Origin of the sequence: Desulfacinum hydrothermale DSM 13146 (assembly GCF_900176285.1) — a bacterium.
GTDB classification, from domain to species: Bacteria; Desulfobacterota; Syntrophobacteria; order Syntrophobacterales; family DSM-9756; genus Desulfacinum; species Desulfacinum hydrothermale.
In genome coordinates this window covers 1-55,854 of record NZ_FWXF01000019.1, presented here as the reverse complement: position 1 = coordinate 55,854, position 55,854 = coordinate 1, and the positions used below count along the sequence as shown (strand labels likewise).

The window sequence follows — 55,854 nt, the reverse complement described above, 5'->3', positions numbered from 1 at the left end:
CTGCCCGATGACGTCTACAACGACTTCAAGGTGAAGCCGGGCGACAAGGTGATCGGAAGGCTTCTGGCCGTTTACAACCCCAAGGGGGAGAAGACGGCGGAACCCAACGAGGATTTCCGCTGGGAAACCTCCAAGGAGACGGGATACGCCGTGTTGCTGCCCCCCGAAGTGATCACCAAGTACGAGCTCACCGAGTTCCATTTCATTGAGTTGGTCATCAGCAAGGTCAATGAACAGGATGTCTATCCCGGTGAAGAGAAGAAGACCAAGTGGTGGCCCGCGGAGAAGATGAAACTCAGTTACTCTGTTCCTTACGCGGCCCCGTAAGCGTATGAAGGCGGGCCCTCCATCGCCGGCCCGGGGCCGGCGGCGGAGGGCCGCTTCCGTTGCACCCCCCACCTCCATGAATCGAGTGTCCGTCCTGAGCCTTGGATGGCAGTCCACTGAACCCACGATCCAAGAGGAGCGAAAGGATCCCATGATGCAGCCCCTGCCGCGCTCTGCTGGAGACGACGCCATGAAGTGCACGCCCTACGACCAGGAAAAGGCCACCCAACCGTGGACGCGATTGTCGGAACTTTTTGAAGATCAGACGGACCTGTTGCGACAAACGCTCTTCCTGCAGGGCTATGATTTTTCTTCCAATATCTACGTGGTGGAAGACGACGGCCTGACGGTCATTGACCCGGGAAACGACTACACGGCCTTTTTGCAATTTTTCGACCTGGGGTTCGATCCGGAGAAGGTCAAACAGGTCTGGATCACCCACGGCCACTTCGACCATGCCATGGGGGTTCTGGAGCTGGCCAAGTACAAGGCGATCCGTGAAAAGGGCACCATGGAAGCGATCTTACACGAGGCGGGCCCCGAAGAACTCAAGAAAAACTTGGAGGAACTGGGCCTGCCGGTTCGCCTGATTCAAGGAGGGGAGACCCTGTCCACGGGGCGCTTTCAACTGGAGGCGATCCATACCCCGGGTCATACGGCGGACGGAATCTGCTTGTACCACCGGGACTCCGGCGTTCTGTTCAGCGGCGACGCCGTTTTGCCCCACGGCCTGTCGGCACCGGACAAACACGCAGGAGGCCGCCTGGATCATCTGCTCTTTTCTCTGCGCCGGCTCCTGGATCTTCCGGTCTCGCACCTGCTTCCGGGCCACGGCTGGCCGGTCAAGGATTTGGGCAAACGGGTGATCGAGGCCAGCTACGAAGAGATGATCAAGCACATGATCGGGGCCGAGGGGGAGGTTTCCTGTGAGGTGGCGGCCAGGCACCTCATCGCCAAGGGGCTGCTGGTGGAGGCCCTTTATTGCGCGGACAAGACCCTGCGTTTCCAGCCCCAAGACGCCCAGGCCCTGCGCATCAAGGTCATGTGCCTCAATGACATGGGGCGCTTCGACGAATCCCTGGCCGCCGTCTCGGAACTGGAAGCCTTGGCCGCCTCCTGCCAGGAGGCCGACCCGGTCTTCCTGAGAACCGCCCGGGGCTACGCTCTCATGGGCCTGGAGCGCTACGACGAAGCGCTGGATGCGTTCGATGCATTGCTACGGGAAAACCCGGCTCTCCAGGACGTGCAGATGTACAAGGCAATGGCGCTCTATCTTTCCGGGCGCCAGGAAGAGGCTTTGGATATCGAGGTTTTTCAAAAAGAGTTCGTGGGTCGATTCAAGGAGGAGATTCTGAAAAAGGCGCAGGCTCAAAAGGAGTCGACCCAGAGTCCATCCCGTTAAATTCCGCCGGCGCCCTTTTGGAGGGTACCGGGACGAAAGATATTTGAGTCCGATGGCCTTAAATAGGGAGCCACCCACGATTTTTGTGTGGATATCCCAACCGGAGGCGCGTGACCATGTGGTGGAGATCCTGACCCGGTGCGGGTACGGAACCCGGAACGTGGATACGGAAGGGGATCTCTTTCAGGGACTCTCGGAGTCCAAACGGGGCATCGTGTTTCTGGACAGCGGGATCATTCACCATTACGGGCCCACGCTGTACGGCCGGATTCAGCGGGCGTGCTCGGGCTGTCGCATGATTGTGCTGTGCCGGCGCGACAGCCGCCCGCTCATCCGGGAAGCCATGGAGGCGGGCGTCTACGGGTGTGTGGTGGAGCCCTATGCGCCATGGGAAATCGAAACCATGGTGCGCCACATCCTGGCGGATTTTCCGCAAGACTCCAGCCCCACCGTTTCTTCGAAGCTATCCGACAAAAACGCCGAACGTCCCTCCTGAAATGTTGCCCCCTCTTGGCCAAGTCGGTCTGCCGTGATCGGAGCGCTCCGCCCGTCGGCTCGAGGGAGATACTTGCAGGTTTGGGATGGGCACAGAGCGGGGGGAGGGCGCGGGGAACCATGGGCCCCGGCAGGATCTTACAAGATGCCTTGTTTTCGTTGGATGGGGTTGCCCCCCTGATCCACGATGCCGGATGGGGGGAGTGGCGGAGCCCACGGCCAATGAAGCTTTGGTCAACGGGTGGGGCGGTTTTGCAACCGCCCCCTTATCCGTTGCTTACCAGTTGAAGACCTGGTCCAGTTCCTGGTCCGACACGTCGAAGGTCACGTTGTGCGGCGGGACGGGTTCGTTTTTGAAGTAATCCGGCAGGCGATCGTGCTTGGAGGTGAAGCCGGCCTTTTGATTGAACTCCCGCTCCATGGACAGCACCTTCTTACCCAGTTCGGTCACGTCGTCCGCGGTCATGTTCAGACCGTAGAAGGCGTTGATCATGTCGATCAGGGCCTGGAAGGTTTCGGGCTGATCCATGATGGCGAAAGCGATAAAGAGGCACATGCCCGTGGAATCGATGGCCGCCGTAGCGATTTGAAGGTTTCGGGACAGTTCCACCTGGCCTTGGGGAGACAGGGGATCCACGTCGCCGCCCACCTTCAAGATATTCGTGGCCACGGCATAACCTGCCGTGTGGTCGGCGCCCATGGTGCTGGTGGCGTAGGTGACCCCGATGCCCTTGACGGCCCGGGGGTCGTAGGCGGGCATGGCCTGTCCCTTAACCACCGGCACGCGCTCCACACCGAAGACCTTGCCGGTAACCGCCGCGCCGCTTCCCAGGATGCGTCCCAGCGGCGTGCCTTTGGCCACCTCTTTGACCAGGTCGATGGCGGCCTGGGCGTCGCCGAACTTGGCCAGCCCGGCGTCCATGGCCACGGCGATGGTGGCGCCCATTTCGATGGTATCCAGGCCGATGTCGTCATCGAGAAAATCCAGCTGGGCGATGGCGTCCAGATCGTCAATGCCGCAGTTACCTCCGTGGGCCCAGACGGTTTCATATTCGGGCTGCTTGGTCACATAGTGGCCGTCTTTGTCCACGTAGATCCCCGAGCAACGGATGACACAGCCGCGGTGGCAGCCGTGGGTGGGGTTGCCGCCCCGGGTCTTTTCCGTCTCCGCCTGGGTCTCCCCGCTGATCTTGGCGGCGCCGCCAAACCGGCCTTCTTTGAAGTTGTAGGTGGGGTAAGCGCCGGCCTCGTTGATCACGTTGGTGAGCACGTTGGTCCCGTAGGCGGGAAGGCCTTCTCCCGTCACCGGGTGTTTGCGAAGTCCTTCCACGAAACGCTTGTTGGCGTCCTTGAAGGCTTCCGGATCCTTGGGAGAGCGCATGGACATGCCCGCGTCGTCCAAGACGATGAGCTTCACCCCTTTGGATCCCATAACGGCTCCCACGCCGCCTCGACCCGCGTGGCGCGTGGGCCGGAGCTCCGGATCGGTGCAGGCGATGGAAGCGGCGGCCAGCTTCATCTCGCCCGCCTGACCGATGGAGATGCAGGCGATCTTCTCACCGAATGCTTCCTTGGCCTTTTCCACCGTCTTGTAGTTGCCCAATCCCTTGAGGTCGTCGGCGGGAAGGACCTTCACGCCGTCCTTGTTGATGAAGACCTTGTAAAGGGCGCCGTCCTGGGGTTTGCCTTCCAGCACGATGGCCGCATATCCCAGGCGCCCCAGCACCTGTGCCGCCTGACCGCCCGCGTTGGCCTCCTTGATTCCGCCCGTAAGCGGGCTCTTGCATCCCACGGAAATGCGCCCGCTCATGGCCCCCGCACTGCCGCTCAAAAGGCCCGGAGCGATCACCAGTTTGTTCTGGGCACCCAGGGGATGGCAGGTGGGCGGAACTTCCTTGGACACGATGGCCGAGGTGAGGGCACGCCCCCCCAGTCCCGCATAGTCGCCCACGGGTTCCACTGTGACCTTGGGACCTCCTTCGGCTCCCATGTCAATACGCAAAATCTTGTCCATGGCTTCCTCCTTCTAGGTGAGGGACGGGATGAAATTGTTGGTGATGCGCGTCGTACGGTCCTTATCGGGCCCCCACAAAGCGGCCGATGTGCGGGCACGACTCCGTTTCCTGGGGGTGGGCCGTCCCGCACGGCCTGCGGGATCGTCCGAAGATCCTGGTCCTTTGTAACGATTTTTAGAAAGCGTGTAAATCTGCCAAAAAAGGCATAACGCTCGCGGTGGGTATTGCCCCATTGCCTCACAACACGCAATTAAATTGAAAGAAGATCCCCGATTCCCGAACGGGAGGAAATCGGGGACGGGCGGATCATAAAGCTACAGCTTCGTCGACGTACGTCTTTACAAGTCGGTTTCAAATATCAAGCTTACAGGGCAGTTTTGTAGATCTGAACCACGTCCTCCAAAGTCGGGCACCTGGGGTTGGTTAGGCCGCACGCATCCTTTTGGGCGTTTTCCGCCATGATGGGAATGTCTTGCTCTTTAACACCCAATTCGCTGAGCCCCCGGGGAATTCCCACATCCCGAGAGAGAGTCGTGATAGCTTCCAAAGCCTTTTCAGCCGCATCACGCACGGACAACCCAGTGATGTTTTCTCCCATGGAGACGGCAATGTCGGCAAAGCGGTACATCTTGGCAATCATGTTGAAACGTTGTACATGAGGTAACAAAATGGCGTTGCACACTCCGTGTGGCAGGTCGTAAAATCCTCCCAACTGATGCGCCATGGCGTGCACATGGCCCAAGCTCGCGTTATTGAAAGCCATCCCTGCCAAGTATTCCGCATAGGCCATCTTGTCGCGCGCTTCCATATCGGATCCGTTGGCCACGGCCGCCCTCAAATTTTGGGCAATGAGTTCGATGGCCTTTAGGGCGCAGGCGTCCGTTACGGGGGTGGCAATGGTGGACACGTAGGCTTCCACGGCATGAGTTAGCGCGTCCATGCCGGTGGCGGCCGTGAGCGCCGGGGGCATGCCCATCATAAGGAGGGGATCATTGATGGCCACATTTGGAGTTACTCGCCAGTCCACAATAGCCATTTTCACTTTGGTGTCGGTGTTCGTAATGATGCAAAATCGAGTCATTTCGCTGGCCGTCCCAGCCGTGGTATTCACCGCAATGAAAGGCGGCATGGCCTTAGTGGATTTGTCAATGCCTTCATAGTCGCGAATGTGGCCGCCGTTGGTGGCGACGATCCCGATACCTTTGGCGCAATCATGGGCGCTGCCACCGCCGAGTGAGATAATGAGGTCGCAGCCGTTGTCCTTATACACCTTGAGCCCATCGTGCACGTTCACATCCGTGGGATTGGGAACCGTTTCGTCAAAGACAACCACATCCAGGCCGGTGTCTTTTTTGATCAACTGGGAGATTTGGTCCGCAATGCCCGCGGACACAATCCCCTTGTCTGTGCACAAAAAAGGCTTCTTGCCTCCAAGGACCTTGATCTGATTTCCGATTTCCTTGTGAGACCCAATGCCCATCAAGGTGACCGTCGGAATGTAAAACCCATAGACTTGTTCTTGAACCGCCATGACTTGCCTCCTTCTGTGCTTTGGAAACACTTCCACCAGGCCTTCCCTGCGAAGGCACGCACCCGTCAAATAATCAAGATAGATGCCAACACATAAAATTTAGTGAAAACAATTAGTTGCGGTTCAGTTATGAAAATTTAGGATTGGAGCTTGTGTCAAGTTGGCTAGACGAGAAGGAAGTTGTAAGGGGCCTGAATCACGTTTTTGTCTCTGTTTCTCATATAAAAACAGTAAATTACCTTTTGGGGGATGCCCGGGATCCATTGTATGGGGCGGTTATGGAGGTGGCTCCTTTTGTCCGTAGAGGGGCACAAGTGTGTCATGTTGTCACATGGGTTGGCATCTGTGCCAAGTTGTTCTCAATACCATTGAGGCCGTAGGCTTTCATTTTGCGATACAAGGTTCGGCGGCTGATCCCCAGGGCTCGAGCGGCTTCGGTCTTATTCCCCGAAAAGTGCGCCAAAGTGTTTTGAATGTGGTGTCGTTCCACTTCTTGGAGGGTTTGGCATGAGAAAGCGGCGCTACGCGAGGGATGTGCCACTTGGACCAACTCCGAGGGAAGGGTGATGGGGAGGATAACCCGATCTTCGCTGAGGATCAGACAGCGTTCGAGGACGTTGCGAAGCTCCCGAACGTTCCCCGGCCAGTGATAACTCATGAGATAAGCAAGGGTCTCATCGGGCACTGTGTAGGAGGTTCCTGGCTGCCCCAGAACCCCCAGAAGATGCTCCACCAGCAGGGGGATCTCCTCACGTCGTTCCCTCAAAGGTGGGAGATGAATATCAAAAACGTTCAGGCGGTGATAGAGAGCCTCGTGAAAGCGGCCCGCATTCACTTCGGCATTCAAGTCTCGGTGAGTGGCAAAGAGGAATCGCACGTCCACATGACGTTCTCGTTGGTCTCCGACCCGTCGATACTTCTTGGTTTCCAGGACTCTCAAAAGAGCCCCTTGGAGCTCCATGGGCATGTCCCCGATTTCGTCAAGAAACAGGGTGCCTCCATCGGCAAGGTAGATCAGGCCGTCGCGTGTCTCCATGGCTCCGGTAAAGGCTCCTTTGATATAGCCAAACAGTTCGCTGCGCAGTAGATCCTTTTGCAGTTCCGCGCAGTTCATGACGACGAAAGGACGTTTCGCCCGCAGGCTTAGAGCGTGGATGTTTCGCGCCACAACCTCTTTGCCGGTCCCGGACTCTCCGGTGATGAGCACGGATGTGGGGTGAGGGCTGACCTTTTTGATCAGCTGGGTGATGTGAAGCATGGCCGGAGATCGGCCCACAAGGCGGGGAGCACCCATGTCCTTGTGCCCGTGCAGTAGTCGGCGGTTTTCTCTCTTAAGGCACACCCGTTCAAAGGCCTTTTCCAGCACCAGTTCAAGCCGCTCCAAATCGAAGGGTTTGGTGATGTAGTCGTAGGCGCCCAGTCGCATGGCCTTGAGAGCGCTTTCCACGGTGCCATAGCCCGTGATCAGGATGACCTCCACGTCAGGGAATGTTTGTCGAAAGAAGCTTAAAAGTTCGATGCCGTCGCCGTCGGGAAGTCGAATATCCACCACGACGACATCAAAGGTTTCCTTTGCGATGCGTCTTTTAGCCACGGCCGCACTGTCCGCCGTGACAATCCTTCGGTGTGGAGCGGTCAGTTCTTTTTCTACCAGTTTTCGAATGTACAATTCGTCATCTATAAGCAGAACACGCATTGGGCTCATGGTATTTTTCCGAACACAACTCGAAAAGTGGATCCTTTGTGAGGTTTGCTTTCCACCTCGATGGAAGCATTGTGTGCCTGAGCGATGGAATAGCACATGGAAAGTCCCATTCCTGTGCCCTGGCCAACGGGCTTGGTGGTGAAAAAGGGATCGAAAATCTTAGGAAGACTTTCCCGATGCATTCCACATCCGGTGTCTTGAACTTCAAGACATATCCTTTCATCATCCCGAACATAAGTGCGTACGAGCACGGTTATCCCCGATTCATGGGATGCATCCAAGGCATTAAGCAGAAGGTTGAGAAACAGCTGTTTGAGTTCGGAAGGTGCCCCAAGTATTGGCGGTAGACTCTCGTCAAGCTCTTGTTGGAGGCGAACCTTGGGGTCTTCTTTGATGCGGTACCGCACAAGCTTCAGCGTCTCCTGCACGCACTGATTGAGATTCACAGGTGACTGGCTGCCCGAATGGGGCCGGCTAAAGGCGAGCAAGCTTTGTACGATTTCTCGGCAACGGGTGGATTCCTCCAGGATGATCTGCATGTACTCCTCCAGCTTGACGCCGAAATCGTCTGGCACTCGGTTCCGAGCTTCGGGAAGATGCCTTAGGATCGCCTGAGCAAATCCCAGGATAGCGGTTAATGGGTTGTTTATTTCATGGGCTACGCCAGCAGCCAGCAGCCCCACAGCGGACATTTTTTCAGCGTGGCTCAGCTTCGCCTGGTACTGCCGCTCCACCGTGACGTCTCTTTTCAGCAGGAGAACGTGACACGGATGCCCGTGGGGGTCTCTCAATGGGGAAGCCGTGATTTCGAAGTGGCGCGGGACACCGGCGATGGTCAGGACGTGTTCCTGACGACACAGCCGGTTGGATTTAAGGGCAATACGGGCTGGACACCGTCCACAAGGGCTCGTGCTGTCTCGAAACACCTGATGGCAGATGCGCCCCACTGGGGAAACCTTCTCAAATACGTCGTAAAATACGTGATTGACCGAGGTGATTCGTCCCTCAGGACTTATCACCGCCATAACGTCCGTAATGCCGTCCAGGATGGCTTGGATCTGTTGGCGTCGTCGTTCTAATTCTCGGGTAGAAGCCCTGAGTTGGGTAATCTTTTCCTGGGCTTCGCGGAAAAACCCTAGCTTGGAATACTCGATGCCGATCAGGTCTTCTATGGACGGAGATGTTTTCATCACCACGCCTCTTCACAAATGGCCAAAAGGTCATCCCATTTGGCGGGTCTGGGATTGGTCAGCAAACAGGCATCTTGGGCCGCCATGCGGCACAGTTGTGGCAAATGGGAAGGCTCAGGAACCAAATCTCGAAGGCATTGTTTCATTCCCAGGGAAGCAAATAGATGCTCCAGGGCTTCAATACCCGCCTGGGCCGTTTGCCGCTCGCTTCGTAGATTTTTCCCGATCAAAATTTTCCCGATCTGAGCCATCTTGGGCAAGGCGGCGTCCATGTTGAATCTCATGACAGCCGGCAACAACACCGAATGCACTTCCCCGTGAAGTATATCGAACATACCACCAAGGGAATGGGCCAAAGCGTGGTCCGCTCCCAAGCTGGCATTGCTAAAGGCCATCCCAGCGGCGGTACTGGCAATGCTCAGGGATTCCAGAATTTCCAAAGTAGGCTCTTGAGCAGCCCGAGGCAAATGGATGCTGATCATTTCAATGGCTTTGAGAGACTGGAGTTCTGTGAAGGGGGAGGCGATAATGGACACATAGGATTCGATGGCATGGGCCAAAGCATCGACGGCGGCAGCTAAGACAAGGTAGCGGGGTTTAGTGGTGAGCACATTGGGGTCAATGATGGAGATGTTGGGAACGAGCGTTCGACTGACAATGGTCATCTTGAGACGCCGACGTGTATCCGTAATAATGGCGAACTGAGAAATATCCGACCCGCTCCCCGCGGTGGAAGGAAGAAAAACCATGGGAGGCAAAGGACGGTGAATTCGGTTGGCGCCTTCATAGTCCTGAATGCTCCCCCCATTGCTGGCCACGACGGCAATGCCTTTGGCCGCATCCATAGGGCTTCCGCCACCAAGGGCAATAATGACGTCTGCTTTATGTTCAGCGTAGAACAGGGCGCCATGGGCAACCTGCGTGTCCCGGGGATTGCTGACGACGTCCTCGAAGTAACACCATTCCAATCCCTCTCCAGCGAGCACCTCCAATAGGTGCGATACCCATCCGCATTCGTGAAGTCCGGGATCACTGACCACCATAGGCTTTTCCGCCCCCAGGCGTTTGGCACACAGTCCCGCATATTTTAGGGCACCGCGTCCAAAGATGATTTCCGGGATCGAAAACTTCGTGATTTCCATGAACAACTCCTGAAAACCTCGGCGGTGCGGACTTGCCCTTTTTCTTGGGTCATAGTAAGTTTAAAAGCTACTCATCTTGCTTCCTTCGCCACGTGACCAGACTTAAAGAGTAAAGACCTTCCCAGCGCAACAGCGCTCCCATCTTGCCAAGCTCGCTCCAGGTTATCCGCTTCTTCCAGGATGCGCAACTTGTGGGCAGCCGTCAATGTTGGTCTCCCATTCTTTTTCATTCATCCCGGATCCGGTGGATTGAGTTGTGTCCCAATGGCGGCAACTCCAGGAGCTTAGTCTTGTTTCAGGGCAGATAACATAATTTCCTACCTTCCCTGCACCAACTGAACATTGAATCAATCGTTCACTAACATCGCCATAGAGGGCTTGCAAGTTCGGTGGCGCAATACCGATTCGGTACATGAAGAAAAATTCTCCGTTAGATCCCGTAGTATCGTTGGTAGAGGACGGCGTTGGAACGGCCCAGGAGATGGGCGAAGAGCGTCATGTGGTTGCGCAGCGACGATCTCAGGATGCCTTGTTCAAGGTAGCGGCGCGGCGAGGTGTGCATCGTTTCGTGCAAGAAGAGCAGGCGTCCGTGGCGGCGGCAGGCCTTCACGAAATCCACATCTTCCATCAGGTAGGGTTGGGCGAAGCCTCCGACGGCATGAAAGGTTGACTTCCGGCAAAAGAGGCCCTGATCGCCGTAGGGCAGTCCCAGGCACCGCGTTCTCAGGTTGGCCCAGGCGGCGATGGCATCCAGGGCGCGGTTGGTGGGGGAGAATCCAAGGCGGAAGCAGCCCAGGGAAAACCGGCGATCCCGGACGATCTTTCGCACGTGATAGGCGGCCCAGGGGCTCGGCAGGCAGTCGTCGTGCAGGAACCACAAAATGTCTCCCGTTGCGGATCGGGCCCCGTGGTTCATTTGCAGGCCGCGTCCGGGAGGACTTTCCAGCCAGACCATACCGTCACTTGCATGGGGAGGCGCCTGGGTGCCGGAAACGCCGCGGACCACGTACAGTTGGTCTCCCGGCCACAGGGTGTTGGCAAGGTGCTGAATCCACGGAAGAAGTTTGTCTCGGGGCGCCAGGGTGGGAACGATCACGGAGACGGTGGAAGCAAGGGCCCAGTGGCGCTGCAGGGCCGAAAGATCTTCCTGACGGTCCACGTCGTGCCGAACGTTCAGAAGGCTCGTGGCGAGCCCTTCCGCTCTCAGGGTGTCCCAGGTTCTTTGCAGCACGTCGGACGTGCCCCAATGGGGTGTTTCGAAGGCTTTGGGACACGGGCGCCGCAGTCCCACGGCATAGAAGCCGCCGTCTTGGGCGGGGCCCAGCACGGCTTGGGCCTGATCCAAGGCCCGAAAAGCGCCCTGGAGGTCTTTGGGGTTCACGTCCCAAAGATCCGATCCCATGAGAAGCACGCGGGAATAACCACGGCGAAAAAGCCGGTCGAATGCGTGGGCCATGCGCCGACCCAGGTGCTCCCCTTCCTGGGCGAACACGGGCCATGGAAGGCGAAAGCGCTTCCGGAAGGCGGGCACCCGTTCGGCCGGAGTGACTTCCACGTGGATATGGGTTTCAGGCCAGTGCCTTTGAAAGTCCGCCAGGACGCCCAGGTTGAAACGAAGGAGCCTTTCGTAGAGGTCGCAGGCGGCCCGGCTTCCGACCACCTTGGCCAGCCGCGTTTTCACATGTCCCGGTGCCGGGTGGCGCGCAAAGAGAATGAGAGCGTTTCGGTTCATCAATACGCCAGACTGCCCAGGGATCGCATGATCAGGGTGAATCCCATGGCGAGCATGCCCATGAGGCCCATGCCGCACGAAAATCCCGCCAGTAGCACCGGCGCATACTGGCGCCACGCCAGGCCGTACTTCTTGACGAAATAGTAGCGACCCAACAGCGCTCCGGTCACTTCCAAAAAGACGCCGTGCGGGGTGGACTGGCTGAGTCCCCGCACCACGCCGTAGATGAGCAGAATGGGCCAGCCGAGAGCGCTGAGTGCCCAGTAGGCGAGGGTGCCCAAGCCCAGCCCCCAGAAGACGTAATTCATGTTGAGGGCTTCGAAGAAGGGAGAATACCCTTCCAGGGTGGCGCTCTGCAACAGCAGGGTGTTGAGGGCCTGCAGGTGCCACAGTTCCTGGGCGTAGGGGTATTGGCTGGACGGGATGGGAGCCAGCCGCCAGATGTATTGGGAAAAGAGGATGCTCGCGATCATGACCACGGGAAAGACGAGGATTTCCGCTTTGATGATGCTTCGAAAGCTGGTTCCGGTCAGCTCGATTTCACGCCAGCGCACGGTGGCTTTTCCGTAGTTGTGGAAGGGAATGGGGGCGTACCAGATGCCGATCCCGTGGTAGCCGAAAAACTTGGAGGCCGCAATGAAACTAGCCTCGCGCACCATGGGCAGGCTCACGAATTGTCCGGCGATCCCTTCCATGCGGGCGGACACGTAGCTGATGAAAGGTGTGTAGACAAACCCGTAGGCCGCCAGAAAGATCCACGGAAATCCGGGCACCAGGATGGAGGAGACGATCACGTAGGCCGTGGTGGAGGCCACATAGATGCCGATGGCGATCCATATATTGAAATCGCCCCGCCCGGGCGGCGGTGTGAAGAGCTTCTTCACGCGCTCCCGAAAGGGGGCCATCTCGGTGCTCCGAAGGCTTTGCACCACCTGGAAAATCCCGATGAGGGCGATGGCCAGCCCGATGCCGATCCCAAAACTCATGTAGAAATCGAAGTTGTTGGCAAAAACCGTGTCCACGGTTCCCATGCCCTTATGCCATCGGTGGAGGATGCCGGCCCGGTAGAGCATGGGGTTGGCCACCAGGGTGATGAGAAAGCCCACGGCGCCGCCGATGACGGCCCAAAAGGGCAGCACCATGCCCACGAACAACAGTCCCAGGTCCAGCTGGATTCCCGTGGCCACGGCCGGCAGGATGTTTTCGGTCACCGGTGTGAGTTCCACCCATGGGATGGGTAGAATCCTGATCGGTTCCGAAAGGAAAACCCCCGATGCCGCGGGAACCAGCACGTAGATGGCTCCGAAGGCGATCCCGATCATCCCGCCGATGGAAAAAAGGCGCCATTTCCAGCTCGTTTCCTTCTTTTCGGCCGATTCTGCCAGGGCCATGTTGCCCAGGGCGCCCACGGGCGCCATGGGAAAGGGCAGCTTTTCCACATCGGAGGTGAGCCGATAGAGCACATAGCCCAAGCCGAAGTGGTCTACCGCCTGGATCAATTCGAAGCCCACCATGAGCAGGATGGGGATGAGCCAGTCCCTGTGGAAAAAGGTTCTTTCCACCAGGGATTGGGAACCCGGTGGTGGCGCCACCCAGGTGGGAATGTATTGGGTGAGGCCCAGCATGCGGGCCGCTTCCGATTGAACCAGGTACTGGTTCCAGAGAAGCCCGGAAAAAGGCGAGGCCAGGGCGGCTCCGGCCATGTAATAGAGCACGAAGATTTCCTGCTGACTCAGGCGCGTGTACGCCCGTTTGGCCACCTCGGCGAAGAGGATGATGGTGACCCATCGGGCCGCCGGGCCGATCCCGGTACCGATCACCAGTCCCAGGTACATGGAGCCGGGCATCATCAAAAAGCCGACGAAGATGGCGCCCAGAACCGATTTCCAGCCGAACCCGTCCTCGAACTTTTCAGGAGGCTTTAAGAGATCTCGATATTCTTTGAGTTCCTTGTCGTCCGCCATGGGCCTCCTCGCCTCGGATTTTGACCAATAACAGATCCTGAAGATACGCGCGTCCCGAGCGCCCCGTTGGGGGGCAACGACCCGCCGGGTTGGGCCTTGCAACCACGGCAAAACAGCTTCCCGTCCGGGCCGGGCTCGGTAGGATCTGCTCTTCTGCCAGGGCCCAACGCCCACGACCGGGGGAAAAGGGCCTACAGGGCTCTATCCCGACAGCCTTCTCCGCATGTCATGATTCCCGTTCCCCCGGGTCCATCAAAGGGGCAGGACGTGATAGCTGAACGGGGTGAAGAGCCCCGCCACCATCCACGCCACGGCCATGAGCATGTCTCCCACGATCAAACCGATAAAAAGGCGCCTCAGCTCCTTGAACTGGCGCACTCCTCCGTAACGAAGCACCAGGGTGTTACAGAACCAGCCGATCAGAAAGCTGAACCACAGAATGCGCATGGCGGAGCTGTAGGTGGTGAGATACCCGATGGGATGAAGCGGCCACCAGATGAATCTTCGAAAGCCAAAAACCAGTAGGCTCATCACCACCGCCCCACCGACGGCGAACAAGATGCTCCACCTCTTGGGCGCTTCCGGGTAATTGATCAGCTGGAAGGCGTTTTCGTGGACACGCCGGGCCGTCTCCACCGCCCAATCGTCGGGAAGCAGGTTGAGCCCCGTCTTGTAGGCCAGAATCAACATGGCCAGGCAGGAGACCACGATGCCGATGACCATGGCCGCCACCACCCCGGCCAGAAAGCGTGATCTTGGTTTGGCGTCTTCGGACAGTTTGGAGGCGTGAAAGAGGCTGGGCATCAGCGATTCGCGCATATCCACGAAGGTCACCTTCTGAATGACCAGGGCCAGGTAGAGGGTGAGCGGTGCCAGGGTTTTTGTGTGCAGAGCGGCCAGGAACCCATCGGAAGGGGCAGCGGTGAGGGTGAAGTAAGGCAAGCCCCCCTGGCAGATGAGCCGGGCCGATACCAGCTGCAGCATGAAACAGACGGCCAGGAAAAGCACGGCGGGCAGCCAATCCATGCCGAAAAACCGCATCCAGACCAAGGTGCCGGCAAAGCCCACCAAAAAGAGATACAGGGCCGTTCGGGGGGATACCAGGCCCCGGTGGATTTCGTCGGGCAGTGCGGACCGGCCTAGTGCCTTCCAGACGATCTCCTTCAGGTGATTTCTGGAAAGCCACACGATGAAGAAAAAGAAGACGCCGAAGGCTCCCACCATCTGCATCTCTTCCACCCTGTCCAGCACCGGTCCGAATGTGGTGCCCAAGGCGGCGGAAGGAAGGCGCCAACCGAAAAGCTGCAAAAGACCGGGCAGCAGCCCTCCCAGGACGAAGAAGAACCACAGGCTGAAGGAGATCTGTTTGGACGTGAGGTAGGCGAATCCGATGAAGGCGGGATAGAGGTAGATCTTGGCCTTATGAAACCCTGAAAGAAGCCCTTCCTTGGGCACGTAAGGCTGCGCAAGAAAGAGGGTGGGGATCTGCGGCACGTGGGGATAGAAGGTGTGCAGGCCGTTGAGAAGATGGAGACACACGGGAACGGCCAACCCCACCAGGAAATACTTGTGGCGCACGAAGTTCCAGAAGCCGCCTTTTTCCGATTCCGTGCTCAGCACCTGTGGGACTCGGAGAAGGGGGAAGTTCATCTTTTCGTTTTCGATCCACTGATGGCTGAAAAGGCCCACCATGCCGAACAGGGCCATGTAGACCAAAAGGATGAAAAGGGCCCAGCTCAACAGCGGGAGCGTCCAAGCCGACCAGGGGATGTGGGCGGGGACCTGCCACCACGCCAGTTGGCGGCCGTTTTCCAGACCTTGGTAGAGGGTCTGAACAGCCTGGGGATCCAGCGGGAAGAGCTTTGGAGAAGCCAGGGGGAGCAGGGTCTTGGCTTGGGGGGATCCAGAGGGATAGAGCCAGGCGGGCGTGGTGATGTTGACGAGAAACGTTCGAAAGAGGCCCGTGTAGGCGATGCCCGTGGACACGCTGATCATGGCCCAGAGGAGAAAGAGTTCCTGAGCGCTGAGCGCGGCGCGGGGGTGGAGCTTTCGGGCCAGTGGATTGTAGAGCCCCGCCAAGACGAACAAAGCGGCGAAGGCCACCACGGGAAAGTGACCACCCGCCAGGGGGCTGTTCTGAAGCTGCACATTGTTGTAGGGGGTCACGGCGCAAAAGAAAGCGGCGAGAAAAATCCCCAAGGTGACGGCGGTGAGTCGAATCTTTCCCACGTTACGTCCCGTATCCTTTGTCAAGAGGCCGAGGTTTCCAGCGTGGCTTCCGAACCCTCCAACGTATCCGGCGGCGGACCGGCTTGTGCGTAGCGGGCTTTGGTCTCGTCATCCAGCAGGCGCCACAGGAGCATCCGCTTTCGCAACACCCGAATAAAGTTCTTGTTGGTCCTTTCCCAGGCGGACCGCTCCCCGGACAGGCGAATCATCTGAACCGCCACTTCCATGTAACCCGGATTTTCTTTGGACGGGCAGCAGTGGAGATGAAGCCGTTGTTTGATGCCGAAGTCGAAGGGGGCGAGCCACACATTGGCGCGCAGTGTCAGGCACACGGGGTAAGGCATTTGCGCCGGCCGTGCAATGGAGTCGTCCGGCACCAGACTGGCTTCGTCCACAATGAAAGCGCCGTGGGCCACATCCTGGTGATCCCGGATGAAGCTCTCCAGAAAATGGATGATTCCCAGCTCCTCCTCGGGTTTCAGGAGAAACGGCAAACGAAGCTCCAGCAGGTCTCCTTGGGCTTCGGGAAGGGTCCAGCTGCGGGTCACGTCCGGCATGGCCATCTCGGCGGCCATGCGGGCGGGGTAAAGGGACGCCAGAAGCACCACGGAAAAGACGAGCACCATGCAGGCCACGCTGGCCAAGGAGGAGTAGTTGAAGGTGAGCTCGGCGAACAGGGGCCACGTGCCCACCAGTTTGGCTGTGAGCTGGGCCAGGATATAACCGATCACGGTGGAAAGCACCGCCAGAGAAAGGGCCTCCACGATGAAAAGAAAGCCCACGTGCACCGGAGCCAGGCCCACCGAGGTATAGACACCGATCTCGGTTTTGCGTTCATGCACATGTCCGATCATGGTGTTGAGGCAGATGAAGACCACGATGAGGATGGGAACCACCAGGTTGGCCACGCCCTGATAGCGAATGGCCTTGCCGGCGGTGTGATACCAGGTCTGTTGCGCCCCCACGAAGAGCGGGTAGGAAAACCATCGGGACAGGTCTTCGGCGATCCCCCGGGCCCTAGCGGGGTTGTCGGTCACCAGGGCGATGGCCCGGAGGCTGCCGCCCAGGGAGCGGCACGTTTCAAAAGGCATGAGCACAAGGGAGTCGGCGCGGGCGAATCGAAACCGTTGGGTCATGGGCAGGATCTCTTCACCCGATTCCATGGCTTCCACTTCCACCTCGCTGATCTCCTCGTCCGGGGCAATCTCCAGGTAGGCCGGCTGGATCCGATGGCTGTCCAGGTCGCGGTAGGATTCCAGCTTTTGGGGGTCGAAATAGCCGACGACTCGAAAGGGCTGTTCCCAGAGGGTTACCGTGATGGTCCCGTCCGGCTGGGGATCCAGGCCCAGTTTGCGAGCCAGGTTCACCGGCAGGAGGACGGCTCGTTCGTTGTCTTGTGTGAACCAGCGGCCCCGGACCACGATCTTTCGAAAGTTCCGGGGGGCATGGACACCCAGCCCCAGCACGCCCTGTACGGCCGTTTCCCGAAGATTGTGTGAAACGGTGGCCACGAACCGCTGGGACGGGTGGGCCGGATCGATCCAGGCCCGGGGCCAGATGCGGGCCTGGCCGGCGAAGCGTGCCTGGAGGTCCGATAGGGTCAGTGACGTGAGAGGGCGCCAAATGATGTGGTGGATCAAGACGCCGCTGTAGGGGGCCGAATCGGCGATTCGGGCCATGGTGGTCTTGGTCAGGCTCTTCACGTTGGTAAAAGACATCACCGTGAAGGTGAGGATGATCAGGGTCACGCAGGTGAGCGCCGTTCGCAGTCTCCGCCGATGCAGGTTGGACGCCCCGATGGCGAATCCGGCGCCGAAGGCCTGCCACTTGTTGACACCTTCGCGGCCCGAGGCCAGTCCGTCCGGTCCCTTCTGGACGGCTTCCATTTCCTGTTCAAAGCGCACGAAGATGATCCAGGAGACCAGAAGGGAAAGGCCCACGATGAAAAAGGCGATAATGACCACCATGGGGTTGTAGGTGAGTTGGAAGGCTGGATGAAGGGCCTTGATGGTGAAGATAGTGGTCAGCAAGATGAGGAAAAACGCAGTGATCTGTTTGTAAATGTTTCTGAAACAGAACAGGTAGCGTTCCAGGCAATAGGCAAAGGGGACGAAGAGGGCCACGAAAAACATCACGCCGCCCAGGATGTCCCGCTGGGTCTTTTCAATCTCGCTGTAGACCACATTCAGCTTGGCCCATGCCGATACGGTCTTGTTCCACACCAGCGGATGCCGGTTGGCCTGGGCCGCCGCGTCCGCGTCCTTCAATTCCCGGGCGGCTTCCCGGTAGAGGTTCTCCAGGTATTTGTTGCGGATCCCCCGCCGCTGCAGATTGTCCAGGCGATGGGCCACCAGGGTGCGCAGATCGTGGGCCACCCGGGAAGAGACCCGGGACAGGATGGGCGGAGAACCGGCGAGATATCCCAGTCCCTGAGGATTTCGTGGATCGGCGTTGAGAAGAAGGAACTCATTTCGCCAAAGGGTGTCTGCCAGGATGAGCTTGAATCGCGTTCCTTTTTCCAGAAACACCGAGATGCCGAAGGTGTCCCGGCCGTCCACCCGGCTGTACCAATACTTGAGCGGACGGGCGCCCGTGACGGCGTCCAGCAAACGGACCTTGGTCAGGTGTCCCAGCTGTCGGGGATTGAAGGCCCCGATCACGTCCGTCTGCTCGCAATGGAACATGACCAGGGTCGTGCTGGCGACCCGCCCTTTGATCTTGAGCCGGTAATTGTTCTTGCCCGTCTGGACCTTGTCGGCCGTCCAGGCGATCCGGCCCGTGGTGGGATCGATTCCATAGGGCTCCAGGATCACTTTTTGGAAGGCCACGCGCTTGTTGGCTACTCCGGGCAGCAAGAAGGTGCCGTCCCGGAACGTCATGGTGCGAAAGACGGTGGTGCCCTGGATGGCGCACACGATGGTGCCGGGAGCCGGCTGGTCGGGGAAGAGTTCCCCCTGGCGAATGAAAAGGGCCTTGCCCTGGACGGCCGCCAGGCCCTGAACCCCTTTTCGGCAGCTGCCCTTGAGGTCCGGGTGGGACAGCACAAACTGGAAAAAGGGCGGGAGAAACCGCTCGAGCAGGTCCACATTTTTCCAGTGGATGCGGTCCGTCGTATCGTTGGGGGTTCCCCACACCAGGCGCCGGTTGTTGAGGGTGGTGAGCGTTACGGACGAACAATCGGAAAGGGCGCCGATGTCGCATGCCAGGCAGTGAAGGCCCGGGTTTTCCACCGCCTTGGAGGTTCCCCCGGCCCCATGGCGACCTGTCCTTTCGAAAAGGCGGGGCGTGCCGGAGATTGTTGCACTCCTTTCGGCCGCTTCTTCCATGATGTCCGTCAACCGAAGGTTCCGCGCCAGCCGCCGCACTTGCTCCCGCACAGGAAAGGTGGAGCCCCATTCGCTGAGGCCCATGGGCAGGGAACGGGAGGACAGGTTGAGACTCAAGTGCAGGATGGTTTGATAGTCATCCAGCAGGTTGCGCATTTTTCTCCAGGAGTGGACCACGCGCCATCTCTGGTTCAACTCCCGTTCTTCCTGTTCCAGGGGTTTTCGGGCTTGCGCAAATAGTTCCAACGCCAGTCGCTTTTGATCGTCGTCCAGCCGGGTGGGGGCGTCCTGCCAGCTGAGTCTTCGGCACCGGCGGGCTCTGGTGGCCAAGGCATCGATCTCGGCGTCGGTACCCGCCTGGCCGTCCGAGGCCACCTTGCGATATTGGATCCGGCGGGTGAGGCGGTCGGCTTCGTCCTTGGCGCGTTCCACCACCTCCTGCCACACCAGCCGATCTCGTTCAGGGTCTCCCGTGCGCCACGGTATGGGTTGGATGTAGGCGGAGAGCAGGGCCTTCAGCTCTTTCCGACGATGTTTGATGCCCCGCCGTTCCTGGCGGATGTCTTTCCTTCTTCCCCGTGCGACCCAGGTGAAGTACCTGGATCCTGCCAGTCCCTGACCATAGCCGGAGGTGGCCAGAAGGAGGACGGAGCGTTCCGGGGGGCGGGCGGCCAGTTCTTCGGCCAGTTTGAGCAGCATCGCCGCGGAAACCGCCTGGTCCGCCCCGGGGGCCCGCCCCACCACGTGGGTGGATGCGTCGAAGGAGGCTTCGATCACCACCAGTTCCTGGGAAAGATCGGGAGATCGGCCGGGAATCAGGCCGTAGACGTTTTGGGCCACGCGGTTTTCCCAGTGGGCTCGAGCCCGCACGATTCCTTCCCCATGGGTTTTCGCCAGGTCCTTGAGACGTTGGGCGGTCTGGGGTGGAGCATAGAATCGGGGAAACGCCAGCGGGGTGGGAATGTCCTTGTCACGAAAATGCTCTTGCGTATCCTCCACATCGCCGAGGAAGATCACGGCCTTGGCCGATAACGAAGCGGCGATCCACCAGTTGCCCGCCGAGGCTTGATCCATGAGCACGATGGCCCCTTGCAGGGGCTGATGATCCATGCGGGGCAGTTCGCCCTTCCCCACATAGACCAGGGGGCCGCGCAAGCCCTCTTCCGGGGTTCGGGGCAGCATGGCCATGTTGGGGCCCCAGGGGAAGAGGGGATAGGCTTGGGTGCCGACTTGAAGGACCGCTCGGTCCAAGACGGGAACCGGCTGGAAATAAAACTGCATGCCCACGTTTTTCAGCCCGAATCGCTGGAATTGTTCCTCGATGTAGCGGGCCGCCGCCTCACAGCCGGGGGAACCCGTGGACCGGTCCGAAAAACGGGTCAGGCCGAGAAGATGTTGTCGAGCCGAAGCCGCTAACGACGGTTCGCAAAGGGATCCCATCCCCAACAGAAGCGCTGCGGCAAACCATACGGTTAGGCTCTTGAGCGGTTGCGCCCGGCCCATGGCTATCCCACTTCCCCCACCGTGATCTTGAGTTCTTCCCGGTCCTCGATGCGATCCACCATGCCGTCGCGGATCCACACCACCCTGTCCGATACGTTGAGCATCTTGATGTCGTGAGTGGCCGATATGATGGTGACCCCGCGTTCCGCCGACAGCCTCTTGAGCAGGCCAATGATCTCTTCTCCTGTGGCCAGATCCAGGTTGCCCGTGGGTTCATCGGCCAGGATGATGGCCGGGTCATTGGCCAAGGCGCGTGCAATGGCCACCCGTTGCTGTTGGCCCCCCGAAAGTTCCGGAGGCTTGTGCTGATAGCGCTCCGCCAGCCCCACCAGCTGGAGCAGCTCCATTCCCTTTTCCACGTACTCATCGCGGCTCATGCCCGCAAAGATCATGGGCAGGGTCACGTTTTCCATTGCCGTCATCACCTGAATCAGGTTGAAGGTCTGGAAGATGTAGCCGATCTTGCGGCACCGGAGCCACGCCAGTTCGTAGGCGTCCAGCTGGGACACGTCCACTTCGTCGATGAAGACCCGGCCCGAGGTGGGCTTGTCCAGCGCCCCGATCATGTTGAAGAGCGTGGATTTTCCCGATCCCGAGGGGCCCATGATGGACAGATACTCTCCCGAACGGATGGCCAGATTGATTCCTTTCAGGGCGCGGACTTCCTGTTGTCCCATGCGGAACACCTTGACCACGTCCACCAGTCGGACCACATTGTGCGTGCCGTTGTCGATCATGAACTCTATTGCTCCGTTCTCAAGGCCAGGGCGGGTTCCATGCGGGCGGCGACCCAGGCCGGGTAAAGAACGCCGGTGAAAGACAACACCATGGCCAGCCCGGTGTTCCAGCATACGATCCATGCCAGGTGGCCCACCGGCCAGTGGCGCAAGACGCCTGTTCCGAACTTGATAAAGAGGGTGCCGGTGGACACCATCACGCCCAGAAGGCTTCCCAAGGCGCCGCCCAGCAGTCCCTGGTAGGCGGCTTCCAGGACGAAGAGTTTGATGACGAAGCTGTCCAACGCTCCCAGGCACTTGAGGGTGCCGATCTCGCGGAAGCGTTCCGTGACGGCCATGAGCTGGGCATTGACAATCCCCACCGTGCAGACGAGAAGCGACAGGGCGATGAGCCAGCGGTCTTTGGGGGTGCTCCCAAAAGAGCCGGCGAAGGACTCATAGCCAGACGAGAGAATCTTTTCCTTGAGTTCTGCGGGGGCGTGCGGCCAGAGGCCGTTGAGAATGGCGTATCCAGCGAAGGTATAGGCCACGAAGGCCCCGGCAAGGACCAAGGTCGCCGTGGTGATGAGTGAACGGAACAAGCGGGCGCGAAGCGCATTGAAGGAGATGCGTACGACCTGAGTCCACGGCAGCACCACTTGCCTTTCGACGGCTGGTTTCATGTCGTCGCCTCGGAGTCAGGAAGGTAAAGAGGATCGGCAAAAGCCTTTTCAGCCGTGAGCCCCCATCCGTTACCGGTGAGCCAGGGGTCGGCGGACTCAACCCCGTGGGAGTCGAGCCTTCCGCCTGAGGCCCTATGTCCACTTGCCCCTTGGGGCTGTTCTCAACACTTAATGCCTGGGCGCCAGATTTTCAATGGCCCGCACGGTTTCCCGGGCTCCGTCGCATCGGGGGAGATGCCGTGGCGGCGGGTTGGATGACAGCTCTTGCTCAATGGCCTGGGCCACGTCTTTCGGATCCAGAGAGCGCAGCACCCGCACCACTCCCCTCTCTTCCAGCGCGTCAGCCCGAAGGGCCTGTTCTCGGTTCTGGGGAAAGGGAAAGACCAGAGCCCTGGTGCCCGTGACCAGGATGTCCATGCAGGTGTTGTAACCGGCCATGCTGATGGAAAGTTCCGCTTCAGCCATCCGGGCGGTGAAGTCCAGGGCGAAGGGGCGAAGGGCAAGGCGCGGGTCCCGGGCGGCCCACTCTTGGATCCGCCGTCGGTCCTGATCTTCCATGAACGGGCCTTGATAGATGTGCAGATGAAGATCCGAACGCCCCAGGAGGTTCCACGCCCGCCAAACCGCCTCCAGCAGCTCCCATCCCACGCGGCCCCCGCCGGTGCTCACCACCACACGTCCCGGTATCTTCTCCGGCGGAGGGGACGGGAGAGAGCGGAGCACGTAGCCGGTATGCACCACCGGAGGCCGGATGTGGGCCGTGCGGGAAAAGGTGGCGCTGAGCGGGATCATGTCCGGATCTCCATGGACCAAGACGAGATCGAAGTAGCGGTTGAGGACCTTGAGAACCTTTTCTTCGTAGGCGGCGGTGTCGGTCTTTTCCACCAGGATGTCTCGTACGCTGCAGACCACCTGGGCGCCAGGGGATCGAGAAAGGTTTTCTTCCAGGAGAGGGATCAGCTCGAAGCGGAATTTTTTCCTCCCGAAGGGAAAGAGTTCGATCAGAAGCACATCCGGGCGGGTCTGCCTATAGGTTTCCAGGAGCTTTTCCCGGCGCCTTTCCTTCAGGCTTTCCAGATCCTCTTCTTCCGTCTCAAAGCTTCGAAATTGGGGATCCATCATGAGCGCGGGAAGAAATACCCGGGTGATGTGTTCGGGCGGTTCATAGCCGGTCAGCGGCGTACCGCCTTCCACAAAGGTGACGCGATGGGGGCGGAAGGCCTTGGCGATCTCCATGCTGCGGAAAAAATGGCCGATACCCAAGACATGCTGGCAGTAATGCAGAACTCTCATGGTGTGGGGCCTTCCCTCTTCAAGGAATCCAGCACCGCTTTCAGGGCTGCGACGAATCGATAAAAGACCGGGGTCGGGTGCTTACGGCCCGATCGGTTCAGGCGTTCGAACAGGGAGGCGCGAAGGCCTTGGGACAGTTCCAGCTGAAGCCCCGTTCCCGAGCTTCCGCGATTGCAAAGGTTATTCTTTTGATCACCACGAAAGAACGGATGGGTGGCCGTAGAAAAACCGCAGCCTGCCAGTGCGGACGCCACACGCGTCTGGAGCTCCAGGTCCAGCCCCCCCAGGTAAACCACGGGGCGTGTGCCCTCGCATCCATGGACGGTGACCAGCTTCCAAGATCGGCGCGCCATCTCCAGGGCCACGGGCTCGTCGAAGAGGGTGCTGGTGATGTGGAGCCGGCCGTTTCCCTTCCGTTTCAGGCCGTCCAGATGATAAAAGGAGTGCAGGGGTTCGGCCACAGCCTTAGCCACTTCCGAGGTGCCCGGCTCGATGCCGCCCCCGTGGGGGGCCATGACAGCGATCCCTGTCTGCCCCCAGCGCCACTGAATGCGGTAGCCCACCTCCGGTGTTTCGTGTCCCATCAGCTGCTGGAAGGAGCGGTATCCGTTCACAAAACCCCCGGTGGATGGTGGGCGTTCATTTCGCGTATCGTGCAAGACGTATTGTGCCCCACAAGGACGACGCTGTAAAGCGTTGCCCCGCGCCGATCTCCGCGGAAAGGATTGTCATACGGGGAACCGAAGGCTTTGGCATTGGCGACAATGGGGGAGGAAGAACGATGGAAAGTCAAGTCGCACACATGTTGGAGATGCGCCGCCGGCCGGTGGCCATCTTGTGGACCGACCAGGAGCCGGAAAAGGCCGCCCGCTTCCGCCCCGGCAAGTGGGGTTGTGTCATGTGGATGCTGGTGGGCGCCTCCAAAGGAAAGACGGCCGCCTTCGATGAGGCCAGTTACGGCTGCTGGGGCGGCGGCGTGGGGCTGGGCTTTGGCAATCAGTACCAGGCCTTTCCCGGTGGGGAGCCTTGTTTCCACTACTTTTTGTCCATCGGAAATCGGCACTGGGAAACGGGTCAGGCGGTGGTGAAACAGATGGAAGCCTCGGGGGCCGGCGGATCCTTTCTGGAAGATTTTCGCGACGGGGAAGGCTATCTCAAGAGCCCGGAGCTGGTGGCCGATTTCATCGAAGGGCTTCCCATCATGCGGGTTCCGACCCGATTCGTGGTGTTCAAGCCTCTGGAGAAGGTGGATCCCCACCAGGAAGAACCCAAGGTGGTGGTCTTTTGGGCCACACCCCATCAACTGGCGGCCCTGGTGGTGTTGGCCAACTACGGTCGGCCCGGCAGCGAAAACGTGGTGGTGCCTTTCGGAGCCGGGTGCCAAAGCGTGGGGATCTATGCCTATCGGGAACTGAGCCGGCCCTATCCGCGGGGCGTGATCGGTCAGATGGATCTTTCCGCCCGGCTGAACGTGCGAAAGACCATGGGGGATCATGTCTTCACGTTCGCGGCCCCCTGGAAGCTTTTTTGTGAGATGGAAGAAAACGTGGCCCAAAGCTTTGCCGCCCGCTCCGTATGGCGGCAATTGGTGGGCCATCCATAGGTGTTGCGCTACGGGGCCTTCCGTGGTAGCAAAGCTGACTTTGTGAAGGAAAGTTGACAAGTCATCCAACTCACCTCCTTTTTAGAAGCGCAACCCGCTATGCATTGGGAGCCCCGGAGCAGGATCTACGTCTTTTTCCAACGAGCCTGTTGTTGTGTCCGGATCTTCACGGATTTGGACAAGGAGCGCTTTGACGCCCGGCTCCAGGAGTCCCTGCGGGACAAGAAGAGCTTCTTTCTCACCGTCTATGAGCGCAATGGAAAGGGGTTCAAGCGTAGCCACACCACCGTGACACCCTACGAAGTTCTCAAAGACTGTTGCTTCCATGCCGAGAGCCTGGACACCGGCGCCGTGGATGAATGCGCGGACAAGGCGCACGAAGCCCGAGTCATTGAAGAGCTGATGGCAAAATACGGGGCCAAATCAGAGCGGAACTGAGATTGACCCTGTCCGTGCCCCTTGCCATTTTCTTCGGCTTGGGTCAAGGTGGTTTCAGCTCGGGGGGGCGAAGCAGCCTGCCCGGCTGTGTCGGTGTCCCAACGGGTGGGAGGGGCAGGGATATGGAGCGGAATCACAAGGTGTTGGAAGAGCTTCGGTGCCGGCTGGCCGCCTTGGAATTGGAACGAAACAAACTGCGGGAACGGGTTGCTCAGCTGGAGGAGGCCCTGCAAGGATGCCTGAGCCGGTCCCGGCATTGACTTGGATGCGGCTTTGCCGACTGGTGGCTGGATGCCAACCGCGTGCTCAGTGGAGTGGATGAATATCCGGAAGGGTGTCAAACCCTGCGCCACAGAGACGGACTTGGAGATACAGGAGAGGAATAGAACCAGCTTATGGGCAAGCCGCACTTTACCACTTCCATCTGGAACCCTTATGGGTCTCCAAAGGCCCCCCCGCCGGATCCCTTGCTGCCTTGTGGATTGTCGCAAGATCTTCCCCCCGTTCGTTATGCGGACTATTTCAGCGCCTTGGAATCCGCTTTGACTTCCCACGGGATGCAAGCCCTTCGGGAAGCCCTGGGTTCCGCCTGGGGCGCGGCGGTGAAGCCGGAGGAGATCGATCGTGTCCATGTGGAAAGCGTGAAACACGGTGCCTTCTATCATGTGGCACGCATGGAGGTGGCCGTCGGGTCGCAAAGGATTTCCCTGGCCATGAATTCGGCCTTTACGCCGCACCGTCAGGCCGTTATGCACCGGGAACTGAAAGCCCTTGACCGGGTATCGGCTGGTCCGGGGGCTCCGTTTTTTCCCCGCTGCCACTACCAGGGCCAATACCCGTGTGTGGACGTGAACGAAAAAGTCCATCGGGTCTCTTATTTCTTGGCCCAATGGTTTGACGGCTATCATGAATTTCACCTCCGTGATGCGCCGGGGGCCCAGAATCTCCACGTGTGGGACGGGTCGCCCGACGGCATCCTGCTGGGGGGCCGAGAGGCGGCGGCCGTCTTTCGAGAAGGGGCCCGGATCCTCACCTTGTGCCTGGATCGGGCCACCTTCGAGCAGGTCTATCCGTGGCACCACGCCGCCGGGGACATGGTGGTCCGGTGTGGAGGGCGCGCGCCCCGACTTCGGGTCATCTCAGCCCGGGACTACAGGGCGATCGTCCCCGGGGGCCAGGAAGCCCACGAGCGCCTGGCCGCGATCATGTCCTTTTTCTATGTGCTGACCCTGCGTCTTCGCTTGGATCGCCATGAGGGAACAGGGCGCTTGCTGTGGGCGGACGGGGTGTGGGTTCCGGCCATGGTGGAGGGATTCTGGAAGGGATGGGTGGAAGGACAGCCGCGATCCTTGGACTCGGAGACGGGCGCTTTGCGCGAGGCCCTGCTCGGCTTTTCCGCCCAGGACTGGGCGGTGTTCGGGGAATACCTGTTGGACGATCTGATCGTGGATCCGGAAGAGGCGGCCTTTATCGCCTCCAAGCTGGGCGAGCACGGCAAGGATCTGGCCCGCAGCCTGGAGGATCAACTCCGGTTGGGCCCCCAAAAGGAAAAAGGGTGCGGATCGTGACGATCGCACCCTTTTTCCTTCGACTGGTAGTCCCAACGGGACTCGAACCCGTGTCTCTGGCGTGAGAGGCCAGTATCCTAGACCGCTAGACGATGGGACCACAAAAGTGGCTGGGGGACTAGGATTCGAACCTAGGCTAGCTGATCCAGAGTCAGCCGTCCTGCCACTAGACGATCCCCCAGCAGGCGCGAGGAAGGTAAACAAAAGCGGACGGAAAGTCAAGGGCCAATTGAAGAAGTTTTTGGAACATCGAAAAGAAAGATGTCTTTGTGCTGTGCCTGGAGTCTCGGTTGCGGTAGAATAATTGGGTGACATGGGCCGAGACCCGGCCGTGACGAAAGATTGGGTGGGATGGTGATACCTTGGCTCAACCTGTCAGCTTAAAAACCTCCAACGCCTTCGACGTTGAACGGTACCGCGAGGCCATGGCCTGCCACCTGGATCTCGGCGATCCGGGATCGCAGCTCTTTTTCCAGGCGCTGGATTACGCACAAGAACTGCATCGAGGGCAGGTGCGCAAGTCCGGGGCTCCCTACATCAGCCACCCCTGCGCGGTGGCGGAAATCCTGGTCAAGGAGATGGGTATCCTGGATCCGGAGATGTTGGCCGCGGCGGTGCTGCACGATGTCATTGAGGATGTGCCGGAGGTGAGTTTCCAGTCCCTGGAGCGCCGGTTTGGGAGCGTGGTGGCGGAACTGGTGGACGGGTGCACCAAGATGACTCGGTCGCGGAAAGACCGGGCTGCGCTGAAGGATCTCACCCACAGCAAGATCCTCCAAACGGCCAGCCGGCGTTTGGGAGTCCTGGTGATTAAGCTGGCCGACAGGCTCCACAACCTGAGAACACTGCACTACCTGTCCCAGCCCAAGCGCCAGCGCATCGCGCAGGAAACGGTGGAGATCTACGCCCCCCTGGCCGCCAAACTCAATATCTTTTCGCTCAAGCGCGAACTTTATCACCTGGCCCTTTCCTACCTGTATCCTCGAAAAAGCAAGAAAATCCTCAATACCCTCAAGCTCCTGGACACCGATGAGCATGTTCTGGAAATGGAGCAGCGCCTCCGTCGGGCCTTTGAAGAAGCGGGCTTGCCGGTCCAGATCCGGCGGCGGGTCAAGGGGCTGGGCACCTATTACGATTCCGGCAAGAAGACACTGCGCCTGACCAATACGGAAAACCGAGTGGACTTCACCATCGTGGTGGACACGGAGGATGTTCGCCAGTGCTATTTCGCCTTGGGCGTGGTGGATACGCTCTTCCGGCCCGTTCCCAGAACCATTCGCGACTTCATTGCCAACCCCAAAAACAACGGCTACATGAGCTTGCACACCCGGGTCCACTTTCGGGGTGAAAACTATCTGATCAAGATCCGCACACAAGCCATGGATCAGTGGGCTCGGCAGGGGCTACTGAGCCAGTGGCGCCGTTCGGCCCAGATCGATGAGGCCTACCTGGAAGAGATCAGCGATTTTCTGCGGACCATAGGCGAATACGGCGGGGGAGGGGCGCAGCGGCGGCACCTCATCCAGTTGTCGGAGGCCGAAGAGGTCACCGTCTACACACCCCTGGGCGATGCCCACGTCTTTCCTCAAGGGAGCATCGTTTTGGACTTCGCCTACAAGATCCACTCGGACCTGGGCAATCACTGCAAGGGGGCCTTGGTCAACGGCCGGTTCGTTCGACCGACCCATGTGCTCAGCGACGGCGAGACCGTTGAGATTCTCAAGGCCGCAGAGCGGCTGGATCTGGACCCGGACTTGGAATCGCTCTGTCGCACTCCCAAGGCCAGAAGCGCCATCAACCGGGAAGTGAACCGCCGCCGGCGGGACTACGCCCAGTGGGTGGGCCAGGAAATCCTGCGCCAGGAGCTGGAACACCACGGCTTTCCCAGGAATCTCATCACCAGTGAAATCACCCGGCTCATCCTGGACGTTCTCAACCTAAAGTCTGTGCAAGATCTGTTCGTGCAGGTGGGCCAGGACCTGGTCTCGCCCCATCTGGTGCTCTACTACCTCCTGGATGCCACCCCCCGCCCCGTGACCCAGGCCAAACTCAAGGCCCAATTCGACCAGGACCATCCGCGCAATGTGCTTCGCGTCCCGGCACTCGATCCGGTGATCCACAAGTTTGCCGGCTGCTGCCACCCGTTTCCGGGAGAACGGGGGGTGGTGGCCACGCTCAGCGAGCGAGGCATCACGTTCCACCGCGGCAACTGCCGGGATCTGAGCGAGCGTCATGATTTGCCGTCCCAACGCCTCATGGACGTTCGCTGGGTCAAGGGAGCCACCTGGACACGGCCGATTTACGCCCGGCTGCGGATCCAGACCAAAGACAAAGCACCTCTTCTGCACGTCATCGGAAGCGTGCCCGGAGATATCGAGGTGTGCCATGTGCACGGTCATTTCGACCGGTCCGGGCAGTGGGCGGTCCTGGATGTGGTTCTTCGAGGATTCGACGACGCCCGCCGCTTTTTCGGTGCCTTTCCCCCGGCGAGCGCTGCCTTGGAGCGCTATTCGTTCTCGGCACTTCCGGATTGTTGCTGACCGGCTTGCGCTCAATGGATGGAACGGTTGGCGTGGGTTTCCTTGAAAAGCTTTTTCGCCATGGCGTGGAGATCGGTCTTCTTGATGCCGGCAAATTCCACGAGCAGGAACTGGATCCACGCCCCGCAGCAGAAACTGAGAAGGTTTTCTGAGCCCTTGAAGACGTCCTCTTCCAGCTTTCCTTCCTGAAAAGCCTGAGCGATGAGCTCGAGGACCGTCAGGTTCAATTCCCCCTCCCCATAGCGCTGTACGGCTCGTTTGTAGACGCGGGCAAGCTCGGGGTTGCGTTGAATGATGGCGACGGCGCATCTGGAAGCATCCACGAGCGTTTGAGGTTTCATGGGTTTCGCAGCTCCTCCCCGAAGCGACCTTGGGTTGGGTGTCCTTGATTTTTCCCTTCCTTGATTTATGGTGTATAACAAATTTCCCCAAATCGTCAAAGGAGCGCACACGGTGTTTGCGATGTGGAAAGGAGAGCGGGTGATGAGGCGAGAATGGCTTCGCAAGAGCGTGGTGACGGGCCGCGGAGGGCTCTTTTTCTTGTGTTTTATGATTTTCTTCGGGACCTTGGGACCCATGGCGTGGGCCGTCGTCAGCCCTTATGGAAACAACGCGCCGTCGTCCTTTGCTGATCTGGCCGATCAGGTTAAGGACTCTGTTGTGAACATCTCCACCACTCAAGTGATCAAGGGCCATCCGCTGCAGCCCTTCCTGAACCCGGACTCGCCTTTCCGTGAGTTTTTCGGCGACGACTTCTTCAAGCGCTTTTTCGGGGACGTGCCCCAGGGCAAGATGAAGACCCACTCCCTGGGGTCCGGGGTGGTCATCGATGAAGAAGGCCTCATCCTCACCAACAATCACGTGGTGGACAAGGCGGACGAAATCAAGATCAAGCTCCAGAATGGAAAGGAATACGACGCCAAGGTCGTGGGGCGGGATTCCAAGACGGATCTGGCCCTCATCAAGGTCAAGCCCGACGAGGACTTTCCCAAAGCCGCCCCGCTGGGAAACTCGGATGCACTGCGGGTGGGCGACTGGGTCATGGCCGTGGGCAACCCCTTTGGCCTGGGACACACCGTGACCGTGGGCATCATCAGCGCCAAGGGCCGCATCATCGGCGCCGGTCCCTACGATGACTTTCTACAGACGGACGCGGCCATCAATCCGGGCAACAGCGGCGGGCCTCTGTTCAACATGCGCGGCGAGGTGGTGGGGATCAATACGGCCATCGTGGCCCGGGGCCAAGGCATTGGGTTTGCCATCCCCATCAACATGGCCAAGGAACTGTTGCCCCAACTCAAGAGCGGCAAAGTGATTCGAGGCTGGCTGGGCGTGATGATTCAGGACATCACACCGGAACTGGCGGAATCGTTCGGTCTGAAGGAATCCAAGGGAGTCCTCATTTCGGACGTGATTGAAGACAGTCCGGCGGACAAGGCGGGGCTGGAAACGGGCGACATCGTGGTGGAGTTCAACGGAGAACCCGTGGAAAACGCCCATCAGCTCTCGCGGAAAGTGGCGAGCACACGGCCCGAAACCACCGTCAAGATCGGGATCCTGCGCGATGGTTCCCGAAAAACCATCCAGCTCCGACTGGGGACCATGCCGGAGGAAGGCGTCTCTGAACCGCCCTCCGTGGAAAAGACTTCCTGGGGTATGAGCGTCCAGAACCTGACCGAGGAACTGGCTTCGCGATTCGGTTGGGATGTCTCCGAGCGGGGAGTGATCATCACGGAAGTGGAGCCCGGGTCTCCGGCTGCGGAGGCCAGACTTCGTCCGGGCGATCTGATCAAGGAGGTCAACCGGAAAAAGATCCAAAACCTGCGCGACTACAACCAGGCTCTTAAGAAAGGAAAGAAAAAACGGAGCCTTCTCCTGCTGATCAAGCGAGGGGACCATACCTTCTACGTGGTTCTGCAGGCCCAAGAGGAATGAGACGTTACTCGATGGTAAGATAGGTCTCAGGGGCACCGAGCTATGAATCCGGTGAGAATCCATAAGGAGGGGTTATGAAAAGGTGGGATTCCTTGAGGAAAGCGTGCGGGTGTGTGGCTGTGCTGACTCTGCTCTTGACGGTCTCTCTTGCTTCGGCCGCCCAATTCAAGGGAGTGACTTTCCCCGATGAGATCACCATTGGTGGGGAAAAATGCGCGCTCAACGGCATCGGCATTCGCAAGAAGTTCTTCATCGATGTCTACTACGGCGCTTTTTACGCCAAAGAAAAGGTGAGCGAGGCCCGCACGGCCATCGAATCCGACCAACCCAAGGCGGTGGTGATCCACGTGATCTACAAGAAAGTGGACGCGGACAAATGGGTGGAAGGCTGGAAGGAAGGCTTTACCAAGAACACCCCGCAGCCCGATGCCGCGCTCAAAAAGAAGATGGATACCTTCGTCGGATGGTTCACCGAGCCGATCAAGAAAGGTGAAGAAGTGCGACTCTCCTACGAACCGGGCGTGGGGACCCATGTGGTGATCAAAGGCGTGGAAAAAGGGGTTGTTCCCGGAGCCGATTTCATGCAGGCCCTTTGGAAGATCTACTTCGGTGAGCACCCGGCGTCCAAGGACCTCAAGAAGGCGATGCTGGGACAGTCTTGAACCGAGATGATGAAGTCATGATCGAAGGAATGGCGGGCTCCGGTTTCTTGGTGGAAGTGCCGCCGGGGCACGTGCGTAAAGAAAAGGAAAAAGCTCGAGCCCTGAGAAAGACCCAGTGGTGGCAGCGCCGTATCGCCAAGGGGCGCTGCCACTACTGCGGTGCCCGTGTGGATCCCAAGGACCTCACCATGGACCATGTGGTCCCCTTGGTCCGCGGCGGTCGCACCACCAAAGGCAACGTGGTGCCTTGTTGCAAGGACTGCAACAGCAAGAAAAAATACTATTTGCCCATCGAGTGGGAGGAGTATTTGAGAACCCTTCAGGCGCCCGCACAAAAGGGGGAGTGAATGGCTCAAGAGAAAGACGCTGCGAACGGGACCGCGGATGCGGCGGAATGCTCCCAATGCGATCTGGCGGTCTATTGCTACGCGGAACCCAGCTCTTGGATATTCCGGACCCAGGCGGAGATGGCGGAAAAGATAGCGCGCATGGAGCGCTGCCCCGTGAATGTACAGGGAAAAGGTGTGCGATCGGCGGCCAAGGAGCCTTCCTGAAGGGATTGCCTGATCACGCTTGGATCCGACGTTTCGGCCCTATCCCACCACCAGAAGCCTGTCCGAAAACGCCCAGCTTGCTCCCTTGTTGTAGGGAAAGAAGCTTGGGGCCACCGGCGGGGATGTCCTGCCGGCCTGGCGTTTCAACCGTAGGGGCGGGTTCCGAACCCGCCCCACCAAGGCTGCCTGAGAATTCAAAAAGCACCCCGGGGCCGGTGAAATTTCAACGGGTCAGAACGCCACAAAAGGGCGAGAGGCCCTTGTCAGGCAGCCGGGATAAAAGAAAAGGGCTGGGGAGGGATCCAAATCGTCCCTCCCAGCTGGCTGCGCTCCAGGATCAGGTGAACATATTGATCTGACAGTCGACGGCGTGTTTCAGGTAGTCTTCGGCCGTCTGGATTTCCACCCCATCGATGAAATCGTCCTGGGTCAGGCCCATCATGTCCACGGTCATCTTGCAGGCCACCAGCTTGATTCCCTCCAGCTGCGCCATTTCCAAAAGCTCTTCCAGGCAGGGGATTTGCGCCTCATCCATCTTCTTTTTCATCATCTTGGTGGCCATGGCCGCCATGCCTGGGATGGCTCCCAGGGTGCCGGGCGGGATGAACCGGCATTTGTTCTGGTGATTCTTGCGGATCACATTGATCCCCATGAAGGTGTAGAAGATGGTGGCTTCCATGCCCAGCCGGACGGCGTTCAGCCCCAGTACCAGGGACGGGAAGGCGCCGTCCAGGGTGTCTCGGCTGCAGATGAAGGTACACGATTTCTTTTCGGGAACGGGATTCGATGCCTGTGTCATGTTTTTCTACCTCCAAGGTCTTTAGGGATTGGGAAGGGCGGGTAGGCCCGACCCGGTTCAAGTCTGTGCCGTTTCACCTGCGCTGTCTGCACACACGCAGTGGATGATCTTCAACACATTCCAGTTGGCGATGCGGTAGAAGACCTGGGAGCCATCCCTCCGTGAAGCCAGAATATCTTTGGATTTCATGAGATTGAGCTGCTGGGACGTGTAGGCTTGGGGAAGGTCCAGACCGGTATGGATCTCGGTGACTGTCTTCTCGCCGCCTTCCAGGAATTGTAGGATCTGAAGCCGAACGGGATGGGCGACGACCCGCAGGACTTCGGCGGCTTTTTGCAGGTGTTCCAAACGGACATCGGGGGTGGCCATGGCGCCTCCACACGTCATGAGATCAAGATATGCGAATGCTTTAATATGTGAAGTCCTCGCATCTGTCAAGCCCCTTCCTTTATGGGGCGCCATCAGCCGAGCCGCCCCCATCAGGCGGTGTCTGCAAGATGGGCTTGGGGGGTCGGAACCCTTTTTCAGGCCGTTTCCCAGGGGGTTGCCCAATGCGGCTTAGCGGCTATGCCCTCCTTCATGGGGGCGCGGGGTTGGTTCGGGAGGTCAACTCCTCTTGAGGATTCCCAAGGGGGCAATCAACTCTTCCTCGATGGCCCGCTTGGCCCATGGACGTCCGCGGCTTTCGCCCTGGCGATGCAGTCGGACCAGATCCTCGATCTGCCGGGTGATCCGCTGACGCGCTCGATCTCGCGCCGCGGCGATGGTTGCCCAGTCTCTGGATTGGCGAAAGACGCGAAAGGCCCTCAAGATTTCCGGAAAGAGAAGCTTGGTGAAGGGCCTGAGAAAGGCCACGTAAAAACCGAGAGAGGCGGCCTTTCGTGCTGTCGTGATGTGGGCCAGCAATCCCGTCTCGTCCGTGTCGGCGGCCAGATCCTTCAAAACACGGGCGTAGACTTCCACGGCGCTGTTGGCATAGGAGGCGACGATTTCCCGCCACATGGCGTTATCGAAAAGGCTTTGTCGCATCTCTCCCAGTTCGTGATGCACCCATGTGGCTAATTGCTCCTCGGAAATGGCGTACAGCCGGTCCGCATGCCCATTGGGATCCGCGGACACCGCTTCCATGTCCAGCCCGTACTGAGCCAGGGCGAAGTGCAGAGCGTTTCGAGCCGAGGGGCGCCTCTCGAAGATCTGTTCCCACAGAAAGGAGACCATGGGGTGATGGCGAGCGTAGATGATGGATCCTTGCCGCATGGCCGGGGAGGCGAAGATATCGCGAGCCAGCTCCTTTCCAACCATCAAGACCCGCACATCGTCCAGATATTGGATTTCACGAAGCGTTCCCAGAAAGAAGGAGGGCCGCAGGCCCGCCACGTAACCCGCCCCGTAAACGAGCCCTTCGGGGACCAGGACGTCGTTGATCCGCTCCACCTGGAAAGGGTCCAGGAGCTCGGAACCGATCCGGAGGGAAGTGAAGCCTTCGGAGTCGATCTCTTCCCACCGGGCCTCCCTTGTTTCGATCCAGTCCAAGAGATCCGACGGTTCCGGTTCACGCCAGGGCGGTAGTCCCTGTTCCCACTTGTAGTGGTCTCTCAAACGCAATACCAATCCGCATACGGACAGGGTGCCTCCATGATGGGCTTCCGCCAGAAGACAGTTGTAACGGACTTGTTCCCTTAGAAGCTTCGCATCCAGCATGGCCCTCATGTCTCCCCTTGCCCATTGCGCCGTTGGACCGAATGGATCCAACGCAGTATAACCCCTGGGTGGGGGAAAGAAAGGAAGGCTGGGGTGACCGACGACGAATTCAAAGCCGTTTTGAACCATTTCGATCTTTCCTGGTCGGGATACCGCAAGGTGCGAAAGGGTGTGAAGCGGCATCTCCTTCGCGCCATGGGAACCTGGGGGTGTTCCACGGTGCGCCAATGGCTGGATTTGTGCGATGTGAATCCGCAAGCGCAGCACCAGTGCCGACTGGCCCTGGCGGTGCACATCAGCCGCTTTTTCCGGGACCGGAGGCTTTGGTACGTGCTCCAGACGCATCTTCTCCCCGGGCTTTGCCGTTGGTGTGGAGACACCTTGCGGGTGTGGTCGGCGGGTTGCTCGCGGGGAGAGGAGATCTATTCCTTCAAGATGCTTTGGCTTCAGCTGGCAAAAGGCGGCGAACGGCTGCCGCGGCTGGATGCGTGGGCCACCGACCTGGATCCCCTGGTACTGGATATGGCTCGAGAGGGGGTGTTTCGGCGCAGCAGCCTGAAAGAGGTTGGCCGGGAGCTTCTGGGCGTGTACTTTGATCCGGTCGAGGAAGGAGCCTTCCGGGTGCGGGAATGTCTTCGGGCGGGGATCCAATGGGTTCGATCCGATTTTTTGCACGATCCGCCGCCCTGTGCGGAGACCCATTTAATCTTTTTGAGAAACAACCTGTTGACCTATTACGACGGTGAGCAGGTGCAGGAGTCCTTGGGCCGCATTTGGAAAAGCCTGGTCGTGGGGGGCTTTCTGGTGACGGGAAGCGGGGAGAGGTTGCCGGCGGGCTCCTGGCGAGCCCTACGAAGCGCCTCCGATCCCCACATTTACAGAAAGTGGGCGGAGTGAGACCTCTGGAGAGACGAACCGAGGAGGACGCTGTGAAGGTGACATGTTACGGGGCAGCAGGGTGTGTGACGGGCTCTTGTTTTCTGATCGACAACGGATCCAAGATTTTGGTGGACTGCGGCCTTTTTCAGGGCGGCAAGGCCATGGATGCCCTCAACCGTGAGCCTTGGCCGTTCAGTCCCTCGGAAATCGACGCCCTTCTTTTGACCCATGCGCACATCGATCACTGCGGGCGCATTCCCAAACTGGTCCGGGATGGGTTCCGAGGCCCGATCTACACCACGCCACCCACGGCGGAACTGTGCAAGATCCTTTTGCTCGATTCCGCTCACATACAGGAGATGGAGGCGGAATGGAAGACGCGGAAGAATCTGCGGCGCGGCCTGGAGCCGGTGGAACCTCTCTATACCACCGAGGACGCCGAACGCTGCTTTCCCCTCTTTCAGCCCATGGAGCGGGATCAAGTCTTTTCGCCCACACCCGCCTACACGGTGCGGCTTCGTAATGCGGGACACATCCTGGGATCGTCCATCCTCGAGATTTGGGACGGAGACGGGCGGGGGACAAAACTCGTTTTTTCGGGAGATATCGGCCGCAAGCATCAACTCATCGTCAAAGACCCCGAGCCCATCTTCGATGCCGACATGCTCTTTATCGAATCCACCTACGGGAACAGGCGGCACCGGTCGTTTCCGGAAAGTCTGGACGAACTGACGGAAGCCATCCACACCAGTTATCAGCACGGGCAAAAGGTGCTGATCCCCGCCTTCGCCGTGGAAAGAACCCAGGAGATTTTATACGTGCTGGGCGAGCTGCTCCGTTCCGGCAAGATTCCCCGCCTGCCCATCTACCTGGACAGCCCCTTGGCCATAGCCGCCACCAAGATCTTCCAGCAAATGCGCCAATACTACGACGAGGATGCCGTGGAGATCCTCAAGCAGGGCCACGATCCCTTTTCCTTTCCGGAGCTGGTCCTGTCCAAGTCGGCGGACGATTCCAAGGCCCTCAACCTCCTGGAAGGACCGGCGGTGATCATTGCCGGAAACGGCATGTGCACCGCCGGCCGCATCAAGCACCATTTGAAGCACAACCTCTGGAAGAAGGGATGTTCCCTGGTCATCGTGGGCTACCAGGCGGAGGGATCGCTCGGGCGGCGTCTCATCGAAGGGGCCCGGTCCATTCGGATCTTTGGTGAAGAGGTCGTGGTGCGCGCCAAAATCCATACGATCGGCGGCTTTTCCGCCCACGCGGACCGGGACGATCTGTTGGAGTGGATCTCCAATTTCAAAAATCCCAAACTTCGTGTGGTGGTCATCCATGGGGAAAAGGAATCGAGCGCCGCGTTTGCCGGGGCGATTCAAGAACGGTTCGGGCATCGGGTGTGGACACCGACCCTGGGCCAGACGTTGGATGTGAGCGAGGATCTGGCCCTGGAGCGGGTGGAACCGGCCCCGGCCGCCTGGCTCCAACAGTTCCACGAGCTGGAGGTGCGCATCGGTGAGGTGCGGCGTATGCTGGAAGCGACTCAGGACGCCCTGGATCCGGAAACCCGAAAGGAGATCGAACGCATTTCCAGAAGCTTTCTGGAGACCCTGGAAAAGGAAGTGCTGGCCCGGTTGAACGCGGCGAACGATCTTGGATGAGGAAAGCGGTGCCCATGAAAGAAGAGCTGGAAAAGTATGTGTTCCAAAGGGAGCGGACCCTATTGGAGACCCTTGTTCATGAGGCGGTGGAAGGCGTGCCGCGCGAAAGGCGATCGGCCGTGAAGGCGGCCATCCTGAGCCGGGCTCGTCTTCATCGTCTGGAGCACGGCGGCTCCTTTGTGACGGTTCGGGTGGGTGAAGAATGGCTTCCGTTGGATCGAGCCGTGGACCGCTTGGCGAGCGGTCCCGAGGGGACCTGAATCCCATGCAAGCCGGATGCGGGAGGAAACCATGGACCAAAAGAGGATAGGCACCAAGGTGATTCGACTGATCCGGGGTGACATCACGGAGATGGACACGGACGCCATCGTCAATGCCGCCAATGCCCAGCTCGTTCTGGGAGGGGGCGTGGCCGGGGCCATCCGCACCAAAGGCGGACCGAGCATCCAGGAAGAGTGTAACCGCATCGGAGGCACCCATGTGGGAGGGGCCGTCATAACGGGTGCGGGCAACCTGAAGGCGCGGTACGTGATCCATGCCGTGGGGCCGCGCATGGGGGAGGGGGACGAAGACCGGAAGCTGGAAAACGCCACCCGGAACAGCCTGCTTCGGGCCACGGAAAAGGGCCTGAAGAGTGTGGCTTTCCCGGCCATCAGCACGGGCATCTTCGGCTTTCCCAAGGATCGTTGCGCCCGGATCATGCTGAACACCGTGGCAGACTTTCTCAAAAGAGAAGAGACCACCCTGGAGGACGTGGTCTTTTGCCTGTGGAGTGAGGAGGATCTTCAGGTTTTTCAAAAGGCTTTGGAGGAGATGGAATAGGGGTGCCCCTTCAGGGGGTGGTGGCCAGTTGAAGCCGGCGGCACAGCCGGTCGTAGTCCGGATCGCTCAGGGACTGGAGCGGACCGGTGGGGCTGAAATGGACCAGGGACCGGGTTGTTGGTTCGAAGACCTTGCCCGCCTGCAAATGGGGGGCGACGAGCCGGTAGCGGAACCCTTCGCCCAGATCCATGACCAGGTCGAAGGTCTCCTCGTCTTCCAAGAGGCGAACCATGTGGCTGTTTTGCACGTAAGCCCGCCCCTGCATGACACGATCGTCCAGGGCGTCCCGGGTTACTTCCAACAAGCCTTCCGTAAGCTCCACGGCGCGTTCCAAGGGGGTAACCAGGTAGGCCCGCTCAATGATATAAGAACCTTCTGCGAAAGGAATCCATGAGGGCATGGTACGCCTCCCTTCGGGTGTGAGGTTTGAACCGCGTGCGGTGTGGGCGGCCACGCGTCGTCTCTAACATAATGGGTCTTGGACCGATGGACAAGGAGGTCGTGACGGGCGGGCCTCCGCACTACCATGAAAGTAAGAACCTCCTGCCCTTTCCTCATATCCGCCGAGCGGGGGCAGGCTTCGGAACCCTTGTCGAATCAAAGGAGATGAGTGTGCACAAGACGCCGTTGGATGTGCTTTTGTCCCAGATCGAAGCCAAATACAAGGTGGAGGTGACAGACCTTCGCATCGGAGATGAGACTCTCAAGATCGCCCAGTTGGCCGACTTTGAAGGCACCATCGAAAAACTGGTGGAACAGGACCGGTTTTCTCTCGAAGATCTGCCCCTGTGGGCCAAGGTGTGGGAATCTTCCTTCGTTTTGGCCTCTTTTCTTGGAAAGCAGCAGGTGCTACCGGATCGACGGATCCTGGAAATCGGGGCCGGCCTGGGGGTTGTGGGAGTCTATGCCGCGGTGAAGGGCCATCGGGTGACGATCTCCGATATGAACGACGATGCTCTGCTCTTCGCCCGTGCCAATGTGCTGTTAAACGGGTGCCAAGACCGGGCGGAGGTGCGCCGGATCGATTGGACGTCCCCCCACGTGCCGACCCCTTATCCCATGATTGTGGGCTCGGAGGTGCTCTACGACCGGGAAAGCTATCCCGTGCTGGTTGGATTCCTGGATGAGGTCTTGGCGCCGGGAGGTACCATCTTCCTGACTAAAAACAAGCAGTTGAAGGCACCTGGTTTTTTCGCGGAGTTGGTAAAGACCTTCGGTTACAAGGAGAAGGTGATCCGCCTGCGAGGCCCCGAGGACGAAATAGAGGTGGGGCTCTACGCCGTGCGGCGAAAAGCGGAAATTTAAGCCGGGGGGGTGACAGCGTGCGCACACGGGAGACGAGGGCCCGATGCCGGCCAATGGAGATTCGCACGTCCCGAGGGGTCCTGCCCGCGATGCTGCACCTCTCCCCGCAGGCCTTGAAGGAAGGGGCGTCCCCTTTTCCCCTGGTGGTGTGCTGTCATGGGATGTTGAGTTCCATGCAGAGCGCCAAGCTGGTGGCGGTGGCCGAGCGCTTGGCCCACCAAGGGCTGTCCGCCCTTCGGTTTGATTTCACTGGATGCGGCCGCAATGAGAGCGCTTTCGGCGAGAGCCTGGTGGGTAGCCGAGTGGAGGACCTGGAGGAGGTGCTTGACTGGGTGGAGAAGGAGTGGGGCGCCGGCCCTGTGGGGCTCTTCGGATCGAGTTTGGGCGGCTTTGTTTCCCTTGTGGTGGCCTCCCGCGACCCCCACCGAGTGGGCGCCGTGGTGACCTGGGCGGCGCCGTGTTCGCTGTGGGGGCTTCTTGCCCACAAGACGCTTCCCCGACCGTCCACGCCTACCTGGCCGTCGAGTCTTGCCTTGGGAGAACCCGCGACCGTTCCGGAATCGCCCGGATTGACCCGGGTGCTGGTGGCCCACGGAATCCAGGACGAACTGGTTCCCTGGTCCCATGCCGTGGACATCTATGGGCGGCTGGGGGAGCCCAAGCGGCTCTGGCTGTTGGAAGAAGGGGATCACCGCTTCTTGGACGAAGCCGTTCGAAAGAAACTCCTGGCCGCCACGGTGGAGTGGTTTCAAGAATACCTGCAGCCCCCCGAGCTTGGGTGAGAGCGGGGGGGTCAGGCCCGTTTTGAGGAAGACTCTTCGGCCGGGATCGGGCCTGCGGCGTGGGCCCGGGGCGCCGAACGGGGGAAAAGCCGGCAAGGTCAGGGGGAGTGGGCGTTCTTTTTCAGGCGGGTGACCGTGTTGTGGGCCAGGCGCAGGGGTTCGGGGATCCTGTAGCGTCGGACGCACCTTTCCACCAGATCAAGCGAGCTTTCCAGATCCGCTTTGTGGCCCGGCGATACGTAGATGGGCTTGACGCCCGTTCGCGAGCGATACACGTATCCCACGGGATCCCCCTGGAGGGTTAGCACGCTTCGGCATCCCTTTTCGGTTCCCACGGGATCGTGGTCTCCACAAAGGCGCTTTTTGGCACAGCCCACCGTCGGAAGATCTAAGACCAATCCCACGTGGCAAGCCAGCCCGAATCGCCTGGGATGTGCCAGGCCTTGTCCGTCGCACAGCAAGACGTCGGGGCGATGCCGAAGTTTTTCGAAGGCCGCCGTTACGGCGGGCAGTTCCCGAAAGCTGAGCAGCCCGGGAACATAGGGAAATTCCACCGGTCGGCGCACATGCGCCGTTTCCAGAAGCTCCAGAGAAGGCCAGGAGAAGGCAAGCACAACGGCAATGAGTTCCTTGGAAGGAAGATAGGACAGATCGGCGGCGGCGACCACGCGAACCCGGGCGGGCAGGGGGCACAAGCGCACCCTGCCCGCCAATTCTTTTTGAAGGGCAATGGCCTCAGCGGGGGTGGGTAGGCTGGAACCATGGAGCCCATCTGATGGGGTCATGACTTTGCTGGGCCCCCAGGGTTTAAGCGCACCGGGAAAATCCGCACGCCCTGCAGACAATGCATCCCCCCTCGTGTTCCACCGACGCGCCGCAGTCCGGACAGGCGCCCATTTCCTGCAAGGCGGACTCCACGTTGGCCTGTGCCTGGTGGTTGAGCACCTTGGCGATGGCATCGGTGCACGACAGGATCTGTTCTCCGTTTTGCCAAATGGGCGACGGGCAGCGGATGCCCATGAGTTGGCGGATGATGGCCTCTATGCGCACGCCGGACCGGAGGGCGAGCGAGATGAGCCGGGCCGTGGCCTCGATCTGGGAATAGGCACAGCCACCGGCCTTGCCCATCTGGGCGAAAACCTCGCAGAAGCCGTATTCATCCCGGTTGATGGTGACGTAGAGCTTGCCGCATCCCGTGTTGATGCGTTCTGTGGCCCCGATGGTCTTGTCCGGCCTGGGACGGGGTTCCACCTGGGGATATTCCGGTTCTTTTTGGATATTGAGAACCTGCGCATCCCGGCTTCCGTCCCGGTAGATGGTCAGGCCCTTGCACCCGCTCTTGTAGGCCTGGAGGTAGGTGTCGTAGACGTCCTGGATCGTGGCCGAGTGGGGGAAGTTGATGGTCTTGCTCACCGCGTTGTCCGTGTGGCGCTGGAACGCGGCTTGGATCCGGATATGCCATTCGGGGCTCACATCGTGGGCCACCACGAACACACGGCGCACCTCTTCCGGGATCTCGCTAAAATCCTGGATGCTGCCTTTGGAGGCGATCTTCTTCATGAGTTCCTGGCTGTAAAAGCCTTTTTCTTTGGCCGCCTTTTCAAACAGCGGGTGCACCTCCAGAAGTTCTTCCCCGTCCAGGACCTTGCGCACGAAGGTGACGGCGAAGATGGGTTCCACACCGCTGGAGCATCCGGCCAGGATGCTGATGGTTCCGGTGGGGGCGATGGTGGTGGTGGTGGCGTTTCGCATGGTGGGGGTGCTGGCGCCCATGGCCGGATCGTGGATGGATCCCTTGAAATTGGGAAAATTGCCGCGGGTCTTGCCCAGTTCTGCAGAGGCCGCCTTGGACTCCTTTTGAATGAAGGCCATGACCTCCTCGGCCGTTTCCACGGCTTCCTCGGAATTGTACGGGATGCCCAAGGACACCAGCATGTCCGCAAAGCCCATGACGCCCAGGCCGATCTTGCGATTGGACAGCGTCATCTCCCGGATCTTGGCCAGGGGGTATTTGTTCACATCGATCACGTTGTCCAGGAAATGCACCGCTTCCCAAACCACCTCTTTGAGGTGTTCGTAGTCGATGCGGCCGTCTCGAACCATGTGCGCCAGGTTGATGGACCCCAGGTTGCACGACTCGTAGGGCAGAAGCGGTTGCTCGCCACACGGGTTGGTGCTTTCGATCAGGCCCACGTGGGGAGTGGGGTTGTCTTTGTTGATGCTGTCCAGGAAGATGACCCCGGGCTCGCCGTTTTTCCAGGCCGACTCAACGATCTGGTCGAAAACCTTGCGGGCCGAAAGACGCCCCGCTTTTTCACCGCTGCGGGGGTTGATCAGGTCGTAGTCCTCGTCCGCCTCCAGCGCTTTCATGAAGGTGTCCGTGATGGCCACCGAGATGTTGAAGTTGGTCAAGCGGTCGTTGTCATGCTTGCACGTGATGAAGCGTTCGATGTCCGGATGGTCGACCCGCAGGATGCCCATATTGGCACCGCGGCGGCGCCCGCCCTGTTTGATGGTGTCCGTGGCGGAATCGAAAACGGACATGAAGCTGACGGGCCCGCTGGCCACCCCGTTGGTGCTCTTGACCACATCCCCCTCGGGCCGAAGGCGTGAGAAGGAAAAGCCCGTGCCGCCGCCGCTCTGGTGGATCTTGGCGGCGTGCTTCACCGCTTCGAAAATCTCCTCCAGGGAATCGCCCACGGGGAGCACGAAGCAGGCCGAAAGTTGGCCCAATTCCGTGCCGGCGTTCATGAGCGTGGGGGAATTGGGCAGGAAATCCAAGGCGGTCATGAGGTTGTAAAAGCGAACGGCCGTATCCTCCACCTCTTCGGCCGTGGCGCCGTAGTGGGCATCCGCCTCCGCAATGGCCCGTGCCACGCGCCAGAAGAGCTCCTCGGGGGTTTCCACCGGCTCGCCCTTGTGATCTTTCTTTAGGTAGCGCTTGCGAAGGACCACGTGGGCATTGGAAGAAAGTTTCGGTTTTGCTTTGGGAACCGCTGGCTGGGATCGTTTGTCTTTCTTCATCTTTGCCTGAGCCGACTGTGTCCTCGAAGAGGTCTCGCCGGTTGGAGTGCTGACCGTAGACGCCGTGGGCGCGCCTGCTTCGTCCATCATCATCGATCGCTCCATACACTGGGGTGTCAAGGTGTTTGCGTTTAATTTTAACGTTTTAGAAGGCCGCCCGTGAATGGCCTTTCGGCTTTTTGGGGATTTCTAACCAATTGAAATTCCAATGGGCCATGGGGCTCTTTGTTGACTTCTCAGACTGCCTCCAGGAGTTTGTCCGAGAACGCCCAGGTTGCTCCCTTCTTGTGCGGACGGAAGCTCGAAGCCACCAGGCGGGCCCGTGCTGCCGCCCTGACTTTGCGGTAGTAGGGGCGGGTTCCGAACCCGTCTCGACAAAGCTTAAAAACATCACATGGCACAGTGGAGTTCCATTTGTCAGAAAGGCCAACAAGAAGCCGAGGGGCCCTTGTCACACAGCCTCCTAAAATTCTGCTTATGGACGGCCATCATAAGCCAAAAGGGACGACGCTCCAATACATAATTAGTTCAATGAAGTTCATCGGTTAAGCCTAACAACTGAAAACTTCGATGGATTCCTTCCTCCGCAGCGAGGCGGGGCGTCAGGCGGCGGTTGATTTCCTTCGACCATTGTGCGAAAAGCCCAGGTGCACACCGGCCGCCACTTTATGGGCGTTTTGGGCTTCCCAAGGGCACCGGGGGGCGAAGTGGGCCGGGCGACCAATGAAACCCCCATTGGCCATCGATCCTTCCTGGCCGTCAAGAGGAAGAATCCATGGGTTGGCGGCGTTGTGGGCGCGCGCTTTGAGGGGATCATCGGCCGAGGCGTTCTAGGACAAGCTCCTGAGGATAGGTGAATGGAAATGAACAAATCGATGGATGAAGTCTTTCTGGTGGACACACACGCCCACCTGGACTTTCCCGAACTGGTTCACGACCTGGAAGGGGTCTTCCGGCGATGCGCCCAGGCGGGAGTGGACCGGATTGTCAGCATCGGTATCGATCCGGCCACCAGCGCCAAGGCGGTTTCGTTGAGTCAAGAGCACTCCTTTGTGTTCGCCACGGTGGGCCTACACCCCCATGGGGCCAGGCAGCTGGGTGAAGCCGATCTGGAGCAGATGGCCGCTTTGGCTCGAAACCCCAAGGTGGTGGCGTTGGGAGAGATAGGACTGGACTATTTCCGCGATCGCCAGCCTCGGTCCGTCCAGAGGCGGTGCTTCGGCCAGCAGTTGGAGCTGGCGGCCAAGATGCAGCTTCCCGCCGTTTTCCATGTGCGGGACGCCTTCGATGACTTCTTCCGTGAGATGAGTCCCTGGGCCCCCCAGTTGCCGCCCAGCGTGCTCCACTGCTTTTCCGGGGACTGGGATGTGGCGAAAAGGGCCTTGGATCTGGGACTCTACCTCTCCATACCCGGGACCGTAACGTACAAGAACGCCGCCGCCCAACAGGAAGTGGCCCGCAAGGCCCCCCTGGATCGACTGTTGGTGGAAACGGACGCTCCCTTTCTCACTCCCGTGCCGTTTCGCGGCAAGCCCAATGAACCTGCCTTGGTGCGCTACACCGCCCACCGAATCGCCGAGCTGAGAGGATGTTCCCTGGAGGCGGTGGCGCAGGCGACCACCCAAAACGCGTACCGGGTTTTCGGCCTTGCGCGATGGGAAACGGGGGAAAAGGCCTGATGCACGAGGCGCATGGTGGGCCGCCGGCCCTTTATCGCACCAGGGAGGCTCTCATCCTCGCGTCGGCGTCTCCCCGGCGCCGGGAGCTTTTGGCCGGCCTGGGGCTTCACTTTCAAACAGTGCCCAGCGATTTTGAGGAGCCCCCCCTTGGGGATCGGCCCATGGACGAGATTGGTGCTGTGGCCGCCTCCAAGGCCCGGGAGGTTTCTCGAAGGTTCCCCCGGGCGTGGGTGTTGGCGGCGGACACCAGTGTGGTGATGGGGGGCCAGGCGTTCGGCAAGCCGGAAAACCCGGCGGAGGCCGCAAAGATGCTGCGCCGGTTGAGCGGACGAACCCATGAGGTGCTCACGGCCGTGAGCCTGGCACGCCGGGAGAGGGGCTTTCTCCGAACCCAGGTGGTGAGAACCCGGGTCTCCTTTCGCCATCTTCGGGAGGAAGAAATCCAGGCCTATGTGAGAACCGGCGAGCCCATGGACAAGGCCGGGGGATACGGCATCCAGGGGCTTGGCGCCTTCCTGGTGCAGCGGGTTCATGGGTCCTACACCAACGTGGTGGGCCTTCCCCTGGCGGAGACGGTGGAATTGCTGATGGGATGCGGCGTCATCGAGCCGTCGGAATAGAGCGTAACAATAAGGGGCATGGGAGGAGTGATGGAGACGATACGAGCAAACCTGCAACGCGTCCAGGATCGCATCCGCAATGCCTGCCTTCGGTCGGGAAGGGACCCGGCCTCGGTCCGCCTCATCGCGGTCTCCAAGACGGTCGCCCCCGAAAGGATCCGTCAAGGCGTCGCCGCTGGGCTGAAGGTATTGGGAGAGAACTACGTTCAAGAGGCGCTTCGCAAGATGGACTCCCTGGCGGACTTGGATCTGGAGTGGCACTTCATCGGTCACCTACAGACCAACAAGGTCAAACACGCCATCGCCCGTTTCCATTGGATCCAGACGGTGGATCGGGTGAAGCTGGCCCGGGAGATCGATCGAAGGGCCTCTTCCCTGGGTAAGAGGATGCCGGTCCTGTTGCAGGTCCGCCTGGGGGGCGAAGAGACCAAGGCGGGGGTGGATCCCGAGGAGCTTCCCAAGCTTTATGACGAAGTGAGCCGGATGGATGGGGTGGAGGTTCGGGGACTCATGACCCTGCCCCCCTACCTGGAAGATCTGGAAGCGGTACGTCCCCACTTTAGCGGGCTGCGTCGGCTTCTCCAGATGCTGCGGGACAGAGCCTCCGATCCGGATCGGTTGACAGAACTTTCCATGGGGATGAGCCACGATTTCGAGGTGGCGGTGGAAGAAGGAGCCACCATGGTGCGAGTGGGGACGGCTCTGTTTGGGGCTCGCCCCCAGTAGGCAGGAGTTGAAACGCCCCAGGAAGCCGGCACCCTGGGTGGCCAGCGGGTGATGGGAGGGGCGTTTGTTGCCGGCACAACCAGAGTTCCGGCATCCGTCCCGCCGGATTGCCTGCGACGCCACGCCCGAGCGGGGCCGCATCAGGCCTGGGAGGCGTGGATGCGCTGTCGAACCGCTTCGGCTAGGGCGATGGAGGCGGCGCTGGCCGCGTTCAGAGATTGGACAGGTCCCAGCGCCGGAATCTTGGCCAAAATGTCGCACTTTTTCTTCACCAGCGCACGAAGGCCGCTGTGTTCGTTTCCCACCACCAGCCCCACCGGCTGGGTCAAATCCACATCGAAAAGAGATTGGTCACCGTCCAGATCCAGCCCGATGAGCCAGATGCCCGCCTCCTTGAGCCGATCCATGGCGCGAGCCAGATTGGTGACCCGCGCCATGGCCAGATGAGCCGGCGCGCCGGCCGCGGCCTTGAAGACGGTCGGCGTGACATGGGCGGATCGGTCCTTGGGGAGGACCACACGAGAGATTCCGAGGAAGCAGGCGCTTCGCAGAATCGCTCCCAGATTCTGGGGATCCTGGATGCAGTCCAGGATGAGCCAGGGACGGGAGAGGGCCTCTTCGTCCATCAGCAGCTCCTCCAGGCTTGCGTAGGGGAAGCGGCGAGCCCGGAGCGCGATGCCTTGGTGGTTTCCGAGACCGAGGATCTGGGAAAGGGCCTTCTTGTCCACGAAACGAACGGGAATACGGCGATCCTGGGCCATGTTCACCACGGTTTGGATCCTGTCGTCCCGGCGGCTGTGGAGCAGTTCCAGGGTCAGTTCCGCATGGGTGAGCAGCCATTCCCGCACCGGATTGACTCCGTAGATCCATAAGGGCTGTGGCGAGGATTTGGGGGATTTCTCCGCCATGGAGTGCTTCCCTCCATGCACCCGCCGCTGGCGGGCGTAAGGCATGTCAGGGGGTTTCCAGAAGGGAACGCAGCGCAGGTGCCGAGCGCCTTCGCCGGCAGCGGCACGCCCTGAAGATGGCTGCAAGATCCTGGACCGCCTCGTCCAGTGCGTCGTTGACGACCAGATAATCGTACCACGGAGCCTCTCGCAATTCCGATCGCGCAGCTTCCAAGCGCATCTCCAACTGCTCGGGGGACTCGGTGCCCCGAGCCTGCAGGCGTTGGCGCAAAACCTCCATGGAAGGGGGAAGGATAAAGATGGTCGTGGCGGATGGGTGGTGCACCCGGACCTGTCGGGCCCCCTGCACGTCGATCTCCAAGAGAACGTCCCAGCCTGCATGCAGCCATTCCTCCACGACCCGCCCATCCGTTCCGTAGTAGTTACCGTGCACGCGGGCCCATTCCAGAAAGCGGCCGCTGCGGATCCCGTCTTCGAATTCCTCCCGGCTGAGGAAAAAGTAGTCCGTTGCGTCTTCTTCTCCGGGCCGAGGCGACCGTGTGGTGCACGAAACCGAATAGCGCAATCCGGGCACATCCTGGAGAACGCGCCGCAAAAGGGTCGTCTTTCCCACACCGGAGGGGGCGGAAACGACGAAGAGGTGTCCCGGGGTCTTGGCTTGCATCCTACTTGCCGCCCTTTGCGGATCCAGCGTCCCGGTGACCGTGGTCTTGGGTGAGCCGCTGGGCGATCGTTTCGGCCTGAACGCCCGAAAGGATCACGTGGTCGCTGTCCGTAATGATGATGGAGCGGGTGCGGCGCCCCATGGTGGCATCGATGAGCTTATTGGCCTGTTTGGCGTCTTCCTTGAGCCGCTTCATGGGGGCCGAACTGGGAGAAACCACGGCCACAATGCGGTTTGCCACCACCGTGTTACCAAAACCGATATTGAGTAGTCTGATCTCCATAGGGGGTCCTCATTCGATGTTTTGCACTTGTTCTTTCAGTTTGCCGATTTCGTTCTTCATGCGAACAACGGCCTGGGAAATGCCCAGTTCGTTGGTCTTGGAGCCGATGGTGTTGACCTCCCGGTGCAGTTCCTGGGTGAGGAAGTCGAGCCGACGGCCTTCCGCCGCCCCTTCTCCCGAAACCAGATCCCGAATCTGGCCCAGGTGGCTGCGCAGGCGCACCAATTCCTCGTTGATGTCCAACCGGTCCAGCATGAAGGCCACTTCCTGCAGGAGCCGGTTTTCGTCCAATTCCCCTCCCAGGTCCTGGAGCAGGCTTTGGACCCGTTGCCGGAGCCTTTGAGCCAGCTCCTTTTGCACGTCTTCCTGGCGACCGGCCACAAAAGCCGTGTCTTCCTCGATGGCCTGGACGCGTTCCAAAATGTCACGGGCCAGAGCGGCCCCTTCCTGCACGCGCATTTCCACCAGCTGGTCCAAGGCTTCTTGGGTGGCCTGGCGCAGATTGCGCCCCAACTGCTCCATGTCGTGGGTCTCTTCGGGGCTCTCATAGAGGCTGGGCATGGTCAGAAGATACTCGAGCCGAGGCGGCTCGGAGCCCGGCAGGGACAGGTGGAGCTGGTGCAGTTGCTGCCAGTAGTGGCGGGCCAGGGTCTGATCGAGGCGGGGGGCCTTGAGCTCCGTGGCCAGGGGGGCCACCTGGATGTGGGCCTCCACCCGCCCCCGGTGCACCCGGCGCCGCACTTCTTCTCGAACAATCTCTTCCAGTTCCAGAAGATTCTTGGGGAGGCGCACGAGCAGATCCAGATGCTTACCGTTGACGCTGCGAAGTTCCACCTGGACGCGATACAGATCCCCTTGGGCGATCCCTTTGCCGTAGCCGGTCATGCTGCGTATCAATCCATCTCCTCCATGAGAAAAGTCTTGTGGGTTGGGGGCGCCCCTCCGCGCTGCACGAGTAGGATGCCTCGCAGCAACCCAAACAGATAGCGGGTTTGCTTGGCGGCGTAGTCCGGATAGGTCCAGGGGAGAGGATGATAGCGTCCGTTTTTGAAGATGAGGGTGAGGTCTGCGTAGATGCCATCCCGCAGGTAGATCCTGTGGGTGTAGTTCTTGCCCGTGGCCAACACCAACCGTTCCTCACTCAACAGGCCGGGATCGATGTTGGCGCGCCGGGAACCGCCATGGGCCAAGGCGGCTTCGATCCGGTTGGTGGCCAGCTTGATGGAAGCCAGCTCCCCGGGATCCACCAGGCGCTCGAAGCTGCCGAAGCAGCGCACGATTCCCGCACCCATTTCCTTCTCGTAATAGTTGGAGAAGGTGAACGGTTGCGACCGGCTCACATGGTCCAGGGGACCGAAGCGCTCCTGCAAAGCGGTCAGGACCGGTCCTCTATCCTGCCCTGCGGCCAGCAGGAGTCCGAACACCAACTTGCACGGCTTGGCGGGAGACGGAACGCTCACGGTTCCCTCCGGCTTCCATCGTTCAAGGCCTCGATCAGCTGGTCCGCCCCCACCGTGGCAGTGCCCAGCTCGCCCACCACCATACCTGCGGCCACGTTGGCCAGGATGGCGGCATTGCGCATGTCCAATCCGGCGGCCAGGGCCAAGGCCATGGTGGCGATGACCGTGTCACCGGCTCCGGTCACATCGAAGACCTTGCGGGCAACCGTTGGGATGTGAAAGGGAGCGGCGCCCCGTTCGAAGAGGCTCATGCCATCGGGGCCGCGCGTGATCAGTACCTTGCCGCAGTCGAACCGGTCCAGGAGGGCTGCGCCGGCCTGGAGGAGACTGGCTTCATCGGCGATGGTAACGCCGGACATGGCGGAAGCTTCTGCGTTGTTGGGGGTGATCAGGTCCACTGCCCGGTACGCATCGGCATTCTTCACCTTGGGGTCCACCAGGATCGGTACCCGGTGTGTTGCTGCCAGAGCCCGCACGGTATCCATCAGTTCCGCAGTGATCAGCCCTTTGCCATAGTCGGATACCACCACCACTTCCGCGTCGGAAAAATGGGCCGCCAGGGAGTCGATGATGTGCCTGTGTAGGGAGCGCGAGGGCGGATGGGGATCTTCCCGGTCGAATCGAACCACCTGCTGATGATGGGCGATGATGCGGGTCTTTTGCGTGGTGGGGCGCTCGGGGGTTCTGACCAGGCCGGTGGTGGGAATGTGGAGATCTTCCAGTTGCCGCAGGAGCTCACGGCCCGCAGCATCTTCCCCGATCAGTCCCACCACGGACGGCCGCCCGCCCAAGGCAGCGATGTTGTGCACCACGTTGGCGGCACCGCCCAGAAGCTGGCTTTCCCGGCGCACATCCACCACGGGGACGGGGGCTTCCGGTGAGATGCGCTGCACGTCCCCCCAGATGAACACATCCAGCATCACGTCGCCGATGACGAGGACGCGACGGCCGGGAAAGCGTTGAATGCCGGCCTGGAGTTCGGGAAAACGGCGGGCCAATGGCGTGGGTAGAGCGATCATAGTCGGCGAGCTCAAGAAAGAGGCTTGGCTTCGTCAATCAACATGATAGGGATGCCGTCACGGATCTCGTAGAGCAAACGGCATTGATCGCAGATGAGCCCGTCCTCGGATTCATTGAGTCGAACGGAATGCTTGCACTTGGGGCACGCCAAAATGTCCAGCAGTTCTTGTTGGATAGTCATGAAGGCCCTCGATCAGGTCTAACGGTTGAGAAACTTGATCTTGTTTTCCAACTCGGCGTCGCCGTCTTCTTTCTCCATATCCAGGAGTTGACGGTAGGTCTCAATGGTGGAACGGAGTTTGGTCTCCAGCTGTGTGCGCTGGCGTTTGAGCTCGTGAATATCCTCGTGGAGCTGAGCCAGGCGCTGATGGGCCGTCTGCAGGATCTTTTCGGCCTTGAGCTCCGCATCGGCGATGATCAGCTTGGCTTCCTTTTCCGCATTGGCCTTGATCTGCTCCGTGGCCTTTTGGGCGTTGAAGAGCACGTTGCGAATGGCCTTTTCCCGATCCCGGTGTTCGGCGTTTTCCTTGCGGAGCTGGTGCAGCTCCTTTTCCAGCTCCTTACGGTCCAATTGAAGCCGGTGCAGGTCTTCGGCCAATTGGTGCAAGAAGAGCTCCACCTCGCGCTTGTCGTAGCCGCGCCAGGAGGTGCGAAACCTTTTGTTTTCGATGTCCAGGGGTGTCCAGTCCATCTGGAGCCTCCTTGTGCGAGAGGCCGTTCACTCTTAGACCCTCAAGACCAGGGCCATTTCCCTCAATGAAGGAACCAGAAAGTTTTGTAGGAAGATGAGGATCAGGATGACGATCATGGGCGAGAAGTCGATCCCGCCGAAAAACGCCGGGATTCTGCGTCGGATGGCATAGAGCACGGGCTCGGTGATGCTGTAAAGAAACCGCACAATGGGATTGTAGGGATCCGGATTGACCCACGAGAGGATGGCTCGAGCCACGATGACCCACATGTAGGTGGTGAAGACGATGTCGAGAATCCTGGCCAGTGCGAACAATAGATTGCTTAAGATGAACATGATTTTCCGCCCTTTTTAGGGATTTTCCTGGAGATTGAGACACGCCTCATCTCTCGTTACCTCAACCGTCAAAAAATACAGTTTTGGGGTGAAGATGTCAATGAACAAGCCAGATCGCCTGAATTCATCGGATTTCAGGGCAAGACATCCCCTCGTCGCCTGTTCAAAGCTCGAAAACTCCCCCGTCCATGGGAGCCGGGCCCGGGAAGATCCTCATGGTGTCACTCCCTTGCCGCGGAAGGGTCGGCGGATGCTCTAAAAACGGGAGGCGGGGAGGCGATCTTCACGGGCCCCAAAGACCTCCTGGGCCGAGATCAAGTGGGCGGGGTTTGGTCTGGGCAGGAAGGCGGTGAGCCGTTTGCCCTTGGGGTATCCTTTTCGGAAGGGACGGGGACCGCGGGTTGGGCCGGTGTGGGGCTGCAGCCGGACGGGGTGGTGGCAAAGGATCCGATCAGGATCCCGCCGGCCAGGAGTCCCAGGCCCACGGCGGCGGTCGGCCCCACGCCTTCCCCAAGGATCAAGAAGGCGAGCAGGGACGCTCCGATGGGTTCCCCCAGGGTGAGAATGGCCACCGATGTGGCGGAAAGATGGCGCAGGGCCCAATTGAAAGAGGAATGGCCCAGCAGCTGGGGTACGAGGGCCAGTAGGATCATGGCGCCATAGGTCTGAGGGGAAAAACCGTGCAAGGGTGTTTGGGTGAGGAGGGCCAGCAACAGCAGCACCAGTGCGGCCGTTCCATAGGTGCCGACCAGATAAGAGATGAGAGGCATGCGCGGCCGCAGGGCCCGACCCGCCAGGAGGTAGCCGCTGGCCATCAAGGCGCCCAAAAGGGCCAGAAGATCGCCCTCCAGGGATTCCTGCCCGGATTGTGAATCGGAGGCGCCCACGACGGCGCTGCCCACTACGCAGGCTGCGATGCCGATCCACAGCCAAGGGCGTGGTCTTTCCTTAAAAAGGAGGGCGGAACAGAGGGCGGTGAAAAGGGGACTGGTGCTCACCAGCGTGACGGAACTGGCCACCGTGGTTTTCTGGACGGATTCGATCCAAAAGACAAAGTGCAGGGCGAGAAAGGTGCCGGAAAGGATCAGGATCCACCAGGAAGGTCCGGGGTTGGAGCGGGCGATGGAAGAAGGGCCGCCAGCCCATAGATGCCTGGGCAGAAGGACCAGTGTGGCCAAGGCGACCCGGTAGCACGCAATGGTCAAAGACGGGGCGTCGGCGAACCGGATGAGAATGGAAGCGCAGGAAATGGCAAGAATGCCCATGGTGATGACGGCGGCCAGGGTCAAAGAGCTGGGCCGCTTGTGGGGTAAGGCCGCATCGCGGGCGACCTGGGACGGGAAAGATTGGGGAGGGGACACCTGGGATGCCATCATGCCATGCCGTTTGGGGTTGGTGTGGAGTGACTATCCTCTCGGAGCTTGTCTGACAATGGCCTCTTGGCCTTTTGTGGCTTTCTGACCAGTTGAAATGCCACGGGCCCCGGGGTGCTTTTTGAATTCTCAGACAGCCTTGGTGGGGCGGGTTCGGAACCCGTCCCTTGTGCTGAAACGCCAGGCCTGCAGTACGACCCCAGCCGGTAGCCCCATGCGTTCGTCCGCACAACAAGGGAGCAATCTGGTCGTTTTCGGACAGGCTCCTAGCATTGAAAGCAAAACCATTTGCCTTCTTGTGTTGGGCCGTGTCAAGGTCTCGGCATACACGGCTGCGAAAAGGTAACGGGATCATGCATCCGGCAAAGGAGCTTGATATGGGCAAGACGCCTCGGGTCGGCGGCGGCAAGGAGGTAAGCAAGGGGGCGATGCTCAAAGCGGCCGTCCTCGTGGTCTTTGTGGTCGTAGCGGCCTTTGGGGTGCGCCACACGGAGATCAGCCGATATCTGAGCCCGGCGTCTTTGGAGGGTGTGCTTGCGGCTGCCGGAAGGTGGGCCCCGGCCGTGTTCGTGGCCTTCTATGCCTTCGGCGTCTGTGTGTTCGTGCCGGGCACGGTGCTCACTGGCTTGGGGGCCCTGATCTTCGGCCCCTATTGGGGCTTCGTCTATGTGTGGCTGGGGGCCATGCTGGGGGCTTCGGTGGCCTTCTGGATTGGCCGAACCCTGGGACGGGATTTCGCCGCCTCCCTGATCGGGGACAAGCTGCGTCGCTATGACGATGCCATCGAAAGAAATGGTTTCGCCACCGTGCTCTATCTGAGGCTCATCTACTTTCCCTTCACGCCCATGAACTTCGGGATGGGGCTCACCAAAGTCCGTTTTGTCGATTACCTGGCGGGCACGGGGCTTGGTATTTTGGTGGGGACCTTCATCTTCACCTTCCTCATCGGGACCCTGAAGCAGATTTGGGCCGAAGGGCGATGGCAGGATTTGGCCACCCCTCGGGTTCTTGGGGCCGTTGCCCTTTTTGTGGCATCCTTTTTCATCCCGCTTGTGGTGAAAAAGTTGCGCGGGGAAGGGCGGCAACAAGGGGAATAGCCAATCGTCTTTGTAGTGTGGCAGGGGGAGTGTGGGGGGGAGGGCGCCTAAAAACGCCTTGACACGGGATCCGCTGGAGTGGTACATGGAAGAGCTCGAGTGGGCTGGCGTAGCTCAACGGTAGAGCAGCTGATTTGTAATCAGCAGGTTGCGGGTTCGAATCCCATCGCCAGCTCCAGATGAGTGAACGGGGCGGGCAAATTTTTGCTTGCTTTTGAAAAAAGCCTGTGATAGCTAGGGGCGCCTTTGCAGCCCGGACGGTGCAAGGGCGCGAAGTTGTGGAGAGGTTCCCGAGTGGCCAAAGGGAGCAGACTGTAAATCTGCCGGCGAAGCCTTCGGAGGTTCGAATCCTCCCCTCTCCACCAAACTTCCACACATGTAGGAGATGGTGGCAGCGCAAGCGGGCCATTGTCGTTCGAACTACATGGAATCGCCGGGGCCACAACGGTGCTGAAGGTGCGCGCGCAGTGCCGGCGTTGAGAGGTTCCCGTAATTCGAGCACAATCCCGTCATACGTCTCCGCCCAGCGAAGGATGGGCCCACGTAGCTCAGGAGGTAGAGCACTTCCTTGGTAAGGAAGAGGTTCACCGGTTCGAGCCCGGTCGTGGGCTCCATTTTTTTTGCCTTCTTTCTCGCAGGGCAAACTCTGCCGCAATCATCCCCTGCAGTGTGCCGTCGTGAATCCGACCTTGGGTGGGCTTGGATTTTGTCTGTTGGATTTCGCGTTTTTGCAGACATGAAGGTGAGGAGGAAGTGCGATGTCGAAGAAGAAGTTTGAGCGGACGAAGCCGCATTTGAACGTGGGGACCATTGGTCACATCGACCATGGCAAGACGACGTTGACGGCGGCGATCACGAAGCAGCTGGGGCTTCGGGGCAAGGCGGAGTTTGTGCCCTTCGATGAGATCGACAAGGCTCCGGAAGAGCGTGAGCGCGGCATTACCATTGCCACGGCCCATGTGGAGTACGAGACGGAAAAGCGTCACTATGCGCACGTGGACTGCCCGGGTCACGCGGACTACATCAAGAACATGGTCACGGGTGCGGCGCAGATGGACGGGGCCATTTTGGTGGTGGCGGCCGACGACGGACCCATGCCCCAGACGCGGGAGCACATTTTGCTGGCCCGTCAGGTGGGTGTGCCGAACATCGTGGTGTTTTTGAACAAGGTGGACATGGTGGACGATCCGGAGCTGATCGAGCTGGTGGAGCTTGAGCTTCGGGAGCTTCTGAGCAAGTACGGATTCCCGGGCGACGAAGTGCCGATCATCCAGGGTTCGGCGCTGAAGGCTCTGGAGACGGACGATCCGGAGAGTCCGGAGGCGGCGTGTATTTTTGAGTTGATGGACGCGGTGGACAGCTACATTCCGGATCCGGTTCGGGATGTGGACAAGCCGTTTTTGATGCCCATCGAGGATGTGTTTTCCATCAGTGGTCGCGGCACGGTGGTGACGGGTCGCGTGGAGCGCGG

General features: G+C 59.8%; 53 protein-coding genes and 5 tRNA genes (1 of these 58 only partly in view). 26 read left to right on the top strand and 32 right to left on the bottom strand.

Annotated elements, in window-relative coordinates; translation table 11 throughout:
• The 3 genes from B9A12_RS14145 to B9A12_RS14135 all read left to right on the top strand — a co-directional run.
• Positions 1–327, top strand: the 3' portion of a protein-coding gene (locus tag B9A12_RS14145; RefSeq protein ID WP_084058755.1) for a hypothetical protein. The gene continues 93 nt to the left of window position 1, outside the view; the window shows 327 of its 420 coding nt (coding positions 94–420); its start codon lies beyond the left edge, outside the window; its stop codon occupies positions 325–327.
• A 151-nt stretch (positions 328–478) separates the two neighbouring features.
• A complete protein-coding gene (locus B9A12_RS14140) occupies positions 479–1,729 on the top strand; it encodes an MBL fold metallo-hydrolase (RefSeq protein WP_170920624.1) in 1,251 nt (416 codons plus the stop codon).
• An 85-nt stretch (positions 1,730–1,814) separates the two neighbouring features.
• Positions 1,815–2,225, top strand: a complete 411-nt coding sequence (locus tag B9A12_RS14135) for a response regulator (protein WP_170920623.1) — start codon at positions 1,815–1,817, stop codon at positions 2,223–2,225.
• Between the two features lie 276 nt (positions 2,226–2,501).
• Here B9A12_RS14135 and B9A12_RS14130 read toward each other — a convergent pair whose 3' ends face one another.
• The 13 genes from B9A12_RS14130 to B9A12_RS14070 form a co-directional block, all read right to left on the bottom strand.
• Positions 2,502–4,238 (bottom strand): aldehyde ferredoxin oxidoreductase family protein, encoded by a 1,737-nt coding sequence (locus B9A12_RS14130; RefSeq protein ID WP_084058752.1) that lies wholly within the window; start codon positions 4,236–4,238, stop codon positions 2,502–2,504.
• 365 nt (positions 4,239–4,603) lie between these two features.
• Positions 4,604–5,770 (bottom strand): iron-containing alcohol dehydrogenase, encoded by a 1,167-nt coding sequence (locus B9A12_RS14125; RefSeq protein ID WP_084058751.1) that lies wholly within the window; start codon positions 5,768–5,770, stop codon positions 4,604–4,606.
• Between the two features lie 319 nt (positions 5,771–6,089).
• Positions 6,090–7,475, bottom strand: a complete 1,386-nt coding sequence (locus B9A12_RS14120; RefSeq protein ID WP_084058750.1) for a sigma-54-dependent transcriptional regulator — start codon at positions 7,473–7,475, stop codon at positions 6,090–6,092.
• Complete coding sequence (locus tag B9A12_RS14115; RefSeq protein WP_084058749.1) at positions 7,472–8,665, bottom strand: two-component system sensor histidine kinase NtrB; 1,194 nt, start codon at positions 8,663–8,665, stop codon at positions 7,472–7,474. Before B9A12_RS14115 ends, B9A12_RS14120 begins: the two co-directional genes overlap by 4 nt.
• Positions 8,665–9,807, bottom strand: a complete 1,143-nt coding sequence (locus B9A12_RS14110; protein ID WP_084058748.1) for an iron-containing alcohol dehydrogenase — start codon at positions 9,805–9,807, stop codon at positions 8,665–8,667. Before B9A12_RS14110 ends, B9A12_RS14115 begins: the two co-directional genes overlap by 1 nt.
• Positions 9,808–10,237: 430 nt before the next feature.
• Positions 10,238–11,539 carry a TIGR04282 family arsenosugar biosynthesis glycosyltransferase gene (locus B9A12_RS14105; protein WP_084058747.1) on the bottom strand — a complete coding sequence of 434 codons (1,302 nt, stop codon included), beginning with the start codon at positions 11,537–11,539 and terminating at the stop codon, positions 10,238–10,240.
• Positions 11,539–13,503, bottom strand: coding sequence for a peptide transporter (locus B9A12_RS14100; RefSeq protein ID WP_084058746.1), 1,965 nt, complete (start codon positions 13,501–13,503; stop codon positions 11,539–11,541). The genes B9A12_RS14105 and B9A12_RS14100 overlap by 1 nt, the downstream gene beginning before the upstream one ends.
• 252 nt (positions 13,504–13,755) lie before the next feature.
• On the bottom strand, positions 13,756–15,756 hold the full coding sequence (locus B9A12_RS14095; protein ID WP_212636955.1) for a DUF6785 family protein: 2,001 nt from the start codon (positions 15,754–15,756) through the stop codon (positions 13,756–13,758).
• Positions 15,753–20,561 carry an FtsX-like permease family protein gene (locus tag B9A12_RS14090; RefSeq protein ID WP_084058744.1) on the bottom strand — a complete coding sequence of 1,603 codons (4,809 nt, stop codon included), beginning with the start codon at positions 20,559–20,561 and terminating at the stop codon, positions 15,753–15,755. The genes B9A12_RS14095 and B9A12_RS14090 overlap by 4 nt, the downstream gene beginning before the upstream one ends.
• A 2-nt stretch (positions 20,562–20,563) precedes the next feature.
• A complete protein-coding gene (locus tag B9A12_RS14085; RefSeq protein WP_084058743.1) occupies positions 20,564–21,298 on the bottom strand; it encodes an ABC transporter ATP-binding protein in 735 nt (244 codons plus the stop codon).
• 5 nt (positions 21,299–21,303) lie between these two features.
• A complete protein-coding gene (locus B9A12_RS14080; protein WP_084058742.1) occupies positions 21,304–21,960 on the bottom strand; it encodes an ABC transporter permease in 657 nt (218 codons plus the stop codon).
• A 168-nt stretch (positions 21,961–22,128) separates the two neighbouring features.
• Complete coding sequence (locus B9A12_RS14075; protein ID WP_084058741.1) at positions 22,129–23,253, bottom strand: glycosyltransferase family protein; 1,125 nt, start codon at positions 23,251–23,253, stop codon at positions 22,129–22,131.
• Entirely contained in the window at positions 23,250–23,867 is a 618-nt protein-coding gene (locus tag B9A12_RS14070; protein ID WP_084058740.1) for a poly-gamma-glutamate hydrolase family protein, read from the bottom strand. The genes B9A12_RS14075 and B9A12_RS14070 overlap by 4 nt, the downstream gene beginning before the upstream one ends.
• Before the next feature lie 167 nt (positions 23,868–24,034).
• On the opposite strand from B9A12_RS14070, the gene B9A12_RS14065 reads away from it, so the two are divergent.
• The 4 genes from B9A12_RS14065 (at position 24,035) to B9A12_RS14055 (ending at position 26,862) form a co-directional block, all read left to right on the top strand.
• Positions 24,035–24,856 carry a DUF169 domain-containing protein gene (locus B9A12_RS14065; RefSeq protein ID WP_084058739.1) on the top strand — a complete coding sequence of 274 codons (822 nt, stop codon included), beginning with the start codon at positions 24,035–24,037 and terminating at the stop codon, positions 24,854–24,856.
• A gap of 99 nt (positions 24,857–24,955) precedes the next feature.
• Positions 24,956–25,294 carry a hypothetical protein gene (locus B9A12_RS14060; protein WP_084058738.1) on the top strand — a complete coding sequence of 113 codons (339 nt, stop codon included), beginning with the start codon at positions 24,956–24,958 and terminating at the stop codon, positions 25,292–25,294.
• A gap of 122 nt (positions 25,295–25,416) precedes the next feature.
• The gene (locus tag B9A12_RS17050) at positions 25,417–25,554 is read left to right on the top strand and encodes a hypothetical protein (protein ID WP_170920622.1); all 138 of its coding nucleotides are present in this window, start codon (positions 25,417–25,419) and stop codon (positions 25,552–25,554) included.
• 135 nt (positions 25,555–25,689) lie between these two features.
• On the top strand, positions 25,690–26,862 hold the full coding sequence (locus B9A12_RS14055) for a hypothetical protein (RefSeq protein WP_084058737.1): 1,173 nt from the start codon (positions 25,690–25,692) through the stop codon (positions 26,860–26,862).
• Between the two features lie 24 nt (positions 26,863–26,886).
• On the opposite strand, the gene B9A12_RS14050 is transcribed toward B9A12_RS14055, so the two are convergent.
• A tRNA-Glu gene (locus B9A12_RS14050) sits at positions 26,887–26,962 on the bottom strand.
• Between the two features lie 7 nt (positions 26,963–26,969).
• Positions 26,970–27,043 (bottom strand) — tRNA-Gln (locus B9A12_RS14045).
• A gap of 181 nt (positions 27,044–27,224) precedes the next feature.
• Between B9A12_RS14045 and B9A12_RS14040 the strand changes: the two genes are divergently transcribed.
• Positions 27,225–29,402, top strand: a complete 2,178-nt coding sequence (locus tag B9A12_RS14040) for a RelA/SpoT family protein (protein ID WP_139796647.1) — start codon at positions 27,225–27,227, stop codon at positions 29,400–29,402.
• A gap of 11 nt (positions 29,403–29,413) precedes the next feature.
• Here B9A12_RS14040 and B9A12_RS14035 read toward each other — a convergent pair whose 3' ends face one another.
• Entirely contained in the window at positions 29,414–29,743 is a 330-nt protein-coding gene (locus tag B9A12_RS14035; protein WP_084058735.1) for a hypothetical protein, read from the bottom strand.
• Between the two features lie 142 nt (positions 29,744–29,885).
• On the opposite strand from B9A12_RS14035, the gene B9A12_RS14030 reads away from it, so the two are divergent.
• The 4 genes from B9A12_RS14030 to B9A12_RS14015 all read left to right on the top strand — a co-directional run bounded on the left by B9A12_RS14030 (position 29,886) and on the right by B9A12_RS14015 (position 32,553).
• Complete coding sequence (locus B9A12_RS14030) at positions 29,886–31,337, top strand: DegQ family serine endoprotease (RefSeq protein WP_084058734.1); 1,452 nt, start codon at positions 29,886–29,888, stop codon at positions 31,335–31,337.
• 74 nt (positions 31,338–31,411) lie between these two features.
• Positions 31,412–31,999, top strand: a complete 588-nt coding sequence (locus B9A12_RS14025; RefSeq protein WP_084058733.1) for a chalcone isomerase family protein — start codon at positions 31,412–31,414, stop codon at positions 31,997–31,999.
• 17 nt (positions 32,000–32,016) lie between these two features.
• Complete coding sequence (locus tag B9A12_RS14020; protein ID WP_084058772.1) at positions 32,017–32,346, top strand: HNH endonuclease; 330 nt, start codon at positions 32,017–32,019, stop codon at positions 32,344–32,346.
• The gene (locus B9A12_RS14015) at positions 32,347–32,553 is read left to right on the top strand and encodes a hypothetical protein (RefSeq protein WP_084058732.1); all 207 of its coding nucleotides are present in this window, start codon (positions 32,347–32,349) and stop codon (positions 32,551–32,553) included.
• 337 nt (positions 32,554–32,890) lie between these two features.
• On the opposite strand, the gene B9A12_RS14010 is transcribed toward B9A12_RS14015, so the two are convergent.
• The 3 genes from B9A12_RS14010 to B9A12_RS14000 all read right to left on the bottom strand — a co-directional run bounded on the left by B9A12_RS14010 (position 32,891) and on the right by B9A12_RS14000 (position 35,053).
• Positions 32,891–33,352, bottom strand: a complete 462-nt coding sequence (locus tag B9A12_RS14010) for a DsrE/DsrF/DrsH-like family protein (RefSeq protein WP_084058731.1) — start codon at positions 33,350–33,352, stop codon at positions 32,891–32,893.
• Positions 33,353–33,409: 57 nt separating this feature from the next.
• On the bottom strand, positions 33,410–33,721 hold the full coding sequence (locus B9A12_RS14005) for an ArsR/SmtB family transcription factor (RefSeq protein ID WP_170920621.1): 312 nt from the start codon (positions 33,719–33,721) through the stop codon (positions 33,410–33,412).
• Positions 33,722–33,958: 237 nt separating this feature from the next.
• Positions 33,959–35,053: an Sfum_1244 family protein gene (locus tag B9A12_RS14000; protein ID WP_139796645.1), complete on the bottom strand. Its 1,095-nt coding sequence runs from the start codon at positions 35,051–35,053 to the stop codon at positions 33,959–33,961.
• Between the two features lie 93 nt (positions 35,054–35,146).
• On the opposite strand from B9A12_RS14000, the gene B9A12_RS13995 reads away from it, so the two are divergent.
• Genes B9A12_RS13995 through B9A12_RS13980 form a run of 4 tightly spaced genes read left to right on the top strand, consistent with a single transcriptional unit; the run spans position 35,147 to position 38,415 of the window.
• Complete coding sequence (locus B9A12_RS13995; RefSeq protein WP_084058728.1) at positions 35,147–35,950, top strand: CheR family methyltransferase; 804 nt, start codon at positions 35,147–35,149, stop codon at positions 35,948–35,950.
• Between the two features lie 32 nt (positions 35,951–35,982).
• Positions 35,983–37,593 carry an MBL fold metallo-hydrolase RNA specificity domain-containing protein gene (locus B9A12_RS13990; RefSeq protein WP_084058727.1) on the top strand — a complete coding sequence of 537 codons (1,611 nt, stop codon included), beginning with the start codon at positions 35,983–35,985 and terminating at the stop codon, positions 37,591–37,593.
• A gap of 14 nt (positions 37,594–37,607) precedes the next feature.
• Entirely contained in the window at positions 37,608–37,853 is a 246-nt protein-coding gene (locus tag B9A12_RS13985; protein WP_084058726.1) for a hypothetical protein, read from the top strand.
• 31 nt (positions 37,854–37,884) lie between these two features.
• Entirely contained in the window at positions 37,885–38,415 is a 531-nt protein-coding gene (locus B9A12_RS13980) for a macro domain-containing protein (RefSeq protein ID WP_084058771.1), read from the top strand.
• A gap of 10 nt (positions 38,416–38,425) precedes the next feature.
• Here B9A12_RS13980 and B9A12_RS13975 read toward each other — a convergent pair whose 3' ends face one another.
• The gene (locus B9A12_RS13975) at positions 38,426–38,815 is read right to left on the bottom strand and encodes a hypothetical protein (protein WP_084058725.1); all 390 of its coding nucleotides are present in this window, start codon (positions 38,813–38,815) and stop codon (positions 38,426–38,428) included.
• A gap of 212 nt (positions 38,816–39,027) precedes the next feature.
• Here B9A12_RS13975 and B9A12_RS13970 point away from each other — a divergent pair, with 212 nt between their 5' ends.
• Positions 39,028–39,720 (top strand): class I SAM-dependent methyltransferase, encoded by a 693-nt coding sequence (locus B9A12_RS13970; RefSeq protein ID WP_170920620.1) that lies wholly within the window; start codon positions 39,028–39,030, stop codon positions 39,718–39,720.
• A gap of 89 nt (positions 39,721–39,809) precedes the next feature.
• Positions 39,810–40,502 carry an alpha/beta hydrolase family protein gene (locus B9A12_RS13965; RefSeq protein WP_170920619.1) on the top strand — a complete coding sequence of 231 codons (693 nt, stop codon included), beginning with the start codon at positions 39,810–39,812 and terminating at the stop codon, positions 40,500–40,502.
• Between the two features lie 98 nt (positions 40,503–40,600).
• On the opposite strand, the gene nfi is transcribed toward B9A12_RS13965, so the two are convergent.
• Together nfi and B9A12_RS13955 are read right to left on the bottom strand one after the other, a co-directional pair.
• Positions 40,601–41,287, bottom strand: coding sequence for a deoxyribonuclease V (gene nfi / locus B9A12_RS13960; RefSeq protein ID WP_084058722.1), 687 nt, complete (start codon positions 41,285–41,287; stop codon positions 40,601–40,603).
• 22 nt (positions 41,288–41,309) lie between these two features.
• The gene (locus B9A12_RS13955; protein WP_084058721.1) at positions 41,310–43,526 is read right to left on the bottom strand and encodes a vitamin B12-dependent ribonucleotide reductase; all 2,217 of its coding nucleotides are present in this window, start codon (positions 43,524–43,526) and stop codon (positions 41,310–41,312) included.
• An 857-nt stretch (positions 43,527–44,383) separates the two neighbouring features.
• Here B9A12_RS13955 and B9A12_RS13950 point away from each other — a divergent pair.
• The 3 genes from B9A12_RS13950 to B9A12_RS13940 are packed head-to-tail and all read left to right on the top strand — an operon-like array spanning position 44,384 to position 46,551.
• Positions 44,384–45,205, top strand: coding sequence for a TatD family hydrolase (locus tag B9A12_RS13950; RefSeq protein ID WP_084058720.1), 822 nt, complete (start codon positions 44,384–44,386; stop codon positions 45,203–45,205).
• Positions 45,205–45,825: a Maf family protein gene (locus B9A12_RS13945; RefSeq protein WP_084058719.1), complete on the top strand. Its 621-nt coding sequence runs from the start codon at positions 45,205–45,207 to the stop codon at positions 45,823–45,825. The genes B9A12_RS13950 and B9A12_RS13945 overlap by 1 nt, the downstream gene beginning before the upstream one ends.
• A gap of 30 nt (positions 45,826–45,855) precedes the next feature.
• Positions 45,856–46,551: a YggS family pyridoxal phosphate-dependent enzyme gene (locus B9A12_RS13940; protein WP_084058718.1), complete on the top strand. Its 696-nt coding sequence runs from the start codon at positions 45,856–45,858 to the stop codon at positions 46,549–46,551.
• 140 nt (positions 46,552–46,691) lie between these two features.
• On the opposite strand, the gene rlmB is transcribed toward B9A12_RS13940, so the two are convergent.
• The 10 genes from rlmB to B9A12_RS13890 all read right to left on the bottom strand — a co-directional run bounded on the left by rlmB (position 46,692) and on the right by B9A12_RS13890 (position 53,289).
• Positions 46,692–47,459, bottom strand: a complete 768-nt coding sequence (gene rlmB / locus B9A12_RS13935) for a 23S rRNA (guanosine(2251)-2'-O)-methyltransferase RlmB (protein WP_170920618.1) — start codon at positions 47,457–47,459, stop codon at positions 46,692–46,694.
• A gap of 46 nt (positions 47,460–47,505) precedes the next feature.
• Positions 47,506–48,123 (bottom strand): guanylate kinase, encoded by a 618-nt coding sequence (gene gmk / locus B9A12_RS13930; RefSeq protein ID WP_084058716.1) that lies wholly within the window; start codon positions 48,121–48,123, stop codon positions 47,506–47,508.
• A 1-nt stretch (position 48,124) separates the two neighbouring features.
• A complete protein-coding gene (gene remA / locus B9A12_RS13925; protein WP_084058715.1) occupies positions 48,125–48,406 on the bottom strand; it encodes an extracellular matrix/biofilm regulator RemA in 282 nt (93 codons plus the stop codon).
• Between the two features lie 9 nt (positions 48,407–48,415).
• On the bottom strand, positions 48,416–49,303 hold the full coding sequence (locus B9A12_RS13920) for a YicC/YloC family endoribonuclease (protein WP_139796644.1): 888 nt from the start codon (positions 49,301–49,303) through the stop codon (positions 48,416–48,418).
• Positions 49,300–49,866, bottom strand: coding sequence for a DUF4416 family protein (locus B9A12_RS13915; RefSeq protein ID WP_084058713.1), 567 nt, complete (start codon positions 49,864–49,866; stop codon positions 49,300–49,302). Before B9A12_RS13915 ends, B9A12_RS13920 begins: the two co-directional genes overlap by 4 nt.
• Positions 49,863–50,900, bottom strand: coding sequence for a D-glycero-beta-D-manno-heptose-7-phosphate kinase (gene rfaE1, locus B9A12_RS13910; RefSeq protein WP_212636953.1), 1,038 nt, complete (start codon positions 50,898–50,900; stop codon positions 49,863–49,865). The genes B9A12_RS13915 and rfaE1 overlap by 4 nt, the downstream gene beginning before the upstream one ends.
• On the bottom strand, positions 50,897–51,067 hold the full coding sequence (locus B9A12_RS13905) for a Trm112 family protein (protein ID WP_084058711.1): 171 nt from the start codon (positions 51,065–51,067) through the stop codon (positions 50,897–50,899). Before B9A12_RS13905 ends, rfaE1 begins: the two co-directional genes overlap by 4 nt.
• A gap of 18 nt (positions 51,068–51,085) precedes the next feature.
• Positions 51,086–51,577, bottom strand: a complete 492-nt coding sequence (locus B9A12_RS13900) for a DivIVA domain-containing protein (protein ID WP_084058710.1) — start codon at positions 51,575–51,577, stop codon at positions 51,086–51,088.
• 33 nt (positions 51,578–51,610) lie between these two features.
• A complete protein-coding gene (locus B9A12_RS13895) occupies positions 51,611–51,913 on the bottom strand; it encodes a YggT family protein (protein WP_084058709.1) in 303 nt (100 codons plus the stop codon).
• Between the two features lie 314 nt (positions 51,914–52,227).
• The gene (locus B9A12_RS13890; protein WP_084058708.1) at positions 52,228–53,289 is read right to left on the bottom strand and encodes a DMT family transporter; all 1,062 of its coding nucleotides are present in this window, start codon (positions 53,287–53,289) and stop codon (positions 52,228–52,230) included.
• 374 nt (positions 53,290–53,663) lie between these two features.
• On the opposite strand from B9A12_RS13890, the gene B9A12_RS13885 reads away from it, so the two are divergent.
• The 5 genes from B9A12_RS13885 to B9A12_RS13865 form a co-directional block, all read left to right on the top strand.
• On the top strand, positions 53,664–54,383 hold the full coding sequence (locus tag B9A12_RS13885; RefSeq protein WP_084058707.1) for a TVP38/TMEM64 family protein: 720 nt from the start codon (positions 53,664–53,666) through the stop codon (positions 54,381–54,383).
• A 103-nt stretch (positions 54,384–54,486) separates the two neighbouring features.
• Positions 54,487–54,561 (top strand) — tRNA-Thr (locus B9A12_RS13880).
• A 102-nt stretch (positions 54,562–54,663) separates the two neighbouring features.
• A tRNA-Tyr gene (locus B9A12_RS13875) sits at positions 54,664–54,748 on the top strand.
• Between the two features lie 172 nt (positions 54,749–54,920).
• Positions 54,921–54,997 (top strand) — tRNA-Thr (locus B9A12_RS13870).
• Between the two features lie 144 nt (positions 54,998–55,141).
• A partial coding sequence (locus B9A12_RS13865) for a GTP-binding protein (protein WP_139796643.1) occupies positions 55,142–55,854 on the top strand: 713 nt, incomplete at its 3' end.

Bases quoted from the DNA above. Each gene is read 5' to 3' on its own strand.
- B9A12_RS14140 (WP_170920624.1), top strand. From the start codon at position 479: ATGATGCAGCCCCTGCCGCGCTCTGCTGGAGACGACGCCATGAAGTGC.
- B9A12_RS14130 (WP_084058752.1), bottom strand. From the start codon at position 4,238: ATGGACAAGATTTTGCGTATTGACATGGGAGCCGAAGGAGGTCCCAAG.
- B9A12_RS14125 (WP_084058751.1), bottom strand. From the start codon at position 5,770: ATGGCGGTTCAAGAACAAGTCTATGGGTTTTACATTCCGACGGTCACC.
- B9A12_RS14120 (WP_084058750.1), bottom strand. From the start codon at position 7,475: ATGAGCCCAATGCGTGTTCTGCTTATAGATGACGAATTGTACATTCGA.
- B9A12_RS14115 (WP_084058749.1), bottom strand. From the start codon at position 8,665: ATGAAAACATCTCCGTCCATAGAAGACCTGATCGGCATCGAGTATTCC.
- B9A12_RS14110 (WP_084058748.1), bottom strand. From the start codon at position 9,807: ATGGAAATCACGAAGTTTTCGATCCCGGAAATCATCTTTGGACGCGGT.
- B9A12_RS14105 (WP_084058747.1), bottom strand. From the start codon at position 11,539: ATGAACCGAAACGCTCTCATTCTCTTTGCGCGCCACCCGGCACCGGGA.
- B9A12_RS14100 (WP_084058746.1), bottom strand. From the start codon at position 13,503: ATGGCGGACGACAAGGAACTCAAAGAATATCGAGATCTCTTAAAGCCT.
- B9A12_RS14090 (WP_084058744.1), bottom strand. From the start codon at position 20,561: ATGGGCCGGGCGCAACCGCTCAAGAGCCTAACCGTATGGTTTGCCGCA.
- B9A12_RS14085 (WP_084058743.1), bottom strand. From the start codon at position 21,298: ATGATCGACAACGGCACGCACAATGTGGTCCGACTGGTGGACGTGGTC.
- B9A12_RS14080 (WP_084058742.1), bottom strand. From the start codon at position 21,960: ATGAAACCAGCCGTCGAAAGGCAAGTGGTGCTGCCGTGGACTCAGGTC.
- B9A12_RS14075 (WP_084058741.1), bottom strand. From the start codon at position 23,253: ATGAGAGTTCTGCATTACTGCCAGCATGTCTTGGGTATCGGCCATTTT.
- B9A12_RS14065 (WP_084058739.1), top strand. From the start codon at position 24,035: ATGGAAAGTCAAGTCGCACACATGTTGGAGATGCGCCGCCGGCCGGTG.
- B9A12_RS14060 (WP_084058738.1), top strand. From the start codon at position 24,956: ATGCATTGGGAGCCCCGGAGCAGGATCTACGTCTTTTTCCAACGAGCC.
- B9A12_RS17050 (WP_170920622.1), top strand. From the start codon at position 25,417: ATGGAGCGGAATCACAAGGTGTTGGAAGAGCTTCGGTGCCGGCTGGCC.
- B9A12_RS14055 (WP_084058737.1), top strand. From the start codon at position 25,690: ATGGGCAAGCCGCACTTTACCACTTCCATCTGGAACCCTTATGGGTCT.
- B9A12_RS14035 (WP_084058735.1), bottom strand. From the start codon at position 29,743: ATGAAACCTCAAACGCTCGTGGATGCTTCCAGATGCGCCGTCGCCATC.
- B9A12_RS14030 (WP_084058734.1), top strand. From the start codon at position 29,886: ATGAGGCGAGAATGGCTTCGCAAGAGCGTGGTGACGGGCCGCGGAGGG.
- B9A12_RS14025 (WP_084058733.1), top strand. From the start codon at position 31,412: ATGAAAAGGTGGGATTCCTTGAGGAAAGCGTGCGGGTGTGTGGCTGTG.
- B9A12_RS14020 (WP_084058772.1), top strand. From the start codon at position 32,017: ATGATCGAAGGAATGGCGGGCTCCGGTTTCTTGGTGGAAGTGCCGCCG.
- B9A12_RS14015 (WP_084058732.1), top strand. From the start codon at position 32,347: ATGGCTCAAGAGAAAGACGCTGCGAACGGGACCGCGGATGCGGCGGAA.
- B9A12_RS14010 (WP_084058731.1), bottom strand. From the start codon at position 33,352: ATGACACAGGCATCGAATCCCGTTCCCGAAAAGAAATCGTGTACCTTC.
- B9A12_RS14005 (WP_170920621.1), bottom strand. From the start codon at position 33,721: ATGGCCACCCCCGATGTCCGTTTGGAACACCTGCAAAAAGCCGCCGAA.
- B9A12_RS14000 (WP_139796645.1), bottom strand. From the start codon at position 35,053: ATGCTGGATGCGAAGCTTCTAAGGGAACAAGTCCGTTACAACTGTCTT.
- B9A12_RS13985 (WP_084058726.1), top strand. From the start codon at position 37,608: ATGAAAGAAGAGCTGGAAAAGTATGTGTTCCAAAGGGAGCGGACCCTA.
- B9A12_RS13980 (WP_084058771.1), top strand. From the start codon at position 37,885: ATGGACCAAAAGAGGATAGGCACCAAGGTGATTCGACTGATCCGGGGT.
- B9A12_RS13975 (WP_084058725.1), bottom strand. From the start codon at position 38,815: ATGCCCTCATGGATTCCTTTCGCAGAAGGTTCTTATATCATTGAGCGG.
- B9A12_RS13965 (WP_170920619.1), top strand. From the start codon at position 39,810: ATGCTGCACCTCTCCCCGCAGGCCTTGAAGGAAGGGGCGTCCCCTTTT.
- nfi (WP_084058722.1), bottom strand. From the start codon at position 41,287: ATGACCCCATCAGATGGGCTCCATGGTTCCAGCCTACCCACCCCCGCT.
- B9A12_RS13955 (WP_084058721.1), bottom strand. From the start codon at position 43,526: ATGAAGAAAGACAAACGATCCCAGCCAGCGGTTCCCAAAGCAAAACCG.
- B9A12_RS13950 (WP_084058720.1), top strand. From the start codon at position 44,384: ATGGAAATGAACAAATCGATGGATGAAGTCTTTCTGGTGGACACACAC.
- B9A12_RS13945 (WP_084058719.1), top strand. From the start codon at position 45,205: ATGCACGAGGCGCATGGTGGGCCGCCGGCCCTTTATCGCACCAGGGAG.
- B9A12_RS13940 (WP_084058718.1), top strand. From the start codon at position 45,856: ATGGAGACGATACGAGCAAACCTGCAACGCGTCCAGGATCGCATCCGC.
- rlmB (WP_170920618.1), bottom strand. From the start codon at position 47,459: ATGGCGGAGAAATCCCCCAAATCCTCGCCACAGCCCTTATGGATCTAC.
- gmk (WP_084058716.1), bottom strand. From the start codon at position 48,123: ATGCAAGCCAAGACCCCGGGACACCTCTTCGTCGTTTCCGCCCCCTCC.
- remA (WP_084058715.1), bottom strand. From the start codon at position 48,406: ATGGAGATCAGACTACTCAATATCGGTTTTGGTAACACGGTGGTGGCA.
- B9A12_RS13905 (WP_084058711.1), bottom strand. From the start codon at position 51,067: ATGACTATCCAACAAGAACTGCTGGACATTTTGGCGTGCCCCAAGTGC.
- B9A12_RS13900 (WP_084058710.1), bottom strand. From the start codon at position 51,577: ATGGACTGGACACCCCTGGACATCGAAAACAAAAGGTTTCGCACCTCC.
- B9A12_RS13895 (WP_084058709.1), bottom strand. From the start codon at position 51,913: ATGTTCATCTTAAGCAATCTATTGTTCGCACTGGCCAGGATTCTCGAC.
- B9A12_RS13890 (WP_084058708.1), bottom strand. From the start codon at position 53,289: ATGATGGCATCCCAGGTGTCCCCTCCCCAATCTTTCCCGTCCCAGGTC.
- B9A12_RS13885 (WP_084058707.1), top strand. From the start codon at position 53,664: ATGGGCAAGACGCCTCGGGTCGGCGGCGGCAAGGAGGTAAGCAAGGGG.